Annotated in this window: 38 protein-coding genes (1 of these 38 running past the window's edge); 22 read left to right on the forward strand and 16 right to left on the reverse strand. The window is 75.1% G+C overall.

Translation table 11 applies throughout. The features are described 5' to 3' along the window. Both ACFYZY_RS05445 and ACFYZY_RS05450 read left to right on the forward strand, forming a co-directional pair. Positions 1–339 carry the 3' portion of a hypothetical protein gene (locus ACFYZY_RS05445; protein ID WP_388689720.1) on the forward strand. Its footprint begins 219 nt before the window's first position, so the window shows 339 of its 558 coding nt (coding positions 220–558); its start codon lies beyond the left edge, outside the window; its stop codon occupies positions 337–339. A gap of 16 nt (positions 340–355) precedes the next feature. After that, positions 356–1,039, forward strand: a complete 684-nt coding sequence (locus tag ACFYZY_RS05450) for a hypothetical protein (RefSeq protein WP_388689722.1) — start codon at positions 356–358, stop codon at positions 1,037–1,039. 137 nt (positions 1,040–1,176) lie between these two features. On the opposite strand, the gene ACFYZY_RS05455 is transcribed toward ACFYZY_RS05450, so the two are convergent. The 3 genes from ACFYZY_RS05455 to ACFYZY_RS05465 all read right to left on the reverse strand — a co-directional run bounded on the left by ACFYZY_RS05455 (position 1,177) and on the right by ACFYZY_RS05465 (position 3,974). Next, a complete protein-coding gene (locus ACFYZY_RS05455; protein ID WP_388689995.1) occupies positions 1,177–2,169 on the reverse strand; it encodes an ABC transporter permease in 993 nt (330 codons plus the stop codon). Positions 2,170–2,629: 460 nt separating this feature from the next. Further along, a complete protein-coding gene (locus tag ACFYZY_RS05460; RefSeq protein ID WP_388689724.1) occupies positions 2,630–2,857 on the reverse strand; it encodes a DUF5133 domain-containing protein in 228 nt (75 codons plus the stop codon). Between the two features lie 157 nt (positions 2,858–3,014). Further along, a complete protein-coding gene (locus ACFYZY_RS05465) occupies positions 3,015–3,974 on the reverse strand; it encodes an NAD(P)H-quinone oxidoreductase (RefSeq protein ID WP_388689726.1) in 960 nt (319 codons plus the stop codon). A 374-nt stretch (positions 3,975–4,348) separates the two neighbouring features. On the opposite strand from ACFYZY_RS05465, the gene ACFYZY_RS05470 reads away from it, so the two are divergent. The 3 genes from ACFYZY_RS05470 (at position 4,349) to ACFYZY_RS05480 (ending at position 8,449) form a co-directional block, all read left to right on the forward strand. Beyond that, a complete protein-coding gene (locus ACFYZY_RS05470) occupies positions 4,349–6,364 on the forward strand; it encodes an FAD-dependent oxidoreductase (protein WP_388689727.1) in 2,016 nt (671 codons plus the stop codon). Positions 6,365–6,405: 41 nt separating this feature from the next. Then, positions 6,406–6,945: a PadR family transcriptional regulator gene (locus tag ACFYZY_RS05475; protein ID WP_388689729.1), complete on the forward strand. Its 540-nt coding sequence runs from the start codon at positions 6,406–6,408 to the stop codon at positions 6,943–6,945. Positions 6,946–7,057: 112 nt separating this feature from the next. After that, positions 7,058–8,449: an FAD-dependent oxidoreductase gene (locus ACFYZY_RS05480; RefSeq protein ID WP_388689730.1), complete on the forward strand. Its 1,392-nt coding sequence runs from the start codon at positions 7,058–7,060 to the stop codon at positions 8,447–8,449. A 53-nt stretch (positions 8,450–8,502) separates the two neighbouring features. On the opposite strand, the gene ACFYZY_RS05485 is transcribed toward ACFYZY_RS05480, so the two are convergent. After that, complete coding sequence (locus ACFYZY_RS05485) at positions 8,503–9,846, reverse strand: DUF2252 domain-containing protein (RefSeq protein WP_388689732.1); 1,344 nt, start codon at positions 9,844–9,846, stop codon at positions 8,503–8,505. A 231-nt stretch (positions 9,847–10,077) separates the two neighbouring features. Between ACFYZY_RS05485 and ACFYZY_RS05490 the strand changes: the two genes are divergently transcribed. After that, positions 10,078–10,914, forward strand: a complete 837-nt coding sequence (locus tag ACFYZY_RS05490) for an inositol monophosphatase family protein (RefSeq protein ID WP_388689734.1) — start codon at positions 10,078–10,080, stop codon at positions 10,912–10,914. A 146-nt stretch (positions 10,915–11,060) separates the two neighbouring features. On the opposite strand, the gene ACFYZY_RS05495 is transcribed toward ACFYZY_RS05490, so the two are convergent. From ACFYZY_RS05495 to ACFYZY_RS05505, 3 genes are all read right to left on the reverse strand, one after another. Next, positions 11,061–11,606 carry an EF-hand domain-containing protein gene (locus ACFYZY_RS05495; protein WP_388689736.1) on the reverse strand — a complete coding sequence of 182 codons (546 nt, stop codon included), beginning with the start codon at positions 11,604–11,606 and terminating at the stop codon, positions 11,061–11,063. 174 nt (positions 11,607–11,780) lie between these two features. Further along, positions 11,781–13,313, reverse strand: a complete 1,533-nt coding sequence (locus ACFYZY_RS05500; protein WP_388689738.1) for an amino acid permease — start codon at positions 13,311–13,313, stop codon at positions 11,781–11,783. 69 nt (positions 13,314–13,382) lie between these two features. Beyond that, positions 13,383–14,357 (reverse strand): hypothetical protein, encoded by a 975-nt coding sequence (locus ACFYZY_RS05505; RefSeq protein WP_388689740.1) that lies wholly within the window; start codon positions 14,355–14,357, stop codon positions 13,383–13,385. Positions 14,358–14,661: 304 nt separating this feature from the next. On the opposite strand from ACFYZY_RS05505, the gene ACFYZY_RS05510 reads away from it, so the two are divergent. From ACFYZY_RS05510 to ACFYZY_RS05530, 5 genes are all read left to right on the forward strand, one after another. After that, positions 14,662–16,122 carry an FGGY family carbohydrate kinase gene (locus tag ACFYZY_RS05510; RefSeq protein ID WP_388689742.1) on the forward strand — a complete coding sequence of 487 codons (1,461 nt, stop codon included), beginning with the start codon at positions 14,662–14,664 and terminating at the stop codon, positions 16,120–16,122. Further along, positions 16,119–17,579 (forward strand): FAD-dependent oxidoreductase, encoded by a 1,461-nt coding sequence (locus ACFYZY_RS05515; protein WP_388689743.1) that lies wholly within the window; start codon positions 16,119–16,121, stop codon positions 17,577–17,579. The genes ACFYZY_RS05510 and ACFYZY_RS05515 overlap by 4 nt, the downstream gene beginning before the upstream one ends. Then, positions 17,576–18,781: an FAD-dependent oxidoreductase gene (locus ACFYZY_RS05520; RefSeq protein WP_388689745.1), complete on the forward strand. Its 1,206-nt coding sequence runs from the start codon at positions 17,576–17,578 to the stop codon at positions 18,779–18,781. Before ACFYZY_RS05515 ends, ACFYZY_RS05520 begins: the two co-directional genes overlap by 4 nt. 106 nt (positions 18,782–18,887) lie before the next feature. After that, positions 18,888–19,385 (forward strand): NUDIX domain-containing protein, encoded by a 498-nt coding sequence (locus tag ACFYZY_RS05525; RefSeq protein WP_388689747.1) that lies wholly within the window; start codon positions 18,888–18,890, stop codon positions 19,383–19,385. 41 nt (positions 19,386–19,426) lie between these two features. Next, positions 19,427–19,675 (forward strand): hypothetical protein, encoded by a 249-nt coding sequence (locus tag ACFYZY_RS05530; RefSeq protein WP_388689749.1) that lies wholly within the window; start codon positions 19,427–19,429, stop codon positions 19,673–19,675. Positions 19,676–19,808: 133 nt separating this feature from the next. On the opposite strand, the gene ACFYZY_RS05535 is transcribed toward ACFYZY_RS05530, so the two are convergent. Then, entirely contained in the window at positions 19,809–21,023 is a 1,215-nt protein-coding gene (locus ACFYZY_RS05535; protein ID WP_388689997.1) for a cytochrome P450, read from the reverse strand. A 421-nt stretch (positions 21,024–21,444) separates the two neighbouring features. On the opposite strand from ACFYZY_RS05535, the gene ACFYZY_RS05540 reads away from it, so the two are divergent. Together ACFYZY_RS05540 and ACFYZY_RS05545 are read left to right on the forward strand one after the other, a co-directional pair. After that, entirely contained in the window at positions 21,445–22,791 is a 1,347-nt protein-coding gene (locus ACFYZY_RS05540; RefSeq protein WP_388689751.1) for a D-alanyl-D-alanine carboxypeptidase family protein, read from the forward strand. Positions 22,792–22,947: 156 nt separating this feature from the next. Then, on the forward strand, positions 22,948–23,574 hold the full coding sequence (locus tag ACFYZY_RS05545) for a DUF6058 family natural product biosynthesis protein (RefSeq protein WP_388689753.1): 627 nt from the start codon (positions 22,948–22,950) through the stop codon (positions 23,572–23,574). A gap of 65 nt (positions 23,575–23,639) precedes the next feature. Here ACFYZY_RS05545 and ACFYZY_RS05550 read toward each other — a convergent pair whose 3' ends face one another. Both ACFYZY_RS05550 and ACFYZY_RS05555 read right to left on the reverse strand, forming a co-directional pair. After that, positions 23,640–26,027, reverse strand: a complete 2,388-nt coding sequence (locus ACFYZY_RS05550; RefSeq protein ID WP_388689755.1) for an ATP-binding cassette domain-containing protein — start codon at positions 26,025–26,027, stop codon at positions 23,640–23,642. 258 nt (positions 26,028–26,285) lie between these two features. Continuing rightward, positions 26,286–26,531 (reverse strand): DUF5133 domain-containing protein, encoded by a 246-nt coding sequence (locus tag ACFYZY_RS05555; RefSeq protein ID WP_388689757.1) that lies wholly within the window; start codon positions 26,529–26,531, stop codon positions 26,286–26,288. Positions 26,532–26,732: 201 nt separating this feature from the next. On the opposite strand from ACFYZY_RS05555, the gene ACFYZY_RS05560 reads away from it, so the two are divergent. The 4 genes from ACFYZY_RS05560 (at position 26,733) to ACFYZY_RS05575 (ending at position 30,757) form a co-directional block, all read left to right on the forward strand. Further along, the gene (locus ACFYZY_RS05560; protein WP_388689759.1) at positions 26,733–27,188 is read left to right on the forward strand and encodes an RrF2 family transcriptional regulator; all 456 of its coding nucleotides are present in this window, start codon (positions 26,733–26,735) and stop codon (positions 27,186–27,188) included. A gap of 247 nt (positions 27,189–27,435) precedes the next feature. Then, positions 27,436–28,785: an acyl-CoA dehydrogenase gene (locus ACFYZY_RS05565; RefSeq protein WP_388689761.1), complete on the forward strand. Its 1,350-nt coding sequence runs from the start codon at positions 27,436–27,438 to the stop codon at positions 28,783–28,785. 154 nt (positions 28,786–28,939) lie between these two features. After that, entirely contained in the window at positions 28,940–29,812 is an 873-nt protein-coding gene (locus ACFYZY_RS05570) for a universal stress protein (RefSeq protein WP_388689763.1), read from the forward strand. 285 nt (positions 29,813–30,097) lie between these two features. Next, positions 30,098–30,757: a CAP domain-containing protein gene (locus ACFYZY_RS05575; protein ID WP_388689765.1), complete on the forward strand. Its 660-nt coding sequence runs from the start codon at positions 30,098–30,100 to the stop codon at positions 30,755–30,757. 3 nt (positions 30,758–30,760) lie between these two features. On the opposite strand, the gene ACFYZY_RS05580 is transcribed toward ACFYZY_RS05575, so the two are convergent. The 5 genes from ACFYZY_RS05580 to ACFYZY_RS05600 form a co-directional block, all read right to left on the reverse strand. Continuing rightward, entirely contained in the window at positions 30,761–32,371 is a 1,611-nt protein-coding gene (locus ACFYZY_RS05580; protein WP_388689767.1) for a sigma-70 family RNA polymerase sigma factor, read from the reverse strand. 164 nt (positions 32,372–32,535) lie between these two features. Then, positions 32,536–32,826: a hypothetical protein gene (locus ACFYZY_RS05585; RefSeq protein ID WP_388689769.1), complete on the reverse strand. Its 291-nt coding sequence runs from the start codon at positions 32,824–32,826 to the stop codon at positions 32,536–32,538. 95 nt (positions 32,827–32,921) lie between these two features. Beyond that, positions 32,922–35,144: an NADP-dependent isocitrate dehydrogenase gene (locus ACFYZY_RS05590; RefSeq protein WP_388689771.1), complete on the reverse strand. Its 2,223-nt coding sequence runs from the start codon at positions 35,142–35,144 to the stop codon at positions 32,922–32,924. A gap of 44 nt (positions 35,145–35,188) precedes the next feature. Further along, positions 35,189–36,259, reverse strand: a complete 1,071-nt coding sequence (locus ACFYZY_RS05595; protein ID WP_388689773.1) for a phosphatase PAP2 family protein — start codon at positions 36,257–36,259, stop codon at positions 35,189–35,191. 157 nt (positions 36,260–36,416) lie between these two features. Next, complete coding sequence (locus ACFYZY_RS05600; protein ID WP_388689775.1) at positions 36,417–37,451, reverse strand: LacI family DNA-binding transcriptional regulator; 1,035 nt, start codon at positions 37,449–37,451, stop codon at positions 36,417–36,419. 286 nt (positions 37,452–37,737) lie between these two features. Here ACFYZY_RS05600 and ACFYZY_RS05605 point away from each other — a divergent pair, with 286 nt between their 5' ends. From ACFYZY_RS05605 to ACFYZY_RS05625, 5 genes are all read left to right on the forward strand, one after another. After that, positions 37,738–39,543, forward strand: a complete 1,806-nt coding sequence (locus tag ACFYZY_RS05605) for a VanW family protein (RefSeq protein ID WP_388689777.1) — start codon at positions 37,738–37,740, stop codon at positions 39,541–39,543. 236 nt (positions 39,544–39,779) lie between these two features. Then, on the forward strand, positions 39,780–41,234 hold the full coding sequence (locus ACFYZY_RS05610) for a glyceraldehyde-3-phosphate dehydrogenase (RefSeq protein ID WP_388689779.1): 1,455 nt from the start codon (positions 39,780–39,782) through the stop codon (positions 41,232–41,234). A 362-nt stretch (positions 41,235–41,596) separates the two neighbouring features. After that, entirely contained in the window at positions 41,597–41,800 is a 204-nt protein-coding gene (locus ACFYZY_RS05615; RefSeq protein ID WP_033201600.1) for a cold-shock protein, read from the forward strand. Between the two features lie 258 nt (positions 41,801–42,058). Then, the gene (locus ACFYZY_RS05620; protein ID WP_388689781.1) at positions 42,059–43,489 is read left to right on the forward strand and encodes a DEAD/DEAH box helicase; all 1,431 of its coding nucleotides are present in this window, start codon (positions 42,059–42,061) and stop codon (positions 43,487–43,489) included. A gap of 97 nt (positions 43,490–43,586) precedes the next feature. Beyond that, positions 43,587–44,393 carry an NADPH-dependent F420 reductase gene (locus tag ACFYZY_RS05625; protein WP_388689783.1) on the forward strand — a complete coding sequence of 269 codons (807 nt, stop codon included), beginning with the start codon at positions 43,587–43,589 and terminating at the stop codon, positions 44,391–44,393. Between the two features lie 58 nt (positions 44,394–44,451). Here the strand turns inward: ACFYZY_RS05625 and ACFYZY_RS05630 are convergent, their stop codons facing one another. Continuing rightward, positions 44,452–45,993, reverse strand: coding sequence for a PQQ-binding-like beta-propeller repeat protein (locus ACFYZY_RS05630; protein WP_388689785.1), 1,542 nt, complete (start codon positions 45,991–45,993; stop codon positions 44,452–44,454). Positions 45,994–46,137 lie beyond the last annotated feature (144 nt).

Genomic DNA, 46,137 nt, shown 5'->3' on the forward strand with positions numbered 1-46,137 from the left:
CCCAGTGGCGTACGGGAGGAGTACGCCAGGCGCTGGAGGGACCTCCAGGAGGAGTTCGTCGACCGGCCCGAGGGCGCGGTGCACGACGCCGACCGGCTGGTGACGGACCTGCTCGAGGAGCGGGGCTACCCCACCGAGGGGTACGAGCAGCAGATGCGCGACCTGTCCGTGCGGCACGGCCGCACGCTCGAACACTACCGGGCGGCCCAGGAGGTGCACGCCCTCAGCTCCTCGAAGTCGGCCACCACCGAACAGCTGCGGGAGGCGATGGTGCACTACCGCGCCCTCTTCGGCGACCTGCTCGCCGACGGCGAGCCGACCGGCTCCGGCCGGTCCTGACGCGGAGGCGGAACACATGCGAGACCACGACACGCCGGAGCGGCCGAAGACGGCCGGCTCCGAGGCCCGGACCGGCCCCGAAGCCCCGGCGGGAAGCGGGGTCCCGGCGGAGGCCGGAGTCCTGGTGAAGGCCGGAGTTCCGGCAGAGGCCGGCACTCGTTCCGAGGGGTCCCCGGCGGAACGCCACGACGACGCGGCGGCCGCTCACCGGGGAACCACGCCGGACACGACGGGCGCCGGGGGCCCGGCGGCGGAGACGCGCCACGGGCCGGTCACGGCCGCCGACGACCCGGCCATCGACAGCCCGGCCACCGACGGCCCCATCACCGACCGCCCGGCCGTCGCGGAGGCCGCGCCGTCCGGGGACGCGGACCGCCGCTCCCGCGACGGGCGCCCCCCGGAGGGCGCCGGGCCCGCGGAGGACGAGGACGCCCCGGCCCTGTTCGGCCTCGCGGACGAGGACGCGTACCGCGGGCGCTGGCGCGAGATCCAGGGCCGGTTCGTCGACGACCCGCGCGAGGCGGTCCATTCGGCCGACGCGCTCGTCGCCGACGTGATGCGGGCCCTGGCGGACGTCTTCGCCGACCACAAGCGCACCCTCGAAGGGCAGTGGAGCGAGGGGCGGGACGCCGACACGGAGAGCCTCCGCCTGGCGCTGCGCGAGTACCGCTCGTTCTTCCACCGGCTCCTGTCCACCTGAGCCGTCCGGCCGGTGACCCCTCACCGGCGGCCCCGGGGCCGGCCACTCCCGTGCGGAGGGCCGGCCCCGGGGCGCGTCCGGCCCGGGGCCGGCGCGCTCACGGGGAACGGGCCGGGAGGGCGCGCCGCCGTACGTCCTCACAGGGCGGCGTGCGCCCCGCCGCGTTCCCGGCCGCCGGGGTGCCGGTGCCGCCAGATCCAGAACACCGCCGAGGAGAGCAGGGCCCAGGCGGCCAGTACCACGAAGGGGAAGAGGTGCTGGTGGCCGCCGAAGTACACCGCCGTGTGCTGCGCGTTCACCGAGGCGCCCGGCGGCAGCCACTGGCCGATGTGCCCGAGCGCCGACGGCAGCAGGGGCCAGGACACCGCGCCGCCCGACGAGGGGTTGCCCAGGAGGACCATCAGCCCCCAGGTCGGCAGCATGGCCCACCGCCCGATCAGGGTGTTGAACATGGAGAAGACCATGCCGGAGGCGAACATGGTCAGCGCGAGGATCAGCCACGACTCGACGAACGGCAGGTCGAGGGCGCCCAGCAGCCAGTCCACGGTCGCGGCGATGGCGAACCCGCCGAGGAGCGAGTAGAGGACGGTGAAGGTGATCCGTTCGGCGGGGTTGAGCGGCCTCGCGTGCACACTGAGCTGGATGGCCCCCACGAAGCCGATGATCACGGCGGCGAGCGAGATGTAGAACAGCGCGAGGCCGCGCGGATCGCCCTTCTGGAGCGGTTTGACGTCCGTCACGGTGACCGGCACCCCCGTGGACCGGCCCACCGTCACCGCCGCCTCCGCGAGGAGCTGCGCCACGGACGCCCCCGAGGCGCCGGCGACGTCGAAGGCCACGCGGCCGTCCCGCAGGGTCATGACGGCGAAGACCCGCTGCTCGTTCACCGCCTCCAGCGCCTCGGCGCGCGTACGGTACGGGCGCAGCGCGAGCGAGGAGTCGAGCGCCCGTTCCATCCCCTCGACGAACTTCGTGCCGGTCGGCGAGTCCGTCCCGAGGACGGCCGTCGGAATGTGACGGGGGGTCGGGTTCGCCATGGTGTACGTGTACGAACCGGCGAAGAGCGCGGCCGCGGCGGCCAGGATGAGGACCAGGACGGTCGCGGGGAGGAAGGGCGAACGGGTGAACATCTCCCAGCGCTCGGCCCGGCTCGGCGGTCTGCCGTGGGCGCCGTGCGGCGGCGCGGAACGTTCGCTCTCCGGTACGGCGCCTTCGCCCGGACGGCCGGCGCCCGCGTCGGCCTCGCCGGCGCCCCCGTCCGCGCGCTCGGCGTCGGCGCCCGTACGTACGGTGCGGTCGGTCGTGCCTTCACCCGTGTCACGGGTCTCACCGCGTCCTGGTCCCGGAGGGCCGGCCGCCGGGACGCTCCCCGGGGGAGTGTCGTGAGGAAGGGGTGTGTCGTCGTGTGGGTCGGACATGATCTCCACACTAATCCGATCAAATGGGGTGCATCACCGCGGACGCTCTCCCGTTCCGGGCACCGGACGACGGCACGTCACGGGCGGCCCGCACGTGTGCCCCCCACACGTCACGGGGAGGAACGATCACGGGACGTGTGGGGGGACGGGAGGGGGCGGTCGCGGTGTCCCGTCAGCCGGTCAGCGCGAAGTCGCCCTCGGAGCGGGCGCGGGACAGCTGGCGGCGGGCGGCGGCCAGCGCGGCGTCGATGTCGCGGGTGCCGGTGGACACGCACAGGGTGTAGGTGACGTCCTCGGTCTGACGGCGCACCTCGGCCGAGCCGTTCTCGGCCCGAAGGGTCCGCAGCGTCTCGTACTGCTCGACGAGGTTCTCCAGCACCATGGGGTGTGCCATCAGCATCGGCCGTCTCCTTACTCCGAACGGGGGACACGCGTCCCGCTCCGCCCGCCTGCCCCGGATCCCCGGCGGTAATCGCGCGATCCGGAACGGACCCGTCGCGGATCACGCGATCACCGCCGGGAGAGAAGCGTGCGCGGGCGGACCCGCCCCCGGCGCCTCAGTCGTTGATCAGGAGGATCTTGCCGGTGTGTCCGCCGGTCTCCATCCTCCGGTGCGCCTCGGCGGCCTCGCTCATGGGCATCCGGTCCTCGACGAGGAGGCGCACGGACCCGTTCTCGATCATCGGCCAGACCTTGTCGCGGACCTCGGCGACGACGGCGGCCTTCTGCTCCTCCGACCGGGTGCGCAGGGTGGTGCCGTACACCGAGAGGCGCTTGAAGACCAGGTCGGAGAGGTCGAGCGTACCGTCGAGGCCGTTCTGCAGGCCGATGACGACCAGGCGTCCGTCGAGGGCCAGGGAGCGGACGTTGCGTTCGAGGTAGTCGCCGCCGACGACGTCGAGGATCACGTCGTAGGGGCCGTGCCCGGTGAAGTCCTCGGCCCGGTGGTCGATCGCCACGTCGGCGCCCAGCTCCCGCGCCCGCGCGACCTTCTCCGGGCCGCCCACGGTGGTGACGACACGGGCTCCCAGCGCCTTGGCGACCTGGATCGCCGTGGAACCCACGCCTCCGAGTCCGCCGTGCACGAGGAGGGTCTCCCCCGCCGCGAGCCCCGCGGTCATGACGAGGTTGGACCACACCGTGGCGGTCACCTCGGGCAGGCCGGCCGCCTCGGCCAGGCCGATCCCCTTCGGGACGGGCAGCAGTTGTCCGGCGGGAACGGCGACCTTCTGCGCGTAACCGCCCCCGGACAGCAGGGCGCAGACCTCGTCGCCCACCCGCCACCCGGTGACCCCCTCGCCGAGGACGGCGACGCGGCCGGAGACCTCCAGGCCCGGGTACGGCGACCAGCCGGGCCGCAGCGGGTAGCGCCCCATGCGCTGCATGACGTCCGCACGGTTCAGAGCACTGGCCACCACGTCGACGACGACCTCGCCGGGAGCGGGCGACGGGTCCTCGACCTCGGTCCACTCCAGCACCTCGGGGCCACCGGGCTCCTTGATCGACACTGCCTTCATGACGCTCCTTTCGTATCCCCCGATCCCCGCCCCCCTCCCCCTTCCCCGTTTTCCCTCGTTCCCGCACAGCCGCTCCCGAGCACCACCGGGCCCGGAGGCGCGCCGGCCCCCGGACCGGGCACGGCCATGGCCCCGCGGGGGCTGCTCGGCACCGGCCCGAGCCGTCGGACCGGCAGGGGCAGGTCCCGAGCGCCCCCGGCGACCGGCGCCGGTCGCCGAACGGGCCTCCCCCGGTCCCACCGGACCGGCCGGATCCCCTCGCGATCCGGAACAAGTAGCGGACATCACGTCCCGAATCTTCTGCAACTAGTTGCAGAACCCTTCCGGGGTCCCCTAGAACGGTGGGTGACGTTCCCGCGCGAGGAGGCGCCCGCATGACCCCGTACCCGCACCTGCTGACCCCGCTCGACCTCGGGTTCACCACCCTGCCCAACCGGGTGATCATGGGGTCGATGCACGTCGGCCTGGAGGAGACCGAGCACGGCTTCGAGCGCATGGCCGCCTTCTACGCGGAGCGCGCCCGCGGCGGCGCGGGCCTGATCGTCACCGGCGGCATCGCGCCCAACGAGGCCGGCCGCCCCTGGGACGGCGGGGCCAAGCTCACCACGGCCGAGGAGGTCGCCGAGCACCGGCTGATCACCGAGGCCGTGCACCGGGAGGGCGGCCGGATCGCGATGCAGATCCTGCACTTCGGCCGGTACGCCTACCACCCCGCCCTGGTCGCGCCCAGCGCCCTCAAGGCCCCGATCAGCCCCTTCGTGCCGAACGAGCTGACCGACGAGGAGGTCGAGCGGACCGTCGAGGACTACGTCCGCTGCGCCGTGCTCGCCAGGGAGGCCGGGTACGACGGCGTCGAGGTGATGGGCTCCGAGGGCTACCTGATCAACGAGTTCATCGCCGCCGCCACCAACCGGCGCACCGACCGCTGGGGCGGCTCGTACGAGAACCGCGTCCGCTTCCCGCTGGAGATCGTCCGCCGGATCCGCGAGCGGGTCGGCGAGGACTTCATCCTGGTCTACCGCCTCTCGATGCTGGACCTCGTCCCCGGCGGCTCCACCCTGGAGGAGGTCGTCCGGCTGGCCAAGGAGATCGAGGCCGCCGGCGCCACCCTCATCAACACCGGCATCGGCTGGCACGAGGCGCGCATCCCCACCATCGCCACCTCCGTGCCGCGCGGCGCCTACACCTGGGTGACGAAGCGGCTGATGGGCGAGGTGTCCGTGCCGCTCGTCACCGGCAACCGCGTCAACACACCCGAGGTCGCCGAGGAGATCCTCGCGGACGGCCGCGCCGACCTGGTCTCCCTGGCCCGCCCGTTCCTCGCGGACCCGGACTTCGTCGCCAAGGCCGCGGCCGGCCGCGCCGACACCATCAACACCTGCATCGGCTGCAACCAGGCGTGCCTGGACCACACCTTCAACCTCAAGATCACCTCCTGCCTGGTCAACCCGCGCGCCTGCCACGAGACCGAGCTGGTCCTCTCCCCCACCCGCCGCGCCAAGCGGATCGCGGTGGTCGGCGCGGGTCCGGCCGGCCTCTCCTGCGCGGTGTCGGCGGCCGAGCGCGGCCACTCCGTCACCCTCTTCGACGCCGCCGCCGAGATCGGCGGCCAGCTCAACGTCGCCAAGCGGGTGCCGGGCAAGGACGAGTTCGAGGAGACCCTGCGCTACTTCCGCGTCCAGCTCGACGAGCGCGGTGTGGACGTGCGCCTGAACACCCCGGTCGCGGCGGCCGACCTGGACGGCTACGACGAGGTCGTGGTGGCCACCGGCGTCTCGCCCCGCACCCCCGGCATCGAGGGCGTGGACCACCCGAGCGTCGTCAGCTACCTGGACGTGCTGCGGGACGGCGCGCCGGTCGGCGAGCGGGTCGCGATCATCGGCGCCGGCGGCATCGGCTTCGACGTCGCGGAGTTCCTGACGGACGGCGGGGAGGGCGCGAGCCGGGACCCCGAGACGTACTTCCGCCAGTGGGGCGTCGACACGTCGTACGAGAACCGGGGCGGACTGCGCGCGCCCGAGCGGACCGCGCCCCCGCGCCAGGTGCACCTGCTCCAGCGCAAGAGCACCAAGGTCGGCGCGGGTCTCGGCAAGACCACCGGGTGGATCCACCGCACCGAGCTGAAGCACCGCGGCGTGACCATGGTGGCGGGCGTGACGTACGACCGGATCGACGACGAGGGCCTGCACGTCACGATCGACGGCGAGGCGCGGCTGCTTCCGGTCGACACGGTCGTCCTCTGCGCGGGGCAGGAGTCCCGGCGGGACCTCTACGAGGAGCTGGTGGCGGCGGGCCGCACGGCGCACCTCATCGGCGGCGCGGACGTCGCCGCCGAGCTGGACGCCAAGCGGGCCGTCGACCAGGGCACCCGCCTGGCCGCCGCCCTCTGACCGACGCGGTCGCCGTGGCCCGCCGAACCTAGGATGCGAGCATGTCCCTCCCGCACGCGATCCTCACCGCGCTGCTCGAGAAGCCTTCCTCCGGTCTCGAACTGACGCGCCGTTTCGACAAGTCGATCGGCTACTTCTGGTCGGCCACGCACCAGCAGATCTACCGCGAGCTGGGCAGGCTGGAGGAGGCGGGGCACGTCCGGGCCCTGCCCGCTCCGGTACCCGTCCGGGGACGGCGCAAGGAGTACGAGGTGCTGCCCGCGGGCCGTGCCGAGCTGGGCGACTGGGTCGCCAGGGCCGAGGACCCGAAGCCGATGCGGTCCGCCCTGCTGCTGCGGATGAGGGCGGCCGCGATGGTCGGCACGGCGGGCCTCCGGGCCGAGCTGGAACGCCATCTCGCGCTGCACCGGGAACAGTTGGACGAGTACCTGGCGATCGAGGACCGGGACTTCCCGGCCGAGCGGCGCGGCGCGGAGCCGGACCGGCTGCGCCACCTCGTCCTGCGGGGCGGGATCGACCTGGAGCGTTTCTGGGTGGAGTGGCTGACGAGCGCCCTCGCGGAACTCGGTCCGGAGGAGTAGCCCGCCGGGGCGCGGACCCCGGCGGCCCCGAACACGTGGGCCGTTCACCCGCGACGGGAACCGTCGGCGTGGATACTGGACCGCACCGGTTCCACGACACGAAAGGGCTGGTATGGCCGACGACTTGGGGCACCGCGCGGCACGCCACGCGGTGGTCATCGGGGGAAGTCTCGCCGGACTGCTCACCGCGAGGGTCCTCGCCGACCACGCGGAGAAGGTGACGGTCGTCGAGCGCGACCGCTTTCCCGAAGGTCCGGAGGCGAGGCCGGGCGTGCCGCAGGCACGACACCTCCACGCCCTGATCGCGGGCGGACAGCAGGCGTTCGACGAACTGCTTCCCGGCTTCATGGACGAGCTGGCGGAACTCGGCGCGCCGAAGGTGGGCGTTCCCCGGGACATGATCCAGTGGCAGAACGGAAGATGGCTCCGCCGCACGGCCGCGACCACGTACTTCTCCACCGGTCCGCGTCCGCAGCTGGAGTGGCTGGTGCGGCGGCGGGTGCTCGCCGACCACCGGATCGAGCTGGTCGGGGGCGTCGAGGCCGTGGGCCTGACCGGCGACTCCGCGCGGGTGCGGGGCGTACGGCTGCGCGAGCGCGGAGCCGGAGCGGGCGGGAAGATCCGCACCCTGGCGGCCGACCTCGTGGTGGACGCCTCCGGGCGGTCCACGAAGGCGGCGGACTGGCTGGCGGCCATCGGCGCGGAGGCGCCGCACGAGGAGACCCTGGACACGGGACTCGCGTACGCCACGCGGGTCTACCGCTCCCCCGCCGACGACTCCGTCTCCGACGCGGCCGGTTGCTACATCGTGCCGAACCCGACGCAGGTGTACGGCGGTGTGGTGCTGCCCCTCGGGGACGGGCGCCACCTGGTCACCCTGTCGGGCCTGCGCGGCGACGAACCGCCCGTCGAGGAGGGCGCGTTCGAGGAGTACGCGAAGCGGCTGCCGCACCCGGTGGTCAGCGACTGGCTGGCCCGGGCGGAGCCGGACTCCCCGGTCTACGGCTTCCGCGGGACGGCCAACGTCCGGCGCCGGTACGACCGTCCGGGCCGCCGTCCGGCCGGTTTCCTGGCCACCGGTGACGCGCTGTGCGCCTTCAACCCGATCTACGGACAGGGCATGGCGGTCGCCGCGCTCGGCGCGGTCGCGCTGCGCCGGGCGCTCACCGACCCGAGGCGGACCCCGACCACCCGGGTGGTGCAGCGGGCGCTCCTGGGCGCCTCGAAGCAGGCCTGGGACATCTCGGCGGGCGCCGACAGGAAGATGCCCGGCGCCACCGGGGACGCGGCGCGCACCGGCCCGCTGGACGGTGTGGTGGGCCGGTACCTGGGCCGGGTGCAGGAGCGGGCCCCGGGCGACCCGGTCGTGGGGGCGGCGTTCCGCGCGGCACTCGGCCTGACGGCCCCGCTGTCCTCCCTGTTCGCTCCGGCCGTGGCCCGGGCGGTGCTCTTCGGCCCGGTCCCCGCGACCCCGGCCGAACCACCGTTGTGGCGGGAGGCGTAGGGCCCTGCCGGGTGGCCCCGGAGAGGTGAGGGGCCGCCCGGACCCCCGGTCCCTCATGCCTCCGGGGCCGCCGTGATGACGCCCGCGGCGATGGCCGCGCCGAGCGACGCGTGGTCGTCGGCGTTCTGACGGGCGTAGGCGAGGGCGAAGTCGGCGACGGCGCGGTCGAAGACGTCCGAGCCGCCGAGGTAGGCGGCGAGGGCGATCCGGTCCCCGGAGCGGGCGTGGGCGCCGGCCAGGGCCCGGCCGCAGAGCCGGGCGTAGTCCCGCAGCGCCGCCGGGGACAGGGCCTCCACCTCGACCGGGCCCCTCGTGTCGCCCAGCCGGCGCCAGTGGAAGTGGCGCTGTTCGGGCCCGGTCATCCAGCCGAGGAGGACGTCGCTCGCGGCCTGGGCGATCCGCCGGCCGCAGACGACGCGGCGGCCCTGGTGGGAGTGGGCGGTCGGGGCCAGGTACTCCTCCAGGACGGAGCGGCCGGCCTCCTTGACCCGCAGGACGAGCGGGTCGTCCTCGTCCCTGCCTTCGAGGAGGAGGACGAAGCAGCGGGTGCCGACGCCGCCGACCCCGGTGGTCTCGCGGGCGGCGTCGAGGAGGCGGTAACGGTCGAGGAGCAGCCGGCGTTCCCCCGTCAGGGAGCTGCGGTGGTCGCTGAACGCCTTGCCGAGGGCGGCCCGGTCGACGTCCGTGACGCGTTCGAGGAACGGCGGGTCGTCGACGATGTGCCGGCGGCCGGTCCCGTCCGCCCCGGCGGGCACGACGAGCGTCCGGAGGCCGGTGTGGCGAGTACGGGCGAGCCGGTCCGTGGCGCGGGCGCGGGCGCGGGCGCCGCGACGGACGAGGGGGAGGAGAGCGTCGGCGGGAACCCGTTCGTACCAGACGGCCAGTTCGCCGAGGCCGGCGAGGCGGCGCACGTCCGTGCGGTACGCCTGGACGGCGGCGAGGGCGGCACGGCGGGCCCCGGCCTCGGCGGCGCCGTTCTGGAGGGCGGCGACGGCGACGCTCGCGGCGAGCCGTTTCACGTCCCACTCGAAGGGGCCGGGGAGGGTCTCGTCGAAGTCGTCGATGCCGAAGAGGAGCGTCCGTTCGGGTGACGCGTGGACGCCGAAGTGGAGGAGGTGGGCGTCGCCGCAGAGCTGGACGGTGAGTCCGGTGCCGGTCTGGGCGCCGAGGTCGGCGGCCATGACGGCGGCGGCACCGCGCAGGAAGCCGAGGGGCGAGGCCGCCATCCTGGCGTACCGGAGGGGAACGAGGTCGGACAGCCGGTCCCGGCACTGGCGTTCCAGGACGTCCAGCGGGTCGGGGCGCTGGGAGCTGGGTATCCAGCGGCCGTGGGAGGAGCGGGAGACGCGTTTGCGGGCCGCCCTGCCCCGTGCGGCTCGTTCCGACGGCGTCGTCATCCGGCCTCACCCGCCTCTTCCGCCGGGGTGGTCTCTCCCCGTCGCCTGAACCCTCATTACAAGGCGCCGCACTCGTTCCGGCCACTCCTTCCGGCCGGAGCGGCGGGGTCCGCACCGGGGGACGGGGTCCGCACGGGGGGGGCGGGGTCCGCACGTGGGGGGCGGGAGCGGGCCGCCCGCCCGGACCGGGCGGTGCCGGGGCGGCGGTTCCGCTCCGGTAACCTGCGCGGCATGATCCCTTCCCCCACCGGTTCCGACGACGCCGCGGTCGCGGCGGCCGGGGCCCGGGCCGGCGCGAACGTGGTCCGCGGCATGTACGGCAGGCGGCTCGACCGCGTCGACAAGGGCGCGGGGGACTTCGCCACCGCCGCCGACCTGGAGGCCGAGCGGGCGATCCTCCGCGTTCTGCGCGCCGCACGGCCCGACGACGCGGTGCTCGGCGAGGAAGGCGGACGGCAGGGTGCCGCGGGCGCCGTGCGCCAGTGGCTGGTGGACCCCCTGTGCGGGACGCTGAACTACGCCGCCGGCGCCATGCTGGTGGCCGTCAACGTGGCCCTGCGCGGTGGGGCGGCGGCGGTGGCCGACCCGTTCGGCGGCGAGATCTTCCTCACCGACGGGAAGACCGCCCTGGTGCGGCGCGACGGGGCCGGGGACGCACCGCTGTCGCCCTCGGCCGCCACCCGGCTGGTGGACGTCAACCTGGACCCGCCGTTCCCGAACGCGCCCGGGTTCCGGGCCGTGGACCTGCTGGCCCACCCCGTGTTCGCCGAGCGCTTCCGGCCCCGGGTGGTGTCCACGACGCTGGCGCTGGCCTGGGTCGCCGCCGGCCGGCGCGCCGCGTACGTCACCGACGGCGAGGACCTCGCCCACAGCGTGCACTTCGCGGCCGGCATCGCTCTGTGCCGGGCCGCCGGCTGCGTCGTCACCGGGATCGACGGCGCCCCGGTCGGCGAGGGGGGCCGGGGTCTGGTGGCCGCCGCCGACGACGAGACCCACGGGCTGCTGATGTCGATGACGCGCGGCCGGCACCGCGACGCGTCCGGTGGAGCGGGGCCCGGCCGGTCCTGAGCCGGGGCCCGGCCCGCCGGGCAGGTCCCGGGCCGTCGCCCCGGAGCCCTCCCCCGCCCGTGGGGACCGTCACGCGCACGGGGTGCCGGTGCCCCGGCTCCGCCCGCCCCGCGGGGCGGTTCCCGCACGGGGGGGCCGGGAAGCGGTCAGGTGCGGGTCGGTACGGGGCCGCACATCTGGTTGCCCGGGTCGGCCGGATCGTCGCTGGTCCAGAACTGGATCCACAGTTCGGTGAATCCGGGACGGTCGAGGTAACCGTCCCCGTCCTGGTCGAGGCGGTCGAAGACGTCGGCGACGTCGACGCTCCCGCCGTGCCAGGTGTCGACCAGCCGCCGGTGCTCGGCGGGAGAGATGCGCCCGTCGCCGTCCTCGTCGACGGCGTCGAAGACGGTCTCGGCGGTCGCGGCGACGACCTCGCGCATCGTGGGCAGCAGGTCCACCATGGCGAGGATCTCGTCCAGGTCGACCCTGCCGTCCCCGTCCGTGTCCACGTGGGCCGCGAGGAGGTCCCACCAGCCCAGCATGACCCTCTCCACGCGCGCGGCCAGTTCGGATCCCGGTCTCACGCGGGGCAGCCCCCTCCAGCGTTCCGCGAGGGCCTGGAAGTCGCGCCGGTCGAGGTAGCCGTTGCCGTCGGCGTCGAACGCGCGGAACACGGCGACGAGCTTGTCGCGCTGGAACTCGCTGGCCACGGTCTGTCCTTCCGTCGGGGTCCCCGGCGATCATGCCCGCGAACGGTCGTCCCCCAACGGCGCCCGGGAGCGGGAAGGGGCGCGCCCGGCACCCGCGCACGCGCCCGATGCCTCGCGCGCCCCGTCCGACCGGCGGCGCCCGGCCCGTCCGACCGGCGGCGCCCGGCACGCGCCCTAGACGATCCCCTCCGCGATGTCCGCCTCCTCGCGGGCCGTGCCGTACGCGGTCGGCGTGCCGTACGAACGGCGGGCGACGTACCACCAGACGCTGGCCAGGAGCAGGACGACGGCGAGTGCGATGACGGCGTAGTTCATGGTGTCGACCGTCACCGGGGACTTCTGCGGCAGGCAGAAGAGGACGGTCACGAACGCCACCCAGACGACGGCGGTCCAGCCGATCGGCCTGCTCCAGCGGCCCAGGCTCCACGGTCCGGGGACGAACCGGTCGCCGGCGCGCAGCCGCAGGTAGATCGGGATGGCGTAGGCGGGCGTGATGCCGATGACGTTGATGGCGGTCACGGCGCCGTAGGCGGTGGCCGAGTACAGCGAGGGCACGGCGATCAGCGCGGCCACGCCGACCGAGAGCCAGACCGCCGGGACGGGGGTCTGGGTGCGGCCGCTGACCTTGCGCCAGAGCGCCGACCCGGGCAGGGCGTTGTCCCGGCTGAAGGCGAAGACCATCCGGCTCGCCGCGGCCACCTCGGCGTTGCCGCAGAAGAGCTGGGCGACGATCACGACGAGCAGCAGGGCGGTGGCCCCGCCGGAGCCGAGCGCGTCCAGGAAGATCTGGGCGGGCGGGACGCCGGTGGCGCTGTTCTGCGTGGCGGCGTAGTCCTGGATCGCGAAGGTCAGGCCGGCGAGCAGGGCGAATCCGGCGAGCCAGGAGACCCAGATGGCCCGCACGATGCCCTTGGCGGCGGCGACGGAGGCGTTGGAGGTCTCCTCGGAGAGGTGGGCCGAGGCGTCGTAGCCGCAGAAGGTGTACTGGGCGAGGAGCAGGCCGATCGCGGCGACGTAGAAGGGGTTGGCCCATCCGGTGTCGTTGACGAACTCGGTGAAGACGAACCCGGCGGACTGGTGCCGGTCCGGGACGAGGGCGAGGGCGCCGACGATGACCGCGACGCCGGCCAGGTGCCACCAGACGCTGACGGAGTTCAGCACGCTGACCAGGCGGACGCCGAAGAGGTTCAGGACGGCGTGGAGCAGCAGGATGGCGAGGAAGATGAGGAAGGTGGAGCCGACGGTGGGTTCGAAGCCCCACTGGAGGTTGAGGAAGGCTCCGGTGAAGAGGGCGGCGCCGTAGTCGATGCCGGCGATGGCGCCGAGCAGGCCGAGGAGGTTCAGCCAGCCGGTGTACCAGCCCCAGCGGCGTCCGCCGAGCCGGTCGGCCATGTAGTAGAGGGCTCCGGAGGTCGGGTAGGCGCTGGTGACCTCGGCGAGGGCGAGGCCCACGCAGAGGACGAAGAGGCCGACGCCGGCCCAGCCCCACAGCATGACGGCGGGCCCGCCGGTGCCCAGGCCGAAGCCGTAGAGGGTCATGCAGCCGGAGAGGACCGAGATGACCGAGAAGCTGATCGCGAAGTTGCCGAACCCGCCCATGCGGCGGGCGAGGACGGGCTGGTAGCCGAGCTCTCTCAGCCTCGCCTCCTCGTCCTGGGCGGGCGGTGGCGTGTGTATCGCGCCGGTCGGGGCGTCGGTGCGGGCCATGGGGATCTCCGGGAGGCGGGGGACGGACGGAAAGGTGCGGGGGAACGGGGCGCGGGACGGGCCGGGGCGTCAGCCGCCGGCACAGCGGGCGCGGGCGTGCAGGAAGACCTCTTCGGCGAGGGCCCGGTCGTCCGGCCGGGCGGTCCGGTAGGCCCAGGGAAGCGTCGTGTAGTACGGGCCGAGCGCCTCGAAGACGCGGGCCGCGTCGGTGAAGCGGAGGGCCCCGAAGAGGGCGTGCGCCAGGTGGTTGAGGTCGAGCAGGGACGCCTCGTCGGTGGCGCAGAAGAGGAACCAGGCGTCCAGGGCCCGCTGGGCGTCGCGTATGGCGTCCTCGGCCACCCAGTGGAGGTCGAGGGCGCGCTCGTGGCCGCGCTCCCGGCGGTAGCGCTCGACGCGCACGTAGAGCGGGAGGGCGTGCAGGGCGGAGCCCACGGGCGCCGAGGAGGAGGCCCAGGAGGAGTAGTTGACGGCTTCGGAGAGCGGTCCGGAGCGCCGGGCGTAGACGAACTGGAGCATGCGGTGGTGCGCCTCGCGGTTGTACGGGTCGCGTTTCTCCGCCTCGGCCAGCAGCCCCCAGGGCCCGGTCGGCAGCATGGGGGCCGGGGGGCGGAGCCGGTGCTCGGCCCTTCGCTGGCGTCCGTCGAGGGCGGCCAGGGCGAGCAGTCCCACCCAGGGCACCGGATCGGAGGGCGACCGGTCGGCGGCCTCGCGGCAGGCGTTCCGCGCCTGCTCCCGGAGGTCGTCGGCGCCGGCGTGGCCGGCGCGGTGGGCGCGTACGGCCCGCTCGACGGCGACGCGGCCGTGCATCACGGTGGCGGCGGGGCTGTCGGGGTGCTCGGCGCGCCAGACGCGGACGGTGTCGGTGCCCGCGGCGACGGCGGCGAGGACCTGGGTGCGCCGGGTCCAGGAGTCCCAGTCGGAGGTCTCGTCGAGCAGCCGCGCCATGGCCATCCAGCGGCCGGCGCGTAAGTCCTGGACGGCGTGGCGCAGGGCGTGGTCGTGGCCCGCGGGGTGGTAGACGGGCCGGAAGCCTTGTCCGCTCATCAGGGGGTGGGGGGTGGTGTGGATGACATGGGTCCTCGGTGGATGGAGGCGGGGCGTCCGGTCCCCGGTGCGCGTCCCGGCCGTTGATCGGCGATCACTATAGAGGGCTCCGGACGCGACCGGCTGCCCTTCTTTTTCGACCGCAACTATCAGGCCAGAGACCGGATCTGACGTGACATCGAGCGAAGTGGCGGACCTGACGTGATCGCCCGTCGCGGCTTGACGGGGCCCCGCGGCCACGGCACCCTGACCCTTTTCGGTGAGCGGACGGTCACCGAACGGGACCGGTGACGGGAGCGGTGGCATGACGGGCGGTCCGGTACTCGCCGTCGATCAGGGCACGTCGGGCACGAAGGCCCTCGTCCTCTGCCCGGAGCGCGGGGTCATCGGCAGCGGTACGGCGCCGGTCCGGCCCCGCCACCTGCCCGGCGGCCTGGTCGAGGCCGACCCGCGCGAGCTGTACGGGTCCGTGGTCGCCGCCGGACGGGCGGCGCTCGCCGAGGCGGGCACCCCGGTCGTGGCGGTGGGCCTCGCCAACCAGGGCGAGACCGTGCTCGCCTGGGACCCCGCCACCGGGGAACCGCTCACCGACGCGATCGTCTGGCAGGACCGCAGGGCCGCCTCCGTCTGCGCCGGACTCGACGCCCACGCCGAGGAGCTGCGCCGGCTGACGGGCCTCCCGGTGGACCCCTACTTCGCCGCGCCGAAGATGGCCTGGATCCGCCGCCACTCCACCGGCGCCGGCGCCGTCACCACCAGCGACGCCTGGCTCGTCCACCGGCTCACCGGCGCCTTCGTCACCGACGCGGCGACCGCGGGACGCACCGGGCTCCTCGACCTCGACACGGTCTCCTGGTCGGAGACCGCCCTCGGCCTGTACGGGCTCGGCGGCGAACCGCTGCCCCGGATCGTCGACTGCGACGCCCCGGTCGGCACCACCACCGCCTTCGGCCCGCCGCTGCCCCTCACCGGGCTCCTGGTGGACCAGCAGGCGGCGCTGCTCGCGCAGAGCGCCGACGACCCGGCCGCCGTCAAGTGCACGTACGGCACGGGGGCCTTCCTGCTCGCGCGGACGGGGCCGGAGCCGCGGCGGACCGCCTCGGGGCTGGTGAGCTGTGTCGCCTGGCGGCTCGGCGGGCGCGTGACGCACTGCCTGGACGGCCAGGTGTACACGGTGGCCTCGGCCGTGCGCTGGCTCACCGACCTCGGCGTGATCGCCGGGGCCGGGGAGCTCGACGCGGTCGGCGGCACCGTCCCGGACACCGGCGGCGTCACCTTCGTCCCCGCCCTCGCGGGACTCGCCGCGCCCTGGTGGCGGGGGGACGCGCGCGGTTCGCTCACCGGCCTCGGCCTGGACACCGGGCCGGGCCATCTGGTCCGCGCCCTGTGCGAGGGCATCGCCGCCCAGGTCGTGGAGCTGGTCTCGGCCGTCGCGGCGGACCGGGGGACACCGCCGGCCTCGCTGCGCGCCGACGGCGGTCTGACCCGGAGCGCGCTGCTCATGCAGACCCAGGCCGACCTGCTGCAACGGCCCGTCGAGGTCTCCGCCCTGGCCGACGCCACGGCCCTCGGGGCCGGCGCGGTCGCCCGCCTCGGCCGTACCCCGGGGCTCGCGCTCCGGGAGGCCGTACCGGAGTGGAAGCCGTCGGCGGTCTACGAGCCCCGGATCTCCGCCGACGAGGCGGCGGCGCGCCTCGCGCGGTTCCGCGCGGAGGTCGCGGCCCTGCTGGAACGCCCCGGGGCGACGGGCGGCGGGGACGCGTGAGGGGGACGGCGGAGCACCGGGCCCCCTCGGGGGTCACCCGGGCGGGACCCCTGCCCTCCGGCGGGGACGCGGAGTACGACGTCGTGGTCGTCGGCGCCGGGGTCGTCGGCTCCGCCGTCGCCCGCGCGCTCGCCCGCCACCCGCTGCGGGTCGCCCTCGTGGAGGCCGCCGACGACGTGGGCGACGGCACCTCGAAGGCCAACACGGCCGTCCTGCACACCGGTTTCGACGCCGTGCCCGGCACCCTGGAGGCACGGCTGGTCCGCGAGGGACACCGGATGCTCACCGCGTACGCGCGGGAGACCGGCATCCCCGTGGAACCGCTCGGCGCCCTGCTCGTGGCCCGGGACGAGGAGCAGCGCGCCGCGCTCCCCCGCCTCCGGGAGAAGGCGGAGCGCAACGGCCACCGCACCACCCGGCCGCTCACCGCGGACGAACTCGCCGTGCGGGAGCCCCGCCTGGGCCCCGGCGCCCTCGCCGCGCTCGAAGTGCCGGGCGAGTCGATCGTCTGTCCGTGGACGACCACCCTCGCGTACGCCACCCAGGCCGTCCGCTCCGGGGTGGACCTGCACCTGAACTGCCGGGTGGAGGAGGTGTGTCCGGGCGAGCCGTACCACCGGCTCGTCACCCGGCGCGGAGTGCTCCGCGCCCGCCACCTCGTCAACGCCTGCGGGCTCCACGCCGACGCCTTCGACGCCCTGGTGGGACGCGAGGACTTCACCGTCACTCCGCGCCGGGGCCAGCTGATCGTCTTCGACAAGTCCGCCCGCGACCTGGTCCGGCACATCCTGCTGCCCGTCCCCGGTCCCCTCGGCAAGGGCGTGCTCGTCTCCCCGACGGTGTACGGGAACGTCGTGCTCGGGCCCACGGCGGAGGACCTCGACGACAAGACCGCCACCGGCACGACGGCCGAGGGGCTCGCCGGCCTCCGCGAGCAGGGCGGCCGCGTCCTGCCCGCCCTGCTCGACGAGGAGGTCACGGCCGTCTACGCGGGGCTGCGGGCCGCCACCGGGCGGGAGGACTACCGGATCGCCGCCCACCCCGGCCTGCGGTACGTGACGGTGGGCGGGATCCGTTCCACGGGACTCACCGCCTCCCTGGCCGTCGCGGAGCACGTGCTCGGCCTCCTCGCGGACTGCGGCCTCGACCCGGGCCCGGAGCGGCCGCTCCCCCCGGTCCGCATGCCGAACCTCGGCGAGGCGTTCCCCCGGCCGTACCGCGACGCCGGACTCATCGCCCGGGAACCCGACTTCGGGGCGGTCGTCTGCCACTGCGAGCGGGTCACCCGGGGCGAGATCCGGGCCGCGCTCGCCTCCACGGTCCCGCCGGGCGGCCTCGACGGGCTGCGGCGCAGGACCCGCGCCCGGGGCGGCCGCTGCCAGGGCACCTTCTGCGGCGCGGAGGTACGGGCGCTGTTCGAGGAGTCGCGCGCCCGTCCCGGGAAGGGGACGCGGTGAACCGCGCGGTCGACGTGCTCGTGGTGGGTGCGGGACCCGCCGGGCTCGCCGCGGCCGCCCGGCTGGCCGCGGCCGGGGCCGGTCGCGTCGAGGTCCTGGAGCGGGAGCCGGAGGCGGGCGGGGTGCCGCGCCACTGCGTCCGGCCGGGGTTCGGCGCGGACGCGCGGGGACGCCCCCTGGACGGGCCGGGGTACGCGCGCCGCGCCGTGCGGGCGGCGTCGCGGGCCGGCGCGGACGTCCGTACGGGCGTCTCGGTCACGGGCTGGGCCGGACCGCTCGCCCTGGAGACCGTCTCCCCGGCCGGGCCCGAACGGATCGGGGCCCGCGCGGTGGTCCTCGCGACCGGGGCGCGCGAACGGCCCCGCAGCGCCCGGCTCGTGCCGGGGACCCGGCCCGCCGGGGTGCTGACGACCGGCGAACTCCAGCGGGTGGTGGCCCGGTTCGGGGCGCGGCGGGAGCACGTCGGGCGGCGGGCCGTGGTCGTCGGCGGCGATCCGGTGGCCCGGGGCGCGGTGCGGACGCTGCGCTCGGCCGGGGTGGAGGTGGTGGCCGTCGTCACCGGGCACCCCCGGCCGGCGGTCGCGGCCGGGACGGCCCCGCTGCTCACCGGCACGGTCGTGACGGAGATCCTGGGGCGCGGCCGGGCGACGGGGGTCGCGGTGCGGGGGCGGGACGGCCGGACGACCGTGCTGCGGTGCGACACGGTGGTCTTCACGGGCGACTGGATTCCGGACCACGAACTGGTCCGCGCCCGCGGGCTGCCGCTCGCGCCGGGCACGCGGGGTCCCTTGACGGACGGCGCCTTCCGCACCCCCGCGCCCGGGATCTTCGCGGCCGGCGCCCTCCTGCGCGGCGGGGAGTCCGCGCGGGTGGCCGCGGCCGAGGGGCGGGCGGCGGCCGACGCCGTGCTGGACCACCTCGCCGGTCTCCTCCCGCCCGCCGGCGCGGTGCCGGTCGTGACGGCGGGGCCGCTGCGGTGGGTGGTGCCCGGCCTCCTCGGCCCGGAACCCGCTCCCCTGCTCGTCCGGCCGGAACGCCGCCTCGTCCGCCCGCTCCTGTCCGTCGCCCAGGACGGTGCGCGGCTGCGGCGGGAACGGCTGCGCGGGACGCTCGTGCCGTGGCGTTCCGTACGGCTCGGCCCCGAATGGACGCGCGGAACGGACCCGGCGGGCGGCCCGGTGACGGTCGAGGCGGAGGAGTGAGGCACCGGGGCGCGGGCGGAGGGGAGGAGCGGGGTGCCGGGGGCGCCCGCCCCCGTGGGACCGGACGGGGCTGCGCGGACGGGCCTCCCCGGCCACACTGGGGTCCATGCCGGACAGACGCAGCGCGGGCCTCCTCGTCTTCCGCCGCACGGCGGACCGGGGCGTCGAGGTCCTGATCGGGCACATGGGCGGGCCTCTGTGGAGGTCCCGCGAGGAGGGCGCCTGGTCGATCCCCAAGGGGGAGTACGGGCCCGGTGAGGCGCCCGGGGCGGCGGCCGGGCGCGAGTTCCGGGAGGAGCTGGGCCTGCCGGCCCCGGAGGGCGAGTGGATCTTCCTCGGGGAGAACCGGCAGCGCAGCGGGAAGCTCGTCACCGTCTGGGCCGTCGAGGGCGAAGCGGACCCGGACCGGATCGTGCCCGGCACCTTCACCATGGAGTGGCCGCCCCGCTCCGGCCGCCGGGCGGACTTCCCGGAGATCGACCGGGCCGGCTGGTTCACCCCCGGGGCGGCGGCCCCCCTGCTCGTGGCGGGGCAGCGGGTCTTCCTGGAACGGCTGGAGGCGCGTCTCGCGGAGCGGGACCGAGCCCGATTGTCAGACCCGTAGGAGAAGCTGGGGAGAGCCGAACCGTCGAGAAGGAGCCCGTCATGACCACGATCACCGCCGACGAGCGCGCGGCGGCCCAGGCGTACCTGCGGCTGCTCGAATCCACCCAGGCCGTGCTCTCCGATCCACGGCTCGCCCCCTACGCGGGGGTGATGCTCACCCATCCGATGGCGGAGGCCGACGAAGCGCTGCGCGCGGCCGGTCTCGCCGGGAACGAGGCCCGGCTGCTGCGCCTGGTCTCCTCCCTGCGCTCCTCCCCCCCGACCGCGTGGGGGCACACCGCCGGCTGAGACGGGGCGCCTTCCGCGCGGCCCGTCTCCTCCTCGGGGGCCGAGCCGGGCCGGTGCGCGGGGGCCGGGCCGGTGGTCGCGGCCGGGCCCGGGTGCCGTGGGCCGGGGAGGGTGTCGTGGGCCGGGGCCGCCGTCAGGCGGCCGGACGGCCCGGACGGACGGGGAGCGCCCGGACGCTGTTGCCGACGAAGCCCGCGTGGCGGACCAGCTCGTCCTCGGGGACGGCCGTGTCCAGGTCGGGGAAGCGGGTGAAGAGGGCTTCCAGGGCGATCGCGGCCTCCATGCGGGCGAGCGGGGCGCCCAGGCAGTAGTGGGGCCCGTGGCCGAGGGAGAGGTGCTTCGCCGCCGGCGTCCGGGTGATGTCGAAGCGGTCGGCGTCCGCGCCGTGGGACCTCGGGTCGCGGCCCGCCGCCGAGTACCCGGCCAGGACGGGGGTGCCCCGGGGAACGAGGACGCCCCCGAGGGCGAGGTCGCGCGTGGGGTAGCGGAACGGGAAGTAGCTGACCGGGCTGTCCCAGCGCAGGGTCTCCTCCACCACGTCCGCCCAGCCGGCGCGGCCTTCGGTGACCAGGGCGAGCTGGTCGCGGTGGGCGCAGAGCGCCCGGACCGCGTTGGTGACCAGGTTCAGGGTGGTCTCGTGGCCCGCGACGATCAGCAGGAGCAGGGTGCCGATCAGCTCGGGTCCGCTCAGCCGGTCCCCGTCCTCGCCCTGGGCGGCGACGAGGGCGCTGGTGAGGTCGTCGCCGGGGGCGGCGGCCCTGGCGGCGACGACGGAGGCCAGGAGTTCGACCAGCTCCTGGTGGGCGGCGACGGACCGCGCGGGCTCGGTGTCGGTGGCGACGACCAGGCTGGAGAGCCGGTGCAGCCGTTCCTGGTGGGCCGGGTCGACGCCGAGGAGTTCGCAGATGACGCCGAGCGGCAGCGGCAGCGCGTAGTGCCGGCGCAGGTCGGCGACGCCGTCGCCGGCCGCGGCGGCTCCGGCGAGTCCGTCGAGGAGCCCGGCGGTGACCGCCTCGACGCGCGGGCGGAGCTCCTCGACCCGGCGGGCGGTGAAGGCGCCGCCGACCAGGGCGCGCAGCCGGCGGTGGTCGGCGCCGTCCGCGGTGGTCATGCCGGGCACGGTGGCGAAGGTCCGCAGCGGCCAGCCGTCCGGTACGCGACCCTCCGCGAGGGCCGCGAAGTGGCGGGCGTCCTTGGCGACGTCGGGGTGGGAGAGGAACTCACGGAGTTCTTCGTGGCCCAGCACCACCATGCCCTCGATCCCGCCGGGCAGGACCACCGGGGCCACGGCGCCCCCGGCGAGCAGCCGGGCGTTGTCCGCGTGCGGGCAGCCGCCCGCCGGGTCCATGCGGTACGGAGGGCGCCCTGAGGCGGCGGGGCGGGATGTCTCCACGAAGGGGCTCCTGACGGCGGGGCGGACCGGAACGGCACGCGGGCGGTCCGATCCTACGGACAACCCCTTTCCCTCCGTGGGGAGTTGACGGGGAAGCGGGCCTCCTGGCCCTTTCGCCGGACCGGAGCGGCGCCTGCCCGGGGCGGCGCCCGCCCAGGACGGCCCCCCGCCCGGAACGGCGCCTGCCCGGGGCTGTGCCCGCCCGGAACGGCGCCCGCCCGGGGGGGGCGCCGCTCCGTCGCGGCGGCGAAGCCGCGTCGTCCGGTACCCCGCGCGGGCCCGCCGGCTCCGCGACGCGCCGCCGTACGCCGCACCGGCTCCCCCGGTCGGCGCACTTCGATCTGCGCGGGCCGTCCCCCCTTCCTACGGTGGCTGAATGATCGTCACGTCAGCCGTCCGTCATGCCGCCGCCGGTTCCGCGGCCCTGCTGCTCGTGCTGCCCGTTCCGGCGGCCCTCGCCTCCCCCTCCGCGGCGGCGGTCTCGCCCGCCGCGGTTCTGGAGCCCACCCCGCCCGTACGGCGGCACGTCGATCCGGCCCGTCTCGACCGGCAGGGCGTCCAGGTGCAGCCGCTGCCGGGGGCGCCCGCCGTGCCCTCGGTCTCCGCGCTGTCGTGGGTGGTCGCGGACGCCTCCACCGGCGAGGTGCTCGCCGCGCGGGACGCGCACCGCAAGCTGCCGCCGGCCAGCACGCTCAAGACCCTGTTCGCCCTCACCGCGCTCCCTCACCACGCCCCCTCCGAGCAGCACACCGTGGCCGATTCCGAGCTGGCCGGGATCGGGGCGGGCAGCAGCCTGGTCGGGATCAAGGAGGGGTACACGTACAAGGTCTCGGACCTGTGGAACGGCGTCTTCCTCAGCTCCGGGAACGACGCGGTGCACGTGCTCGCCGCGATGAACGGCGGCTGGGAGGAGATGGCCCGGAAGATGCAGGAGAAGGCCCGGTCCCTGGGGGCCGTGGACACCCATGTGGTCTCCCCCGACGGCTACGACGCCCCGGGGCAGGTGTCCTCCGCGTACGACCTGGCCCTCTTCGGGCGGACCGGGCTCCGGGACCCCGCGTTCACCCGGTACTGCTCGACGCGGTACGCGGACTTCCCGGCGGGGTCGTGGTCGTACGGCATCGCCAACACCAACCGGCTCCTGACGGGGAAGGACGGGGTCGAGAGGTACCCGGGACTCCTCGGCATCAAGAACGGCTACACGAGCGGCGCGGGCAACACGCTGGTCTCCGCGGCCCGGCGGGGCGACCGGACGCTGGTCGTCTCGGTGATGAACCCGCAGGCCGGCGGCAGTCTCGCCGTGTACGAGGAGGCGCGGGACCTGCTGGACTGGGGCTTCTCGGCGTCGGGGCGCGTGCGGCCGGTGGGCTCGTTCCCGCCGGAGCGCGCGAGGACCACGGCCGAGGCGGGCGCGCGCGCCGTGACCGCGGACGGCGGCGGACGGAGTGCGGACGCGGGTCCGGGCGCGGCGGGGCCCGGACCCGGCGCGGAGACGGGAACGGAGACGGCCCCCCTGAAGGACACCTCCGCGAAGGCCGTGCCCGGGAGGGAGGCCGCGTCCGGACGGAAGGCTCCGGGGGAGGCCGCCCCCGGCAAGGACGCGCCGCGCGAGGCGGCCGCCCCGGGCACGTCCGCCGGTCTTCCGCTGGCCCTGATCGGCTCGGCCTGCGCGGCGGCGCTCGTGCTGTGGGGGCGGCGGCGGAGGGCGGCCCCCCGGGAGTGACCTCCGCCGGGAGGGCCGCCGGACCCGCGGAACCGCCGGGGACACCGGGGCGGATCGCGCCGACGACATTTCGGCGGGCGCCGCACGGTCCCGGTCCTAACCTTCGGGAACGCCGCCCGGGAAGGTCCGGGGCGGCTTTTCCGAAGGAGTGACGCCATGACGGATCCGACGCCGGCGCGGGAAGTGGCCCGGCGGTTCCGCGAGGTGAACGGCGACCATCCGATGACCGCGGCCGACGACGCGTACGTCACCGCGCAGTTCGTCCCGCTGGAGGAGCTGTGCGCCGCGCTCGGCCGGGACGCGGACGGAGTCCGGCGGCTGATGCTGGACGGGCTGCTGCCGCTGCCGGGCTATCTGCGGTCGGACGGCGCGGAGATGGTGCCGCGCGACCTGTTCCGGCTCGCCGACGCGGCGGGCGGGACCGACCGGCTGCGCGCCTGGTTCACCGGGCACTGGGAGGACCCGGCGCGGGGCGCGGCGGAGTGGGAGGCGTACCTCAGCGGCCAGTACGTCTGCCTGCACTCCGTCACCCCCGCGAACATCCGCAGGAAGGAGGAGCTGACGGCGGAGATCACGGCGGCCCTGGCCGCGGCGGGGGAGGCTCCCCCGCCCGGATGGCGCGTCGCGCTCCACGCGCGCGTGGACGCGCTCGACGCCCTGGAGCCGGCGTTCACGGAGTACGACCGGCTGCGCTTCGGCGGATCCACCTCGCGGGACACCTGCGTGGACGCGCCCCGGGCCCGTTTCCCGCTGCCGCCGGGCCCCGCCCGTACGCCTCGCTGACCGGCGGCCCCCGCCCGCGCGGTCCCGCCCGGGCCCGGGCCGGCCCGCGAGGCGCACGGGTCCGGTCAGGCGCCGACGTACTCCGCGAGGTGTTCGCCGGTGAGGGTGGAGCGGGCGGCGACCAGGTCGGCGGGCGTGCCCTCGAAGACGATCCGGCCGCCGTCGTGGCCGGCGCCGGGGCCGAGGTCGATGATCCAGTCGGCGTGCGCCATGACCGCCTGGTGGTGTTCCACGACGATGACGGACGTGCCGGAGTCCACGAGCCGGTCGAGCAGGCCGAGGAGCTGTTCCACGTCGGCGAGGTGCAGGCCGGTGGTCGGCTCGTCCAGGACGTAGATCCCGCCCTTCTCGCCCATGTGGGTGGCCAGCTTGAGCCGCTGCCGCTCGCCGCCGGACAGGGTGGTGAGCGGCTGGCCGAGGGTGAGGTAGCCGAGGCCGACGTCGGCGAGCCGGGCGAGGACGCGCTGCGCGGCCGGGGTCCGGGCCTCGCCGGAGCCGAAGAACTCCCCGGCCTCGGTGACCCGCATCGCGAGGACCTCGCTGATGTTCCGGCCGCCGAGGAGGTAGGAGAGCACCGGGGTCCGGAACCGCCTTCCCTCGCAGTCCTCGCAGGTGGAGGAGGTTCCGGCCATCACCCCGAGGTCGGTGTAGAGGACGCCCGCGCCGTTGCAGGTGGGGCAGGCGCCCTCGGAGTTGGCGCTGAAGAGGGCCGGCTTGACGCCGTTGGCCTTGGCGAACGCCTTGCGGATCGGGTCGAGGAGGCCGGTGTACGTGGCGGGGTTGCTGCGCCGCGAACCGCGGATCGGGCTCTGGTCGACGGTGGTCACGTCCGCGTCGGCGGGGAGCGAACCGTGCACGAGGGAGCTCTTGCCGGAACCCGCGACGCCGGTGACGACGGTGAGCACCCCCAGGGGGACGTCGACGTCGACGTCACGGAGGTTGTGCGCGGTGGCACCGCGGATCTCCAGGGCGCCGGTGGGTTTGCGGACGGTGGGCTTGAGGGCGGCCCGGTCGTCCAGGTGACGGCCGGTGACGGTGCCGGAGGCCCGCAGTCCCTCGACCGTGCCCTCGAAGCAGACGGTGCCGCCGTCCGTGCCCGCGCCGGGACCGAGGTCCACGACGTGGTCGGCGATCGCGATCACCTCCGGCTTGTGCTCGACGACGAGGACGGTGTTCCCCTTGTCGCGCAGACGCAGCAGGAGGTCGTTCATGCGTCGGATGTCGTGGGGGTGCAGGCCCGCGGTGGGCTCGTCGAAGACGTAGGTGACGTCGGTGAGCGCGGAGCCGAGGTGGCGGATCATCTTGACGCGCTGCGCCTCGCCGCCGGACAGGGTGCCCGCCGGCCGGTCGAGGGAGAGGTAGCCGAGGCCGATCTCCACGAACGAGTCGAGGGTCAGCCGGAGGGAGGCGAGCAGCGGGGCCACCGAGGGTTCGTCGAGGTCCCGGACCCATGCGGCCAGGTCGCTGATCTGCATCGCGCAGGCGTCGGCGATGCTGATGCCCGCGATCCTGGAGGAGCGGGCGCCCTCGCTGAGCCGGGTGCCGTCGCATCCGGGACAGGTGGTGAAGGTGACGGCGCGCTCCACGAACGCCCGGACGTGGGGTTGCATTCCCTCCTTGTCCTTGGCCAGGAAGGACTTCTGGACGCGCGGGAGCAGGCCCTCGTAGGTCATGTTGATGCCCGCGATCTTCATCCGGGTCGGCTCGTGGTGGAGGAAGTCGTCCAACTCCTTCTCGGTGTACTCGCGGATCGGCTTGGCCGGGTCCACGAGGCCGGACTCGGCGTAGAGGCGGTGGTTCCAGCCGCCGGGGGTGTAGCCGGGGATGGTGAGCGCGCCCCCGGCGAGGGACTTGGAGTCGTCGTAGAGCCGGGTGAGGTCGATGTCGGAGACCGTGCCCCGGCCCTCGCAGCGGGTGCACATGCCGCCGGTGCGTTCGAAGGTGGCCCGGACCGTCTTCCCGGCGCCCTTCTCGACGGTGATCGCGCCGCTCGCCCGGACGGAGGGGACGTTGAAGGAGTACGCGCCGGGCGGGCCGATGTGCGGATCGCCGAGCCGGCTGAAGAGGATGCGCAGCATCGCGTTGGCGTCGGTGGCGGTGCCGACCGTGGAGCGGGGGTCGGCGCCGAGGCGCTGCTGGTCCACGATGATCGCGGTGGTCAGGCCCTCCAGGACGTCCACCTCGGGGCGGGCGAGGGTGGGCATGAAGCCCTGGACGAAGGCGCTGTAGGTCTCGTTGATCAGCCGTTTCGACTCGGCGGCGACGGTGTCGAAGACGAGGGAGCTCTTGCCCGACCCCGAGACGCCGGTGAAGACCGTGAGGCGGCGCTTCGGGATCTCGACGCCGACGTCCTTGAGGTTGTTCTCGCGCGCGCCGTACACCCGGATCAGGTCGTGCCGGTCGGCGGCGTGCGGCGCGGACGTCTGTTCGTCCGCCAGGGGGGCCTTGCTCATCGTGTCTCCGTTGTCGCGCGGGGCCGAAAGCGGTCCATCGGGTCGGCCCCTCGGGGCCGCGATGTCCGTGGCTGTCACGCTAATGGCGGCACGGTGGCGACGCTTCTCCTTTCCTGATCTCTTTCCGGTCCCTGCCGACCCCTCCCCGGTCCCTTCGGCCTCTTCCCCGCCTCTTCCTGGTCTTTTCCGGGCTTTCCGGGCTTTCGCCGATGCCCCCCCCCGGCACCGCCCCGGTTTCCCGCGGTCCGCGCGGGCCGGTCAGGCTCCCGGCAGTCCCTCCAGGGCGGACCGGGTCGTCGGAGGGCGGTTTCCGGTCACGTAGCGTTCGGCGGCACGGGCCGCCGCACGGGCCGTCCGCTCTCCCATCAGGACGCACAGCGTGTACGCGGTGTCCTCGAAGCGCCGGCGGGCCGACAGGTCGCACGGCCGGGCCCGTACGGTCCGCTCCTGGGCGCGGTAGTGCCGGAGCAACCGGTCGACCGTGTTCCTGTCGGGCAGCAGCATGGCGTCCTCCTGTCTCCTGCGTCGCTCCATCCTCGCGGTCGCCGGCCGGGCCCGCGACCCGCGCGGACACCGTGCGTGACGCCGGGCGGAGCGCGGGCGGGGGCGATGTCCGGACGGCGGGTCCGAAGGGCGCCGCGCGGAGGCGGGCCGGCCGTCCCGCCGGCGCGTGGGACCGCCACGTCCGTACGGGATAATGCGCCCATGCGCATTTCAGCCAGGGCCGACTACGCGGTGCGTGCCGCCCTCCAGCTCGCCGCCGCCCAGGACGCGGGCCCGCTGAAGTCCGAGGCCATCGCGGAGGAGCAGGGCATTCCGCACAAGTTCCTGGAGGGCATCCTCGGGGACATGCGCAAGGGCGGCCTGGTGCAGAGCCAGCGCGGCGGCAACGGCGGGTACTGGCTGGCCAGGCCCGCCGGGGCGATCTCGGTCGCGGAGGTCGTCCGCTGCGTGGACGGCCCCCTGGTCTCCGTACGCGGCGAGCGGCCCCCGGAGCTGTCGTACACGGGGCCCGCCGAGTCGCTGCTGACGCTGTGGATCGCGCTCCGGGCGGGAGTGCGGGAGGTGCTCGGGGTCTCGCTCGCCGAGGTGGCGGCGGCGGAGCTGCCGACCGGGATCGTCGCGCTCGCGGACGACCCGGAGGCATGGACCAACCCGTGACGACGGCACCGGTCCTCCGCCGTCCGAGCGGCCCCTGACGACCGCGCCGGCCTCCCCTCGCCCGGCCGGTCCCCGACGGCCGCGCCGCCCCTCCTCCACCGTCCGCCGGGCCGGTCCCCCGCGCTCCGCGCCGGACCGTCCCCGTCTCACCGCCCGAGAAGCCCCTGTCCACTTCCCGGACGCCCCTTGGGGCGGGACGGCCCCCTCTGCCACTATCCCTACCATTCCAATGGGGATACTGGGGAACATGCGAGGTGACGTGAGCACGCCGAGGAAATCACCGAGGAGACCAGCGGCACGCACCGCCTCCGCACCGGTCCGCCGGGCCGCCGCCCGCCCGGCGGACGACGAGATCTGGCCCCGCGTGACCCGGGAGCTGGCCGACGACCTCGCCGCCGACGCCCTCGCGAGGGACCGGGCCGGCGAGGTCCCCCTCGACGAGGCCGCCCGACTCCGGGAGGCGGGACTGCCCGGCCTGCTCACGGCGCCGGGACCGGACCGGCGGGGTGCCGGCTGGCAAGCCGCGTGCGCGGTCGTGCGGGAGATCTCCGCCGCCGACGGCTCGGTGGGCGAACTCCTCGCCCACCACTACGCGCTGTCCTGGAGCAGCCGTTTCTTCGGCCCCGCGCCCGACGCGTCCTCCTCCCCCGCCGGGGGCGCCGCCCGCGACCGCGTCCCGGCCCTCGACGCGTGTACGGCCGAGGAGGGCTGGCTGCTCGCCGGCGGCGTCGAACCACCGGGTGCCGCGACCGGGCCCGGCCTCGCCCTCACTCCCGCCGGGGGCGGCGACGGCTGGGTCCTCGACGGGCGCCGCGCCTTCGCGTCCGGCGTCACGGTGGCCGACCGGCTCGTCGTCGGAGCGCGCCCGGCCGGCGGCGGGGACCCGCTGGTCGTCCTGGTGGACCCGGCCCTCCCCGGGGTGTCCACCGAGGCGGACACCGACCGGATCGGCCAGCGGCTGACCGGCGCGGGCACCGTCGCCTTCGACCGCGTCCCCGTACGGGCCGCGCACGTCCTCGGCGCGCTCGCGCACGACGAGCACGCCGTCGCCCCCTTCACCGCCCTCGCCCCGCTCGTCCTGCGGCTGCTCCTCACCCAGGTGGGACTCGGCATCGCCGAGGGGGCGCTGGCCGAGGCCCGGGACATAAGCCGCGCCGGGCAGGCCGGGCCGCCCCGGGACGGCGACGCGGCCGGCGCGGACGACACCGCGCCGGCGGACGACGGGAACGACCCGTACCTCCTCCTCGCCTACGGCGAACTGGCGACCGCCGCCCACACCGCCGCCGCGGTGGTGGAGCGGGCCACGGACGCCCTCGCCCGCGGGCTGCGCGCCGGGTGGTCCCTGGGCCCGGAGGAGCGGGCCGACGTCTCCGTCCTCGTCGCGGCGGCCGAGACCGTCACCGGCCGGGCCGCCGTCCGCATCACCACCCGCGTCCTGGAACTCGTCGACGGCGCCCGGGGCGGCGGGCACGGGTTCGACCGCTTCTGGCGGAACGCCCGCGCCCTCACCGCCCCGGCACGGGCGGACCACCGGCTGCGGGACATCGGGGACCACTACCTCAACGGCACCCACGCCCGGCTCACCCTGCCGGTCTGAGCCCGCCCCGGACCTCCGCGCGCACGGACCGGGGGAGGAAGGAACGGTGCGCCGGGACGCGCGGCCGCGCCATCGGGGAGAATCCGGGGCACATGCCGGAGGGAAGGGGTCCGCCGCCCGGCGGGCCCTCCACCGCACCGAGGGAGGCAACCCGATGAGTCGTGAGATCGTCGCAGGAGTGGACGGTTCCCCGGAGAGCCTCGCGGCGGCGGACTGGGCCGCCCGCGAAGCGCTCCACCGGGGTCTCCCGCTGCGGCTCGCGCACGCCTGGCACTGGGAACAGCTCGACCTCCCGCTCCCCCAGGACCGCACGGCCCAGGAGAACGTGGCGGACGTGATCCTGCGCGAGGCCGAGGCCACGATCGGCGGCCGGTACCCGGACCTCGACCTCTCGGCCTCCGTGCTGCCCGACACCCCGGTCGCCGCGCTGCTCGACAGCGGCGAACGGGCCGAGATGCTCGTCATCGGCTCGCGCGGCTACGGCGCCGTGACCGGGTTCCTGCTCGGCTCGTACGGGCAGCGGATCATCGCGGGCGCCACCCGCCCCGTGGTGGCCGTCCGGTCCCGCGAGGGCGAACCGGCCGAGCCGCCCACCGGCCCCGTGCTCGTCGGCCAGCTCGGCACCCCCGAGGACAGCGCCGCCGCGCTCGGCTTCGCCTTCGGGACCGCCGCCGCGCGGGGGGCCTCCGTACGGGCCGTACGGGCGTGGAGCCTGCCGGCCCTCTACGCGTACAGCCCCGCCTCCATGCGGCTCGCCGACGAGGCCGGCGGGCTCGTCCCGTACGAGGAGAAGGCGCTGCGCGAGGCGCTGGCCCCCTGGCGCGAGAAGTACCCGGACGTACCGGTCACCGAGCACGTCGAGCTGGGGAGCGCGGGCCAGGTCCTGCTCTCCGGGTCGGGGGACGCCCAGCTCCTGGTGGTCGGACGGCGGGCCCGGAGCGGGGCGGTCGGGCCCCGGATCGGTTCCGTGGCGCACGCGGCCCTCCATCTGGCGCCCTGTCCGGTGGCGGTCGTTCCGCAGGACTGAAAGGCTTCGGCACGAGCCGGCGCGGCGGGTCGACGAGGAGCGCCGGGGCGGCCGGGTCGGGTGGGTCCCGTTCCCGCCGCCCCGGTGGTCCCGGCCGCCGGACGCCCGGCGATCCCGGCGAGAGAACGGAGCTCCATGCGGTACCACGACCTTTCCCGTCGCCCCGGCCGTCCCGAACGTCCCGGACTCCCGGCACACGAAGCCCCCTTCCGGCCGGGCCCCGCGCCCGGGGAGGATCCGTCCGCGCCGGCGGGCGGACGACAGCGGGAGGACGGGGGCGGGACGGTGCGCCCCGCCGCCCGCCGCCCGGTCCTCCGTACGGCCGTCGTCTCCGGAGTCGCGGCCACCGCGCTCGCGGTGGGGACCGGAGCGTGCGCGGCGGCCCCGCCGCAGGCCGGTCCGGCGGCCGCTCCCCCCTCGCCCTCCCCGGCCCGGTCCGCCCGGGTGGAGGCGGAATCCGCTCCGTGGCCGGAACAGGTGCGGGCGCGGGAGGGGGAGCGACTGCGGGAGCGGTGGCCCGCCCTGGCCCCCGCCGGCGGGGCGGCGTTCCTCGGCACCGGGGAACGGCTCGCCAAGAAGATCGTCTCGCTCACCAACGTCGAACGGGCGAAGGCGGGTTGCAGACCGCTGCGGACCGACAAGCGCCTGCGCGCCGCCGCCCAGGGGCACGCCGACGACATGGCCGCCCGGGGCTACTACGAGCACGAGAGCCCCGAGGGCCGGGACGCGGGCGACCGGATGAGGGCCGCCGGTTACGCCTGGTCCACCTGGGCGGAGAACATCCACCGGGGGCCGAAGACGCCGGCCAGGGCCATGGAGGACTGGATGAAGAGCCCCGGCCACCGGGCGAACATCCGCAACTGCGCCCTCAAGGACATCGGCGTCGGGGTGTCCATGTCGGCCAACGGCCCCTGGTGGGTGCAGAACTTCGGCGTCAGGCGCTGACCCTCACCCCCTCCCCGGGGCGGGCGCGGCCAGCTTCTGCACCCAGATCGTGCCCCGGGGACCGGGCACCGACGCCACGCCGGTGTCCCGGTAGCGGCAGTCGAGCATGTTCTCCTCGTGCATCGCCCCGTCCCGCCACTCCTCCACGACGGTCGCCGGATCGGCCGTGCCCCGGGCCAGGTTCTCCGCCCAGGCGCTCCAGTCGTAGCCGGCGGCGGTGATCCGCGCGTCCGCGGACTCGCCCTCCGGGCTGCTGTGTCCGTAGTAACCGCGCCCGGCCATGTCGCGGGCGTACGCGCGGGCCGCCGCGACGAGCCGCCGATCGGTCCGCAGCGGCGCGCAACCCGCCTTCTCCCGGAGCCGGTTGACGAGCCCGGTCACCCGCTCCCCCGGAGTGGGCGCCGCCGGGGGCCGGGCGGTGCGGCGCGGCGCCGGGGCGGTGGTGGCCGTCGGCGCGGGGGCGGTGGTGGTGACCGCCGGGGCCGGGGACGTCGCGGCCGGGGCGGACGTCGCCGGGGGCGCGGCGGCGGGCCGGCCGGGCCTCACGCGCGCCTCCGGTTCTCCGGGGACGAGGAGGGCGAAGGTCCCGAGGACCCCGAGGACCCCGACGGCGGCGACCCCGGCGAGGGCGGCCCGCCGCCCCGTGGTCCGCCGGCCGGCGGACGGTTCGGGCGCGCGGACCGGTTCGGGCGCGCGGGCGGCGCCCTCGGAGGCGCCGGACCGCGCGGACGGGTCGTGCCCGTCGTACCGGACGCCCCTCCCGTGCCCGGCCGGCTCCCCTCCCGCCCCGTACGCGTACCCCACCGCCTCCGTGTCCGGCGCGGTCACGAGGCGGGCGGCGATTCCGAGGGGCGGTACGAGACCGATCCCGACCAGCAGGCCCTCGACGGGGGCGAGGCCGCCCCGGCCCTCCACCCGGCCCGTACAGGCGGCGCAGGAGCGCAGGTGACGGGCGATCCTCTTGCGCCAGAGCGGGGACGGGGCGCCGTCCCAGGGGGCGAGGATCTCCGTGAGGTCCGGGCAGGGCGGGAGGGCGTCCAGGGCGCGGACCACGGCCCGGCCGGTCTCCAGGCGCTCCTTCATGCGCTGGACCCGGACGGCGGCGTGGCGCGAGGGGACGCCGAGTCCCTCGGCGAGTTCGGCGCGGGTCAGTTCGCCGGCGGCCTCCAGCCACCACAGGGCGAGGAGTTCGCGGTCGTCCTCGTCGAGCCAGCGGGTGGCGCGGGCGACGTCCCGGCGCTGTCCGGAGAGGCCGAGGCGGAGGACGGTGAGTTCGGTGAAGTCGCCGGCCGGGTCGGCCAGGCCGGCGGCGTGGTCGAGGCCGGGCTGGGGGGCCTGCCGGCGTTCGCGCCAGCGGCGCCGTATCCCGTTCATCGCGATGGCGACGAGCCAGGACCGGAACCTGGCGGGATCACGCAGTCCGGTGAGGCCGCCGAGGGCGCGGACCATCGTCTCCTGGACGATGTCGTCCGTGTCGGCGTGGCCGTCGAGGGCCCGGCCCACGATGTTGTGGACGAGCGGCAGGTAGGCGCGGACCAGGGCGTCCCTGGCCTCGGGGTCGCCGGCCGCCGCCGCCTCCACCAACGCGGTGGTGCGGCGCTCGTCGCTGTGCATGGGTCTGCTCCCTCGTCCCTGGTCCGTGTCCCCCGTCTTCCGGAGACCCGTGGGCGCGGGAGGGATAACACTTCTGGTGGTCGCCGGACACGAGTGGTGTCCGCGTGCGAACGGTACCCGGGCACGGAGGTGCCCGGCCGGTCCCGGTGTACGGGCGCCGGGCCCTACACCAGGGGTCCGGGCAGCGTCGGGACCGTGGCCCCGTCGCCCTCCCGGACGGCTGCCACGACGACGTCGTGCAGCTCGCGGCTCTCCTCCTCGGATGCGCAGGGGACGGGACTTCCCGACATGGTGAACCAGTCGGACGCGCCGCTGTACTGCACGGCCACACGCGCTTCGCGCTCGGTCCAGGTGGTGTGCACGGTCAGGTCGCCCGTGACGGTCCCGACCTCTTCGGTCAGCACCCCACCTCGCCCGGTGTAGACACCGGTGGTCGTCCAAGATGCCCAACTCATCCATCCAGGTTCACACCCGGACGCCGTGTGCGCCACCGACGGGACCGCCCCGGCCGGAAGGGCGTTCCGGCCGGGGCGGTACGGGGCGCGCCGGATCAGGCGAGGGAGGCGACGGCCTCGTTGAAGGTGGCGGACGGGCGCATCACGGCCGCGGCCAGGGCCGGGTCGGGCCGGTAGTAGCCGCCGATCCCGGCCGGGGAGCCCTGGACGGCGATCAGCTCGTCGACGATCTTCCGCTCGTTGGCCGCGAGGTTCTCGGCGAACGGGGCGAACGCCTTGGCGAGGTCCGCGTCCTCGGTCTGGGCGGCCAGCTCCTGGGCCCAGTACAGGGCCAGGTAGAAGTGGCTGCCGCGGTTGTCGATGCCGCCGAGGCGACGGGTAGGCGACTTGTCCTCGTTGAGGAAGGTGCCGGTGGCGCGGTCGAGGGTGTCGGCGAGGACCTGGGCGCGGGAGTTGCCCGTGGTGGTCGCGAGGTGCTCGAAGGACGCGGCCAGGGCGAAGAACTCGCCGAGGCTGTCCCAGCGGAGGTAGTTCTCCTTGACGAGCTGCTGGACGTGCTTCGGGGCGGAGCCGCCGGCGCCGGTCTCGAAGAGGCCGCCGCCCGCCATCAGCGGGACGACCGACAGCATCTTGGCGCTGGTGCCCAGCTCCAGGATGGGGAAGAGGTCGGTCAGGTAGTCGCGGAGGACGTTGCCGGTGACCGAGATGGTGTCCTCGCCGCGGCGGATGCGCTCCAGGGAGAACCGGGTGGCCTCGACCGGGGACATGATCCTGATGTCCAGGCCCTCGGTGTCGTGCTGCGGCAGGTACTGCTTCACCTTGGCGATCAGCCGCGCGTCGTGGGCGCGGTTCTCGTCCAGCCAGAAGACGGCCGGGGAGCCGGTGGCGCGGGCGCGGGTGACGGCCAGCTTGACCCAGTCCTGGATGGGCAGGTCCTTGGTCTGGCAGGCGCGGAAGATGTCGCCCTCGGCGACCTCCTGCTCCAGGACGACGTCGCCCGCGGAGTTCACCAGGCGGACGGTGCCGGCCTGCGCCATCTCGAAGGTCTTGTCGTGGGAGCCGTACTCCTCGGCCTTCTGCGCCATGAGGCCGACGTTGGGGACGGAGCCCATGGTCGACGGGTCGAAGGCGCCGTGGGCGCGGCAGTCCTCGATGACGGCCTGGTAGACGCCGGAGTAGCTGTGGTCCGGAAGGACCGCGAGGGTGTCGGCCTCCTGGCCGTCCGGGCCCCACATGTGGCCGGAGGTGCGGATCATGGCCGGCATCGAGGCGTCGACGATGACGTCGGACGGCACGTGCAGGTTGGTGATGCCCTTGTCGGAGTCGACCATCGCGAGGGCGGGGCCCTCGGCCAGCTCGGCCTCGAAGGACGCCTTGATCTCCTCGCCCAGGTGCGGGACGGAGCCGAGGCCGTTCAGGATGGTGCCGAGGCCGTCGTTCGGGGAGAGGCCGGCGGCGGCGAGGGCCTCGCCGTACTTGGCGAAGGTCGCCGGGAAGAAGGCGCGCACGACGTGGCCGAAGACGATGGGGTCGGAGACCTTCATCATGGTGGCCTTGAGGTGCACGGAGAAGAGCACGCCCTCGGCCTTGGCGCGGGCGACCTGCTCGCTCAGGAAGGTGCGCAGGGCGGCGGCGCGCATGACGGCGGCGTCCACGACCTCGCCCGCGACGACCTTCAGCGGCTCGCGCAGCTCGGTGACGGTGCCGTCGGCGGCGGTGAACTCGAAGCGCAGGGTGTCGTCCGCGTCGATGACGACGGACTTCTCCGTGGAGGCGAAGTCGTTCTCGCTCATGGTGGCGACGTTGGTCCGGGACTCGGGGGTCCAGGCGCCCATGCGGTGCGGGTGGGCCTTGGCGTAGTTCTTCACCGACGCGGGGGCGCGGCGGTCGGAGTTGCCCTCGCGCAGGACCGGGTTGACGGCCGAGCCCTTGATCTTGTCGTAGCGGGCGCGGATCTCGCGCTCCTCGTCGGTCTTCGGGTCGTCCGGGTAGGCCGGGAGGGCGTAGCCCTGGGCCTGGAGCTCGGCGACGGCGGCCTTGAGCTGCGGGATGGACGCCGAGACGTTCGGCAGCTTGATGATGTTGGCCTCGGGCGTCTTGGCCAGCTCGCCCAGCTCGGAGAGGGCGTCGGGGATGCGCTGCCCCTCCTCCAGGTACTCCGGGAAGACGGCGATGATGCGGCCCGCGAGGGAGATGTCCCGCGTCTCGACCGTGACGCCGGCCTGCGAGGCATACGCCTGGATCACGGGCAGGAACGAGTACGTCGCCAGGGCAGGCGCCTCGTCGGTGTGGGTGTAGATGATGGTCGAGTCAGTCACCAGGGTGCTCCGCTCCACGTCTGCGTATGCGAGATTGCTCGACATCAAGATATCTCGTGATCGTGGCCCTCGGTAAAGGGCCCCACGAGTTCGGCCTCCTCCGGCGCCCCGGCCGCCTCGGCGAAGGGGCCGAGGTGGTACGGGGGCGGAGGGCCCTCGACGTCCACGTGGCGGAGCAGCGCGAGCAGGACGAGGCCGGTGGCGGCGGTCACGCCGGCGGCGAGGGCCTGTCCGCAGCGGTGGGCGAGACGGAGTCCGGCCGGGTCGTAGGGGGCGGCCGCGGGCAGGGCGAGGGCGTCGCCGAGCAGCCAGAACCCGGCACCGAGGCCGCCGGCCGCGACGAGGACGAGCGGGACGAGCACCGGGAGGCCGGTCCGGGCGAGTCCGCCCCGGGGTGCGGGGCGCACCTCGCCCCCGCGGGCGCGCAGGGCGAGGACGCCGCAGAAGACCGCGAGGACGAGGAGGGCGGCGGCGATGACGTCGCCGGGCCGGTGCCGGCCGTCCCCGACGGTGTACGCGCCGACGGCGACGGCCCAGAGGGTGGCGGCGCCGACGGCGGGGGCGCGCAGCCGGTGGGGGACGACCAGGGCCAGCCCGAAGGCGACTCCCAGGGCGAGGGTGGTCTGGGCGCTGGGGAAACCGCTGGGCACGAGGGCGCCGCCGGCGCCGGAGAGGCGGGGGCGCGGCGCGTACAGCTGGAGCAGTCCGGTGAGGGCGAGGGCGGTGACGACTCCGCCGGCCGCGGCGGCGGTGAGGACGTACCGCCCGCGTATGAGGCCCGCGGCGAGGAGGAGGACGCAGCCGAGGACCAGGGAGAGGGTGGTGAGTCCGGCGAGGGAGGGGTGGTCGCGGAGCAGGGCGGCGGCGGTGGTGTCGGCGCGCCGGCCGGTCGTGGCGGCGTCGCCCCAGCGGCGGCCGGTCGCGGTGAGGACGAGCCCCGCGTAGACGACCGCGAGGAGGAGGACGGACCCGAGGCAGCCGCCCCGGGTCCGGGTGCGGACGCGGGAGGTGAACGAACTGGTGGCCTCGCGCGCCACGGCGGCGTACCACCAGGTGTCACCGGTCTTCGGCGGCCTCGGGGAGCCGCCGGTGCGGGGCCTGTCGTAGGAAGCCATGTCCCGATTCGAACCCACGGCCGCCCGGCTCGCCCGCTGGACTCACCCGAACGACACGCCGGGGCGCGTACGGCGGGGAGAGGGGCCCGCCCCGCCGGACGGCCCACCGGAGCACGCACGGCGGGGCCGGGGCCCGGCGGGACGGGTGCGGGGCCGGTCAGGAGGAGGCCCGGACCACCAGTTCGGTCGGGAGCAGCCGGCGGGGCTGGTCGTCGGGCCCGCCGGGCGAGGCGATCTCCTGGAGGAGGAGGCGGGCCATGGTGCGGCCCATCTCCTCGGTGGGCTGGCGCACGCTGGTGAGCGGCGGGTCCATGTGCCGGGCGACGGCCGAGTCGTCGACGCCGACGAGGGCGACGTCCTCGGGGACCCGGCGGCCCGCCTCGCGCAGGACGGCCCGCGCGCCCGCCGCCATCACGTCGGAGGCGGCGAAGACGGCGTCCAGGCCGGGCCGGCGGTCCAGGAGTTCGCGCATGGCGCGGCGGCCGCCCTCCTCGGTGAAGTCGCCGTTCGCGACGAGAGCCCCGTCGGGCGCGAGGCCCGCTTCGGCGACGCCTTCGCGGTAGCCGTCGAGACGGCAGCGGGCGACGTACATGTCGAGCGGTCCGGTGAGGGTGGCGATGGTCCGCCGGCCGCGCGCGGCGAGGTGGGCGACGGCGGTCCGGCCGGCGCCGGTGTTGTCGGAGTCGACGAAGGCGACGCGCTCGTCCCGGGACCGGCGGCCGTTGAGGACGGCGGGCAGTCCGAGGGCGCGGACCCGGTCGGGCAGCGGGTCGTCGCCGTGGACGGAGGCGAGGAGGACGCCGTCGACGCGCTGGGCGGCGAGGTACTGCTCGAACCGCTGCCGCTCCTGCTCGCTGCGGATGAGGGTGAGCAGCAACTGCTTGTCCGCTTCGGCGAGTTCGGCGCTGACACCGCGGATGAGGTCGAGGAAGTACGGTTCGGCGAAGAGCCGCGCCTCGGTCTCGGGGATCACCAGGGCGACGGCGTCGGTGCGGCTGCCGGCGAGGGCGCGGGCGGCCCGGTTGGGGACGTAGCCGAGTTCGGCCACGGCCCGCTGGACGGCGGCCCTGGCCTGTTCGCTCACCTTGGGGGAGCCGTTGACGACCCGGGAGACCGTGCCCCGGCCCACCCCGGCCCTCGCGGCGACCTCCTCCAGGGTGGGCCTGCCGGTCCGTCGCCCGCTCGCCGTCATGTGCCGCTCCTCCCCCGGGCCCGCCGCCCCGCCTGCGTCTCACGCGAACCTACCAGGCGGGGCGGGGCGCCCCGGGGGCCCCGGGAAGCGCCCCGGCCACAGGTCGGAGCGGGCCCGGACGCGGTGCGGCGCCCCGGCCCTCCGGCCGAACACGCCACCACCACGCTCCGCACGCATTCCGCCGCATTCGGTATTCCCGCAGGTCAAAAGGGCCTTATATACACAAGACACTCTTTCGGCGTACCGTCGAGGGGTTCCCCCCATCCCCGACGCCCCGGGAGAGCGCGTGCCCCGCCCCACGACCCACCATGCCCCGACGCCCCGCGAGGGGCGCCGTCCGCGCCTGAGGACGGCCGCGATCGCGACGGGCGTGGCCGCCGTCGCCGCCGGGGGCCTGTACGGCGCGGGGCTGCTCGCCACCGGGGACGACATATCCGCCGGCACCCGGGTCGCCGGTGTGGACATCGGCGGCATGAGCCGCGCCCGCGCCGAGGCGAAGCTCGCCGCCGGGGCCCCGGCCGAGTGGAAGGCCCCGATACCCGTGCGGGTCGGCGAGGACGCCGCCCCCACCACCGTGGACCCGGCCTCCGCCGGACTGACCGTGGACGTGGCGAAGACCGTCGAGCGGGCGGCGGACCCCTCCCGCGACCCCGTCACCGTCGTCCGGCGGCTCTTCTCCTCCGGCGCGCGCGAGATCCGGCCGGTGTTCGCGTACGACGGGGACAGGGCCCGGGCCGTCGTGGCCGACCTGGCGAAGAAGAACGACCGCGCGGTCCGCGAGGGCTCCGTCGCCTTCCGCGAGGGGAAGGCCGTCGCCACCCACCCGGTCACGGGGCGGAAGCTGGACACGGCCCGGGCCGCCGAGGCCCTGCGCGCGGCCTACCCGGCCGCGACCGGCGCGGCGCCGGTCACCCTGCCCGTCGCCCTGACCCAGCCGAAGCTGCCCGCCGCCGAGATCACCCGGTTCCTCGACGCGTACGCGAAGCCCGCCGTCTCCGGCCCCGTGACGCTCACGGCGGGGGGCGAGCGCCTGCGGATCTCCCCGGCCACCCTGAGCCACCACCTCACCGTGAAGAACGACGGCGGACGCCTCGGCGGGCACCTCGACGCGGACGCGCTGCGGCGCGACCCGGACGTGGCCCGGCCGCTCGCCTCCCTGACGAACGCGCCGACGGAGTCGACCCTCGGCGTGCGGAACGGCAGGGTCGTCGTGGAGTCGGAGGGCCGTCCGGGCCACGAGGTGACCGCGAAGGCCCTCGGGGACGCCGTGCGCCCGCTGCTCACCAGGACCGGGGCGGCGGCCCGTACCGCCGCGGTGGCCACCGAGGTCACCGACCCCGATCTCACCTCGGCGTCACTGGCCCGGCTCGGCGTCACCGAGCAGATGTCGTCGTTCACGGTGAACTTCCCCTCCGCGCCGTACCGGACGAAGAACATCGGCCGGGCGGCCGAGCTGATCGACGGTTCGCTGGTGCGGCCCGGCGCGGTGTGGAGCTTCAACAAAACGGTCGGCGAGCGCACCCCGGAGAACGGCTTCGTGGACGGCACGATGATCCTCGACGGCCAGTACCGCTCCGCGCCCGGCGGCGGTGTGTCGGCCATGGCCACCACCGTCTACAACGCCATGTTCTTCGCGGGGGTGAAGCCGGTCGAGCACGGCGCCCACTCCTTCTACATCGAGCGCTACCCCGCCGGCCGCGAGGCGACCGTCGCCTGGGGCAGCCTGGACCTGAGGTTCCTCAACGACACCGGCAAGCCGATCTACATCAAGGCGAGCGCGACGGACTCCTCGGTCACCGTGAGCTTCCTCGGGACGAAGAAGTACGACTCGGTGGAGGCGGTCGCCGGTCCGCGCACCCACCTCACGCAGCCCTCGAAGCGCGAGGGCACCGGCAAGGCGTGCGTGCCGCAGCCGCCCCTGGAGGGCTTCGACATCGCGGTGGACCGGGTGTTCAAGAAGGGCGGCGCCGAGGTGAAGCGGGAGACCTACAAGACCCACTACACCCCGCGCGACGAGGTGACCTGCACGGCGGACCCCGAGGAGAAGGCCAAGGACGCCGGGGGCGCGGCGGACGTCCCCGAGGGGCGCTGACGGAACCCGGGAGCGGCGCGCCGGGGGCGTCACGGGCGGTGGCGGGCCCCGGCGGGCGACGCGCGCCGGAACCCTTCCCGACGGTCGCACGGTCATCGGCGGCTCGGCGCGTACGGGGTTTCGGAGACGGCGTACGGGGGCGCCACAAGGGGCCCTCGTCACACCGCGGCCCCCTTGATCGATCGAATGGGCCCGGGGTTACCATATGAGCGCCGCCTAGCTCGAAAGATAAACTTGTGACTGTCAATGACGACTCGTTCACCAGCTGGAAGAACCGCGAGGAGATCGCGGAGTCGATGATCCCGATCATCGGGAAGCTGCACCGGGAGCAGGACGTCACCGTCCTCCTCCACAGCCGCTCCCTGGTGAACAAGTCGGTGGTCAGCATCCTCAAGACCCACCGCTTCGCCCGGCAGATAGCCGGCGAGGAGCTGTCGGTCACCGAGACGCTCCCCTTCCTCCAGACGCTCACCACCCTCGACCTCGGCCCGTCCCAGATCGACATCGGCATGCTGGCCGCCGACTACAAGAGCGACGACCGCGGTCTCTCGGTGGCGGAGTTCACCGCCGAGGCCGTCGCCGGCGCCATCGGCGAGAACAAGATCGAGCGCCGCGACGGACGCGACGTCGTCCTCTACGGCTTCGGCCGCATCGGCCGCCTCGTCGCCCGCCTCCTCATCGAGAAGGCCGGTTCCGGCAACGGTCTGCGACTGCGCGCGATCGTCGTGCGCGGCGGTGGCGAGCGGGCCGCCGAGGACATCGTGAAGCGCGCCTCGCTGCTGCGCCGCGACTCCATCCACGGCCAGTTCCAGGGCACGATCACGGTCGACGAGGCGAACAGCGCGATCGTGGCCAACGGCAACACGATCAAGGTGATCTACGCCAACGACCCCTCCGAGGTCGACTACACGGCGTACGGCATCGAGAACGCCATCCTGATCGACAACACCGGCAAGTGGCGCGACCGCGAGGGCCTGTCCAAGCACCTGCGCCCCGGCATCGACAAGGTCGTCCTGACCGCGCCCGGCAAGGGCGACGTGCCCAACATCGTGCACGGCGTCAACCACGACACGGTCAAGCCGGACGAGCGCGTCCTGTCCTGCGCCTCCTGCACCACCAACGCGATCGTCCCGCCGCTGAAGGCGATGGACGACGAGTACGGCGTGCTGCGCGGCCACGTGGAGACGGTCCACTCGTTCACGAACGACCAGAACCTCCTGGACAACTACCACAAGGCCGACCGCCGCGGCCGTTCCGCGCCGCTCAACATGGTGATCACCGAGACCGGCGCCGCCTCGGCCGTCGCCAAGGCGCTGCCGGACCTGAAGGCCCCGATCACCGGCAGCTCGATCCGCGTCCCCGTCCCGGACGTCTCGATCGCGATCCTGAGCCTGCGCCTGGGCCGCGAGACCACCCGCGACGAGGTCCTGGAGTACCTGCGCGACGTCTCGCTGCACTCGCCGCTGAAGCGCCAGATCGACTTCACCACGGCCCCCGACGCCGTCTCGATGGACTTCGTGGGCTCGCGCCACGCGTCGATCGTGGACGCCGGCGCGACCAAGGTCGACGGCGACAACGCGATCCTGTACCTGTGGTACGACAACGAGTTCGGCTACTCGTGCCAGGTCATCCGGGTCGTCCAGCACGTCTCCGGCGTGGAGTACCCGACCTTCCCGTCCCCGGCGGCCTGACCCCCGCGCCCGGCGGCGGCGCTCCGCACCCCCGGACGGGGGTGCGGAGCGCCGCCGCCGTCGTCGTGGACGGGCGGACCGGCCGGGGGGCCCGGCGACGGCGGGGGCGGCGGCCCGGATTTTGTTCCCGGCGACCCCGGGTGAGAAATTTGAGAATTTCTCGCACGAGGGCCCCTGGAGGTGCTACAGTCGACATCAGTTGCAGTTGTGGTTCCCAAATACTTACAAGTGCCTTCGACGATTCGACATCGTCAGGCACTTGTCGTGTTTTCGGTGCAGTTTTCCGGACGGGGCAATCATCACGGCGACGCCGGGGATCGCACAGTGCGGTTCCCAGGGCTACGCCCCGAAGGAGATATGACATGGCTACTGGCACCGTGAAGTGGTTCAACTCGGAAAAGGGCTTCGGCTTCATCGAGCAGGAGGGTGGCGGCCCGGACGTGTTCGCCCACTACTCCAACATCGCCACCTCCGGCTTCCGTGAGCTCCAGGAAGGCCAGAAGGTGACCTTCGACGTCACGCAGGGCCAGAAGGGCCCGCAGGCGGAGAACATCCTCCCCGCCTGACGTTGACACGTCCGACGCGGCCGGGGTCCCCACCCATGTGGTGAGGGCCCCGGCCCGTCGTGTTTTCCGGGCTCCGTGTTCCCGGACTCCCCGTGTTCTCCAGGCTCTTTCACGGACCGGCCACCGCTCTCCCCCCCTTCGGCGGACCCGGGTCCGCGGGCATACGTGTTCGGTACGTCGCGGTGATCCACGGGCTGCCGCCCGTCGCGAATTCCTCGGGTTCCTCGGGGCGCACCGTTTCGAGGAAGGTTCCTCCCCATGAACAGCACCCCCCGTACGGACGACACGCGGCACCACGCCGCGCCGGAGGACGCGTCCGCGCCGTCCGCCCCCCGGGACCCGGCCCCGGTCACCGGCTTCGCCGGTCTGGGCCTGCCCCCCGAGGTGCTCCGGGTGCTCGGGCGCCTCGGCGCCGACGAGCCGTTCCCGATCCAGGCCGCCACCCTGCCCGACGCCCTCGCGGGCCGTGACGTCCTCGGACGCGGACGGACCGGGTCGGGCAAGACGCTCGCCTTCGGGCTGCCGCTGCTCGTACGCACCGCCGGGCGCCGGGCCGAGGCCCGCAGGCCGCTCGCCCTGGTCCTGGTCCCCACCCGGGAACTGGCCCAGCAGGTCACCGACGCGCTCGCCCCCTACGCGTCCGCCCTGGGGGCGCGCCTGGCGACCGTGGTCGGAGGCATGTCGATCGGCCGGCAGGCCACCGCGCTGCGCGACGGGGCCGAGGTCCTGGTCGCCACCCCGGGCCGCCTCATGGACCTCGTGGAGCGCAAGGACTGCCGTCTCGACCGGGTGGGCGTCACCGTTCTCGACGAGGCCGACCAGATGGCCGACATGGGCTTCATGCCGCAGGTCACCGAGCTGCTCGACCAGGTGCGCCCCGGGGGCCAGCGCATGCTGTTCTCGGCCACGCTCGACCGGAACGTCGACCTGCTCGTCGAGCGCTACCTCACCGACCCGGTCGTCCACTCCGTCGACCCGTCGACCGCCTCCGTCTCCACCATGGAGCACCACGTGCTCCACGTGCACGGCGCCGACAAGTTCGCCGCCGCCACGGAGATCGCCGCCCGCGACGGGCGCGTGATCATGTTCCTCGACACCAAGCACGCCGTCGACCGCTTCACCAAGCACCTCCTCGGCAGCGGCGTACGGGCGGCGGCCCTGCACGGCGGCAAGTCCCAGCCGCTGCGGACCCGCACCCTGGACCGCTTCCGCGCCGGTGAGGTCACGGTCCTGGTCGCCACCAACGTGGCGGCGCGCGGCATCCACGTCGACGCGCTCGACCTCGTCGTCAACGTGGACCCGCCGGCCGACGGCAAGGACTACCTGCACCGGGGCGGGCGCACCGCGCGGGCGGGTGAGTCGGGCGTCGTCGTCACCCTGGTCACGCCCGAGGAGCGCCAGGACGTGGCCCGTGTCATGGCGGACGCGGGCATCCGGCCCCACGTCACCCGGGTCCGCTCCGGGGAGGCCGCGCTGACCCGCATCACCGGCGCCCGGAAGCCGACGGGCGTACCGGTGGACGGCAGCGCGCCGAGCCAGGAGGGCGTCAAGCGCGGCGGGGCGGTCTTCCGGGGCATCGGCACGGTCCCGGGCCGCCCGGGCCGCGCCAAGAACGAGTCCCGGCGCGCCGCCGAGGCCCGCAAGACCGCCGAGGCCCGCCGGGCCGCGCGGGTCCGCCGGGGCGACTGACCCCCGCGGCGGCGGGACCCCGCAGGCGGGCACGGGCAGCGAGCGCAGGCACGGGACACGGGACACGGGACACGGGACACGGGACACGGGCAGACCGGTGGGACCGCGCGTCCGGAAGAAACCCCGGGGCCGTGGTGTTCTTCCTCACCGACGAGGAGTCGCGGCGCCCCCGGCGCCGCACCGGCCGGCCCCGGCGCGTGGTGGGACCGGCCGGCCCCACCACGCTCACGAAGGACGTCTCATGAAGATCGGCATCATCGGCGCCGGCAACATCGGCGGCAACCTCACCCGTCGTCTCACGGCCCTCGGCCACACCGTGTCCGTGGCCAACTCCCGGGGGCCCGAGACGCTCACCGCGCTCGCCGAGGAGACCGGCGCCACCCCGGTGCCCGTCACCGAGGCCGCCCGCGACGCCGAAGTGGTCGTCGTGACCGTTCCCCTGAAGAACGTCCCCGACCTGCCCGAGAAGCTCTTCGCCGGGGCGGCCGAGGGCTTCGCCGTCCTCGACACCTGCAACTACTACCCCAGGGAGCGCGACGGCCGGATCGCCGCCATCGAGGACGAGGGCCTGACCGAGAGCCGCTGGACGCAGAACCACCTGGGACACCCCGTGGTCAAGGCGTTCAACGGCACCTACGCGCAGGACATCCTCGACCGGCCGCGCCCGGCCGGGGACCCCGAGCGCATGGCCGTACCCGTCGCCGGTGACGACGGGGCCGCCAAGAACACCGTCCGCGCCCTCATCGACGAACTGGGCTTCGACACCGTCGACGCCGGCGGCGTCGACGACTCCTGGCGGCAGCAGCCCGGCACCCCCGTCTACGGCCTCCGGGCCGGCGCCGACGCCGTGACCGAGGCCCTCGCCGCCGCCTCCCCCGAGCGCCCGGCCGCCTTCCGCGGCTGAGCGCGCGGCACCCGTCCGGCCCGGGAGACCGCGCGTCCCCGGGCCGCGGGAGCCCGACTCACGGTCCCGCCGGTGCGAAGGACAGCATGCGGGCCTCGTGGTCCGCGTCGTCCCCGCTGACGTTCGCCGGCGTGATGACGACCCGGCCGCCGGCGTAGACCAGTTTCCCGGCGTCCATGCGGAGTTCCACGGCGCGGGCCGACAGCGGGTGCCGCAGCACCTGCTGCTTCGTGTCCGCGCCGCCGGGCCCGAGCCGGAGGACCCCGCCCGGCCGGTCCGGCCCGGGGGTCTCGTAGACGAGCGCCCGCGTGCCGTCCTCCGCGTGCAGGGGGTGGAGGGTGGTGTCGGCGGACTTCACGCCCCAGAGGAGCTTCCCGGTGCCGAGGTCGTAGGCGCCGACCCGGTCGGCCCCTCCCAGCACGACGGTCCGCGCGCCGACCAGGGTGCCCCCGCAGTTCTGGATGTTCTCGCCCGACTCCCCCGCGCCGGCGCAGTAGGCGAAGCCCTTCCCCCGGGGGTCGATGGTGGTGCGGGGCTTCCCGCCCGGTCCCAGGGAGACGACCCGCCAGTTGTCGGTGCGTTCCTCGGCGTGAAGGGTGGTGAGGACCACCGGATCGACGGAGAGCACCTTGCCGATCTTCCAGCCCGGTGGGGTCCGGTAGCGCCAGAGGACCTTGCCGGTGCGCGGCTCGACCTCCCTGAGCTGGCTGTACGTCCTGCTCCGGTCCACGCTGATCGCGCACTCGGAGCTCACCAGGAGCCGGGTGCCGCCCGCCACGTCGTCCGGATGGCACCTGCCCGGGTTCTCCATGGGGATGTCGTACAGCTTGGTGCCGTCCGCGACGCGGTAGACGGCGGCCCTCATGCTCTGGGTGACCGCGAAGACGTCACCGCTGACGGCGGTGTTCACGACGATCGTGTCGTCCCCGGCGCCGGTCTCGGTCAGCTTCCTCTGCCAGCCGGTCCTCCCGGTCCGGAGGTCGATCATCCGGAGCTGGTTGCACCGGTTCCCGTTCCGGGCCTGGCTGCTCCGGTGGACCACGACGACCTTGCCGTCGGACGCCGGAGCGACCGGCGTCTCGCAGACGGGGGTGGGCAGCGGCACGCTCCACACCTCGGCGCCGTCGGAGAGGCGGTGGGCGACGACCTTCCGGTGGATCGCCTGGACGACGGTGTCGCCGACGACCCACGGGTCGTGGAGCGCGATGCTCCGCCGGGGCAGGTCGGTGCGGTCGTCGACGATCCACCCCGTGGCGTCCCCCGCCCCGCGCCCGGCGTTGATCTCCCGCGTCGTGGGGATCCGCGCGGGCGTGCGGGCCGCCGGGGTGCGGGAGGCGCCCGGCGTCCGGGAGGGGCCCGTGCTCTTCGCGGCCACGGGCACGTCCGGACCGCTCCGTGCGCCGTCCCGGAGGGCGTACGCCCCGGCGCCCGCCGCCAGGAGCAGCAGGACGACGACCGAGGTGAGCAGCGGTCCTCTGCCGGGGCGTCTTCGGCGGGCCGGAGCCGGCGGCGGAGTGGAGCCCTCCGCGACGTAGGGGTTGCCGGGAACCGCCTCCGGTGACGGACGGGGCGCGTACCAGGGCTGTGACGGGTCCTGCATCGGTCCTTCCCCTTCTTCGCGCCGGGGGGGCGGGGGCCCCCCCGGGCGGGGCCCCCCGCCCGCGGGCCCGCCCCCCGGCCGGCCCCCCCCCCCCAGCCCGACCGAGGGGGGGCGGGGATGAAAAACAGGTTGATAAAGGAGTTA

Source organism: Streptomyces sp. NPDC001744, from assembly GCF_042892575.1.
Taxonomy (GTDB): domain Bacteria; phylum Actinomycetota; class Actinomycetes; order Streptomycetales; family Streptomycetaceae; genus Streptomyces.

Coding starts and splice junctions, on each gene's coding strand:
- ACFYZY_RS05450 (WP_388689722.1), top strand. CDS start 356: ATGCGAGACCACGACACGCCGGAGCGGCCGAAGACGGCCGGCTCCGAG.
- ACFYZY_RS05615 (WP_033201600.1), top strand. CDS start 41,597: ATGGCTACTGGCACCGTGAAGTGGTTCAACTCGGAAAAGGGCTTCGGC.
- ACFYZY_RS05555 (WP_388689757.1), bottom strand. CDS start 26,531: ATGCTGCTGCCCGACAGGAACACGGTCGACCGGTTGCTCCGGCACTAC.
- ACFYZY_RS05490 (WP_388689734.1), top strand. CDS start 10,078: ATGATCCCTTCCCCCACCGGTTCCGACGACGCCGCGGTCGCGGCGGCC.
- ACFYZY_RS05600 (WP_388689775.1), bottom strand. CDS start 37,451: ATGACGGCGAGCGGGCGACGGACCGGCAGGCCCACCCTGGAGGAGGTC.
- ACFYZY_RS05545 (WP_388689753.1), top strand. CDS start 22,948: ATGACGGATCCGACGCCGGCGCGGGAAGTGGCCCGGCGGTTCCGCGAG.
- ACFYZY_RS05480 (WP_388689730.1), top strand. CDS start 7,058: ATGGCCGACGACTTGGGGCACCGCGCGGCACGCCACGCGGTGGTCATC.
- ACFYZY_RS05485 (WP_388689732.1), bottom strand. CDS start 9,846: ATGACGACGCCGTCGGAACGAGCCGCACGGGGCAGGGCGGCCCGCAAA.
- ACFYZY_RS05505 (WP_388689740.1), bottom strand. CDS start 14,357: ATGAGCGGACAAGGCTTCCGGCCCGTCTACCACCCCGCGGGCCACGAC.
- ACFYZY_RS05540 (WP_388689751.1), top strand. CDS start 21,445: ATGATCGTCACGTCAGCCGTCCGTCATGCCGCCGCCGGTTCCGCGGCC.
- ACFYZY_RS05595 (WP_388689773.1), bottom strand. CDS start 36,259: ATGGCTTCCTACGACAGGCCCCGCACCGGCGGCTCCCCGAGGCCGCCG.
- ACFYZY_RS05500 (WP_388689738.1), bottom strand. CDS start 13,313: ATGGCCCGCACCGACGCCCCGACCGGCGCGATACACACGCCACCGCCC.
- ACFYZY_RS05460 (WP_388689724.1), bottom strand. CDS start 2,857: ATGCTGATGGCACACCCCATGGTGCTGGAGAACCTCGTCGAGCAGTAC.
- ACFYZY_RS05565 (WP_388689761.1), top strand. CDS start 27,436: ATGCGAGGTGACGTGAGCACGCCGAGGAAATCACCGAGGAGACCAGCG.
- ACFYZY_RS05580 (WP_388689767.1), bottom strand. CDS start 32,371: ATGCACAGCGACGAGCGCCGCACCACCGCGTTGGTGGAGGCGGCGGCG.
- ACFYZY_RS05620 (WP_388689781.1), top strand. CDS start 42,059: ATGAACAGCACCCCCCGTACGGACGACACGCGGCACCACGCCGCGCCG.
- ACFYZY_RS05455 (WP_388689995.1), bottom strand. CDS start 2,169: ATGTTCACCCGTTCGCCCTTCCTCCCCGCGACCGTCCTGGTCCTCATC.
- ACFYZY_RS05510 (WP_388689742.1), top strand. CDS start 14,662: ATGACGGGCGGTCCGGTACTCGCCGTCGATCAGGGCACGTCGGGCACG.
- ACFYZY_RS05550 (WP_388689755.1), bottom strand. CDS start 26,027: ATGAGCAAGGCCCCCCTGGCGGACGAACAGACGTCCGCGCCGCACGCC.
- ACFYZY_RS05585 (WP_388689769.1), bottom strand. CDS start 32,826: ATGAGTTGGGCATCTTGGACGACCACCGGTGTCTACACCGGGCGAGGT.
- ACFYZY_RS05525 (WP_388689747.1), top strand. CDS start 18,888: ATGCCGGACAGACGCAGCGCGGGCCTCCTCGTCTTCCGCCGCACGGCG.
- ACFYZY_RS05465 (WP_388689726.1), bottom strand. CDS start 3,974: ATGAAGGCAGTGTCGATCAAGGAGCCCGGTGGCCCCGAGGTGCTGGAG.
- ACFYZY_RS05475 (WP_388689729.1), top strand. CDS start 6,406: ATGTCCCTCCCGCACGCGATCCTCACCGCGCTGCTCGAGAAGCCTTCC.
- ACFYZY_RS05535 (WP_388689997.1), bottom strand. CDS start 21,023: ATGGACCCGGCGGGCGGCTGCCCGCACGCGGACAACGCCCGGCTGCTC.
- ACFYZY_RS05470 (WP_388689727.1), top strand. CDS start 4,349: ATGACCCCGTACCCGCACCTGCTGACCCCGCTCGACCTCGGGTTCACC.
- ACFYZY_RS05570 (WP_388689763.1), top strand. CDS start 28,940: ATGAGTCGTGAGATCGTCGCAGGAGTGGACGGTTCCCCGGAGAGCCTC.
- ACFYZY_RS05560 (WP_388689759.1), top strand. CDS start 26,733: ATGCGCATTTCAGCCAGGGCCGACTACGCGGTGCGTGCCGCCCTCCAG.
- ACFYZY_RS05630 (WP_388689785.1), bottom strand. CDS start 45,993: ATGCAGGACCCGTCACAGCCCTGGTACGCGCCCCGTCCGTCACCGGAG.
- ACFYZY_RS05530 (WP_388689749.1), top strand. CDS start 19,427: ATGACCACGATCACCGCCGACGAGCGCGCGGCGGCCCAGGCGTACCTG.